This window comes from Amycolatopsis sp. NPDC026612 (assembly GCF_040638285.1).
Taxonomy (GTDB): Bacteria; Actinomycetota; Actinomycetes; order Mycobacteriales; family Pseudonocardiaceae; genus Amycolatopsis.
This window is the reverse complement of sequence record NZ_JBEZYB010000018.1, coordinates 1-56,531: the sequence shown is the minus strand read 5'-3', so window position 1 is coordinate 56,531 and position 56,531 is coordinate 1. Positions and strand designations below refer to the sequence as shown.

56 protein-coding genes (1 of these 56 running past the window's edge) are annotated in these 56,531 nt (G+C 71.9%); 24 read left to right on the top strand and 32 right to left on the bottom strand.

Going from position 1 to position 56,531, the window contains the following annotated elements; all coding sequences use genetic code 11:
* On the bottom strand, positions 1-1,509 hold the 5' portion of the coding sequence (gene pcrA, locus AB0F15_RS18895) for a DNA helicase PcrA (RefSeq protein ID WP_360271490.1). It extends 906 nt beyond the left edge of the window; 1,509 of the gene's 2,415 nt are visible here — the first part of the coding sequence; its start codon is at positions 1,507-1,509; its stop codon lies beyond the left edge, outside the window.
* A gap of 188 nt (positions 1,510-1,697) precedes the next feature.
* Between pcrA and AB0F15_RS18890 the strand changes: the two genes are divergently transcribed.
* From AB0F15_RS18890 to AB0F15_RS18860, 7 genes are all read left to right on the top strand, one after another.
* Positions 1,698-2,123: a DUF1707 domain-containing protein gene (locus AB0F15_RS18890; protein WP_360271488.1), complete on the top strand. Its 426-nt coding sequence runs from the start codon at positions 1,698-1,700 to the stop codon at positions 2,121-2,123.
* A gap of 160 nt (positions 2,124-2,283) precedes the next feature.
* Positions 2,284-2,580, top strand: coding sequence for a chorismate mutase (locus AB0F15_RS18885; protein ID WP_354825454.1), 297 nt, complete (start codon positions 2,284-2,286; stop codon positions 2,578-2,580).
* Positions 2,581-2,642: 62 nt separating this feature from the next.
* Entirely contained in the window at positions 2,643-2,957 is a 315-nt protein-coding gene (locus tag AB0F15_RS18880; RefSeq protein ID WP_360271486.1) for a hypothetical protein, read from the top strand.
* Between the two features lie 334 nt (positions 2,958-3,291).
* Positions 3,292-4,686 (top strand): hypothetical protein, encoded by a 1,395-nt coding sequence (locus tag AB0F15_RS18875; protein WP_360271484.1) that lies wholly within the window; start codon positions 3,292-3,294, stop codon positions 4,684-4,686.
* Between the two features lie 258 nt (positions 4,687-4,944).
* Positions 4,945-5,805, top strand: coding sequence for a hypothetical protein (locus tag AB0F15_RS18870; protein WP_360271482.1), 861 nt, complete (start codon positions 4,945-4,947; stop codon positions 5,803-5,805).
* A gap of 215 nt (positions 5,806-6,020) precedes the next feature.
* The gene (locus AB0F15_RS18865; protein WP_360271481.1) at positions 6,021-7,652 is read left to right on the top strand and encodes a serine/threonine-protein kinase; all 1,632 of its coding nucleotides are present in this window, start codon (positions 6,021-6,023) and stop codon (positions 7,650-7,652) included.
* Between the two features lie 12 nt (positions 7,653-7,664).
* On the top strand, positions 7,665-8,759 hold the full coding sequence (locus AB0F15_RS18860) for a serine/threonine-protein kinase (protein WP_360271479.1): 1,095 nt from the start codon (positions 7,665-7,667) through the stop codon (positions 8,757-8,759).
* Positions 8,760-8,772: 13 nt separating this feature from the next.
* Here AB0F15_RS18860 and AB0F15_RS18855 read toward each other — a convergent pair whose 3' ends face one another.
* Entirely contained in the window at positions 8,773-9,675 is a 903-nt protein-coding gene (locus AB0F15_RS18855; protein ID WP_360271478.1) for a LysR family transcriptional regulator, read from the bottom strand.
* Between the two features lie 102 nt (positions 9,676-9,777).
* Between AB0F15_RS18855 and AB0F15_RS18850 the strand changes: the two genes are divergently transcribed.
* Positions 9,778-10,680 (top strand): DMT family transporter, encoded by a 903-nt coding sequence (locus AB0F15_RS18850; RefSeq protein WP_360271476.1) that lies wholly within the window; start codon positions 9,778-9,780, stop codon positions 10,678-10,680.
* Here the strand turns inward: AB0F15_RS18850 and AB0F15_RS18845 are convergent.
* Both AB0F15_RS18845 and AB0F15_RS18840 read right to left on the bottom strand, forming a co-directional pair.
* On the bottom strand, positions 10,677-11,357 hold the full coding sequence (locus AB0F15_RS18845) for a response regulator transcription factor (protein WP_360271474.1): 681 nt from the start codon (positions 11,355-11,357) through the stop codon (positions 10,677-10,679). The genes AB0F15_RS18850 and AB0F15_RS18845 overlap by 4 nt on opposite strands.
* Positions 11,358-11,364: 7 nt before the next feature.
* Positions 11,365-12,672 (bottom strand): PspC domain-containing protein, encoded by a 1,308-nt coding sequence (locus AB0F15_RS18840; protein ID WP_360271683.1) that lies wholly within the window; start codon positions 12,670-12,672, stop codon positions 11,365-11,367.
* 57 nt (positions 12,673-12,729) lie between these two features.
* Between AB0F15_RS18840 and AB0F15_RS18835 the strand changes: the two genes are divergently transcribed.
* Positions 12,730-13,467 (top strand): SDR family oxidoreductase, encoded by a 738-nt coding sequence (locus tag AB0F15_RS18835; RefSeq protein WP_360271473.1) that lies wholly within the window; start codon positions 12,730-12,732, stop codon positions 13,465-13,467.
* A gap of 6 nt (positions 13,468-13,473) precedes the next feature.
* Here AB0F15_RS18835 and AB0F15_RS18830 read toward each other — a convergent pair whose 3' ends face one another.
* Positions 13,474-14,097: a restriction endonuclease gene (locus AB0F15_RS18830; RefSeq protein WP_360271471.1), complete on the bottom strand. Its 624-nt coding sequence runs from the start codon at positions 14,095-14,097 to the stop codon at positions 13,474-13,476.
* Positions 14,098-14,278: 181 nt separating this feature from the next.
* On the opposite strand from AB0F15_RS18830, the gene AB0F15_RS18825 reads away from it, so the two are divergent.
* Both AB0F15_RS18825 and AB0F15_RS18820 read left to right on the top strand, forming a co-directional pair.
* Positions 14,279-15,568 (top strand): PspC domain-containing protein, encoded by a 1,290-nt coding sequence (locus AB0F15_RS18825; RefSeq protein ID WP_360271470.1) that lies wholly within the window; start codon positions 14,279-14,281, stop codon positions 15,566-15,568.
* A complete protein-coding gene (locus AB0F15_RS18820) occupies positions 15,561-15,800 on the top strand; it encodes a hypothetical protein (protein ID WP_360271468.1) in 240 nt (79 codons plus the stop codon). Before AB0F15_RS18825 ends, AB0F15_RS18820 begins: the two co-directional genes overlap by 8 nt.
* Before the next feature lie 72 nt (positions 15,801-15,872).
* Here the strand turns inward: AB0F15_RS18820 and guaA are convergent, their stop codons facing one another.
* Positions 15,873-17,429: a glutamine-hydrolyzing GMP synthase gene (guaA, locus tag AB0F15_RS18815; RefSeq protein WP_360271466.1), complete on the bottom strand. Its 1,557-nt coding sequence runs from the start codon at positions 17,427-17,429 to the stop codon at positions 15,873-15,875.
* 106 nt (positions 17,430-17,535) lie between these two features.
* On the opposite strand from guaA, the gene AB0F15_RS18810 reads away from it, so the two are divergent.
* Positions 17,536-18,087 (top strand): DinB family protein, encoded by a 552-nt coding sequence (locus tag AB0F15_RS18810; protein ID WP_360271465.1) that lies wholly within the window; start codon positions 17,536-17,538, stop codon positions 18,085-18,087.
* A gap of 8 nt (positions 18,088-18,095) precedes the next feature.
* Here the strand turns inward: AB0F15_RS18810 and AB0F15_RS18805 are convergent, their stop codons facing one another.
* A complete protein-coding gene (locus AB0F15_RS18805; protein ID WP_360271463.1) occupies positions 18,096-18,701 on the bottom strand; it encodes a rhomboid family intramembrane serine protease in 606 nt (201 codons plus the stop codon).
* A gap of 75 nt (positions 18,702-18,776) precedes the next feature.
* Between AB0F15_RS18805 and AB0F15_RS18800 the strand changes: the two genes are divergently transcribed.
* Together AB0F15_RS18800 and AB0F15_RS18795 are read left to right on the top strand one after the other, a co-directional pair.
* Positions 18,777-19,811, top strand: coding sequence for a zinc-dependent alcohol dehydrogenase family protein (locus AB0F15_RS18800; RefSeq protein WP_360271462.1), 1,035 nt, complete (start codon positions 18,777-18,779; stop codon positions 19,809-19,811).
* Positions 19,812-20,094: 283 nt separating this feature from the next.
* Positions 20,095-21,540, top strand: coding sequence for an aldehyde dehydrogenase family protein (locus tag AB0F15_RS18795; RefSeq protein ID WP_360271460.1), 1,446 nt, complete (start codon positions 20,095-20,097; stop codon positions 21,538-21,540).
* Here AB0F15_RS18795 and AB0F15_RS18790 read toward each other — a convergent pair.
* The 3 genes from AB0F15_RS18790 to AB0F15_RS18780 all read right to left on the bottom strand — a co-directional run bounded on the left by AB0F15_RS18790 (position 21,537) and on the right by AB0F15_RS18780 (position 25,545).
* The gene (locus AB0F15_RS18790; protein WP_360271458.1) at positions 21,537-23,042 is read right to left on the bottom strand and encodes an FAD-dependent oxidoreductase; all 1,506 of its coding nucleotides are present in this window, start codon (positions 23,040-23,042) and stop codon (positions 21,537-21,539) included. The two genes, AB0F15_RS18795 and AB0F15_RS18790, sit on opposite strands and share 4 nt — an antisense overlap.
* A 72-nt stretch (positions 23,043-23,114) precedes the next feature.
* The gene (locus tag AB0F15_RS18785; protein ID WP_360271456.1) at positions 23,115-23,822 is read right to left on the bottom strand and encodes a maleylpyruvate isomerase family mycothiol-dependent enzyme; all 708 of its coding nucleotides are present in this window, start codon (positions 23,820-23,822) and stop codon (positions 23,115-23,117) included.
* A 10-nt stretch (positions 23,823-23,832) separates the two neighbouring features.
* Positions 23,833-25,545 (bottom strand): GMC family oxidoreductase, encoded by a 1,713-nt coding sequence (locus tag AB0F15_RS18780; protein WP_360271454.1) that lies wholly within the window; start codon positions 25,543-25,545, stop codon positions 23,833-23,835.
* Between the two features lie 165 nt (positions 25,546-25,710).
* Here AB0F15_RS18780 and AB0F15_RS18775 point away from each other — a divergent pair, with 165 nt between their 5' ends.
* The gene (locus tag AB0F15_RS18775) at positions 25,711-25,911 is read left to right on the top strand and encodes a DUF397 domain-containing protein (protein ID WP_360271452.1); all 201 of its coding nucleotides are present in this window, start codon (positions 25,711-25,713) and stop codon (positions 25,909-25,911) included.
* Here the strand turns inward: AB0F15_RS18775 and AB0F15_RS18770 are convergent.
* The 4 genes from AB0F15_RS18770 to guaB form a co-directional block, all read right to left on the bottom strand.
* Positions 25,895-27,028, bottom strand: a complete 1,134-nt coding sequence (locus AB0F15_RS18770) for a GuaB3 family IMP dehydrogenase-related protein (protein ID WP_360271450.1) — start codon at positions 27,026-27,028, stop codon at positions 25,895-25,897. The two genes, AB0F15_RS18775 and AB0F15_RS18770, sit on opposite strands and share 17 nt — an antisense overlap.
* 76 nt (positions 27,029-27,104) lie before the next feature.
* On the bottom strand, positions 27,105-27,584 hold the full coding sequence (locus AB0F15_RS18765) for a hypothetical protein (RefSeq protein WP_360271448.1): 480 nt from the start codon (positions 27,582-27,584) through the stop codon (positions 27,105-27,107).
* A gap of 2 nt (positions 27,585-27,586) precedes the next feature.
* On the bottom strand, positions 27,587-28,120 hold the full coding sequence (locus AB0F15_RS18760) for a hypothetical protein (protein ID WP_360271447.1): 534 nt from the start codon (positions 28,118-28,120) through the stop codon (positions 27,587-27,589).
* A 95-nt stretch (positions 28,121-28,215) separates the two neighbouring features.
* Positions 28,216-29,727, bottom strand: coding sequence for an IMP dehydrogenase (guaB, locus tag AB0F15_RS18755; RefSeq protein WP_360271445.1), 1,512 nt, complete (start codon positions 29,725-29,727; stop codon positions 28,216-28,218).
* A gap of 130 nt (positions 29,728-29,857) precedes the next feature.
* Here guaB and AB0F15_RS18750 point away from each other — a divergent pair, with 130 nt between their 5' ends.
* A complete protein-coding gene (locus AB0F15_RS18750; RefSeq protein WP_003073549.1) occupies positions 29,858-30,253 on the top strand; it encodes a DUF5319 domain-containing protein in 396 nt (131 codons plus the stop codon).
* Between the two features lie 63 nt (positions 30,254-30,316).
* On the opposite strand, the gene AB0F15_RS18745 is transcribed toward AB0F15_RS18750, so the two are convergent.
* From AB0F15_RS18745 to AB0F15_RS18725, 5 genes are all read right to left on the bottom strand, one after another.
* Positions 30,317-31,252: an anti-sigma-D factor RsdA gene (locus AB0F15_RS18745; RefSeq protein ID WP_360271443.1), complete on the bottom strand. Its 936-nt coding sequence runs from the start codon at positions 31,250-31,252 to the stop codon at positions 30,317-30,319.
* Positions 31,253-31,825 (bottom strand): sigma-70 family RNA polymerase sigma factor, encoded by a 573-nt coding sequence (locus AB0F15_RS18740; protein ID WP_026468912.1) that lies wholly within the window; start codon positions 31,823-31,825, stop codon positions 31,253-31,255.
* A gap of 386 nt (positions 31,826-32,211) precedes the next feature.
* Positions 32,212-32,808 (bottom strand): response regulator transcription factor, encoded by a 597-nt coding sequence (locus tag AB0F15_RS18735; RefSeq protein WP_003073605.1) that lies wholly within the window; start codon positions 32,806-32,808, stop codon positions 32,212-32,214.
* Between the two features lie 131 nt (positions 32,809-32,939).
* Positions 32,940-33,800, bottom strand: coding sequence for a hypothetical protein (locus AB0F15_RS18730; RefSeq protein ID WP_360271442.1), 861 nt, complete (start codon positions 33,798-33,800; stop codon positions 32,940-32,942).
* Between the two features lie 99 nt (positions 33,801-33,899).
* On the bottom strand, positions 33,900-34,844 hold the full coding sequence (locus AB0F15_RS18725) for a MerR family transcriptional regulator (protein ID WP_360271440.1): 945 nt from the start codon (positions 34,842-34,844) through the stop codon (positions 33,900-33,902).
* A gap of 209 nt (positions 34,845-35,053) precedes the next feature.
* On the opposite strand from AB0F15_RS18725, the gene AB0F15_RS18720 reads away from it, so the two are divergent.
* Entirely contained in the window at positions 35,054-35,356 is a 303-nt protein-coding gene (locus AB0F15_RS18720) for a WhiB family transcriptional regulator (RefSeq protein ID WP_360271438.1), read from the top strand.
* 127 nt (positions 35,357-35,483) lie between these two features.
* On the opposite strand, the gene groL is transcribed toward AB0F15_RS18720, so the two are convergent.
* Both groL and groES read right to left on the bottom strand, forming a co-directional pair.
* The gene (gene groL, locus AB0F15_RS18715; RefSeq protein WP_360271436.1) at positions 35,484-37,097 is read right to left on the bottom strand and encodes a chaperonin GroEL; all 1,614 of its coding nucleotides are present in this window, start codon (positions 37,095-37,097) and stop codon (positions 35,484-35,486) included.
* Between the two features lie 97 nt (positions 37,098-37,194).
* Complete coding sequence (gene groES / locus AB0F15_RS18710) at positions 37,195-37,488, bottom strand: co-chaperone GroES (RefSeq protein ID WP_007031106.1); 294 nt, start codon at positions 37,486-37,488, stop codon at positions 37,195-37,197.
* Between the two features lie 315 nt (positions 37,489-37,803).
* Here groES and AB0F15_RS18705 point away from each other — a divergent pair, with 315 nt between their 5' ends.
* Entirely contained in the window at positions 37,804-39,675 is a 1,872-nt protein-coding gene (locus AB0F15_RS18705) for a peptidoglycan recognition family protein (RefSeq protein ID WP_360271434.1), read from the top strand.
* A 22-nt stretch (positions 39,676-39,697) separates the two neighbouring features.
* Here the strand turns inward: AB0F15_RS18705 and AB0F15_RS18700 are convergent, their stop codons facing one another.
* Together AB0F15_RS18700 and xrtP are read right to left on the bottom strand one after the other, a co-directional pair.
* Complete coding sequence (locus AB0F15_RS18700) at positions 39,698-41,074, bottom strand: glycosyltransferase family 2 protein (RefSeq protein ID WP_360271433.1); 1,377 nt, start codon at positions 41,072-41,074, stop codon at positions 39,698-39,700.
* Complete coding sequence (xrtP, locus tag AB0F15_RS18695) at positions 41,071-41,580, bottom strand: exosortase P (RefSeq protein WP_360271680.1); 510 nt, start codon at positions 41,578-41,580, stop codon at positions 41,071-41,073. The genes AB0F15_RS18700 and xrtP overlap by 4 nt, the downstream gene beginning before the upstream one ends.
* Before the next feature lie 358 nt (positions 41,581-41,938).
* Here xrtP and AB0F15_RS18690 point away from each other — a divergent pair, with 358 nt between their 5' ends.
* The 3 genes from AB0F15_RS18690 (at position 41,939) to wecB (ending at position 44,155) form a co-directional block, all read left to right on the top strand.
* The gene (locus tag AB0F15_RS18690) at positions 41,939-42,709 is read left to right on the top strand and encodes a choice-of-anchor P family protein (protein ID WP_360271432.1); all 771 of its coding nucleotides are present in this window, start codon (positions 41,939-41,941) and stop codon (positions 42,707-42,709) included.
* Positions 42,710-42,721: 12 nt separating this feature from the next.
* Complete coding sequence (locus tag AB0F15_RS18685; protein ID WP_247015003.1) at positions 42,722-42,901, top strand: LPXTG cell wall anchor domain-containing protein; 180 nt, start codon at positions 42,722-42,724, stop codon at positions 42,899-42,901.
* Between the two features lie 102 nt (positions 42,902-43,003).
* Complete coding sequence (wecB, locus tag AB0F15_RS18680) at positions 43,004-44,155, top strand: UDP-N-acetylglucosamine 2-epimerase (non-hydrolyzing) (protein WP_360271677.1); 1,152 nt, start codon at positions 43,004-43,006, stop codon at positions 44,153-44,155.
* Between the two features lie 30 nt (positions 44,156-44,185).
* Here the strand turns inward: wecB and tsaD are convergent, their stop codons facing one another.
* Genes tsaD through tsaB form a run of 3 tightly spaced genes read right to left on the bottom strand, consistent with a single transcriptional unit; the run spans position 44,186 to position 46,373 of the window.
* Positions 44,186-45,232, bottom strand: a complete 1,047-nt coding sequence (gene tsaD, locus AB0F15_RS18675; protein ID WP_360271431.1) for a tRNA (adenosine(37)-N6)-threonylcarbamoyltransferase complex transferase subunit TsaD — start codon at positions 45,230-45,232, stop codon at positions 44,186-44,188.
* The gene (gene rimI / locus AB0F15_RS18670) at positions 45,232-45,711 is read right to left on the bottom strand and encodes a ribosomal protein S18-alanine N-acetyltransferase (RefSeq protein ID WP_360271430.1); all 480 of its coding nucleotides are present in this window, start codon (positions 45,709-45,711) and stop codon (positions 45,232-45,234) included. The genes tsaD and rimI overlap by 1 nt, the downstream gene beginning before the upstream one ends.
* The gene (gene tsaB / locus AB0F15_RS18665) at positions 45,708-46,373 is read right to left on the bottom strand and encodes a tRNA (adenosine(37)-N6)-threonylcarbamoyltransferase complex dimerization subunit type 1 TsaB (RefSeq protein ID WP_360271428.1); all 666 of its coding nucleotides are present in this window, start codon (positions 46,371-46,373) and stop codon (positions 45,708-45,710) included. Before tsaB ends, rimI begins: the two co-directional genes overlap by 4 nt.
* A 99-nt stretch (positions 46,374-46,472) precedes the next feature.
* On the opposite strand from tsaB, the gene AB0F15_RS18660 reads away from it, so the two are divergent.
* From AB0F15_RS18660 to AB0F15_RS18650, 3 genes are all read left to right on the top strand, one after another.
* Entirely contained in the window at positions 46,473-47,897 is a 1,425-nt protein-coding gene (locus AB0F15_RS18660) for an acyl-CoA synthetase (protein WP_360271426.1), read from the top strand.
* On the top strand, positions 47,890-49,221 hold the full coding sequence (locus AB0F15_RS18655; protein ID WP_360271424.1) for a carboxyl transferase domain-containing protein: 1,332 nt from the start codon (positions 47,890-47,892) through the stop codon (positions 49,219-49,221). Before AB0F15_RS18660 ends, AB0F15_RS18655 begins: the two co-directional genes overlap by 8 nt.
* Positions 49,222-49,414: 193 nt before the next feature.
* Complete coding sequence (locus tag AB0F15_RS18650) at positions 49,415-50,269, top strand: serine hydrolase (protein ID WP_360271423.1); 855 nt, start codon at positions 49,415-49,417, stop codon at positions 50,267-50,269.
* A gap of 83 nt (positions 50,270-50,352) precedes the next feature.
* Here AB0F15_RS18650 and tsaE read toward each other — a convergent pair whose 3' ends face one another.
* Genes tsaE through AB0F15_RS18620 form a run of 6 tightly spaced genes read right to left on the bottom strand, consistent with a single transcriptional unit; the run spans position 50,353 to position 56,416 of the window.
* The gene (tsaE, locus tag AB0F15_RS18645; RefSeq protein ID WP_360271421.1) at positions 50,353-50,814 is read right to left on the bottom strand and encodes a tRNA (adenosine(37)-N6)-threonylcarbamoyltransferase complex ATPase subunit type 1 TsaE; all 462 of its coding nucleotides are present in this window, start codon (positions 50,812-50,814) and stop codon (positions 50,353-50,355) included.
* Complete coding sequence (locus tag AB0F15_RS18640) at positions 50,811-51,908, bottom strand: alpha/beta hydrolase (protein ID WP_360271419.1); 1,098 nt, start codon at positions 51,906-51,908, stop codon at positions 50,811-50,813. Before AB0F15_RS18640 ends, tsaE begins: the two co-directional genes overlap by 4 nt.
* Positions 51,905-53,035 carry an alanine racemase gene (gene alr / locus AB0F15_RS18635; protein WP_360271417.1) on the bottom strand — a complete coding sequence of 377 codons (1,131 nt, stop codon included), beginning with the start codon at positions 53,033-53,035 and terminating at the stop codon, positions 51,905-51,907. The genes AB0F15_RS18640 and alr overlap by 4 nt, the downstream gene beginning before the upstream one ends.
* 29 nt (positions 53,036-53,064) lie before the next feature.
* Entirely contained in the window at positions 53,065-54,156 is a 1,092-nt protein-coding gene (ugpC, locus tag AB0F15_RS18630) for a sn-glycerol-3-phosphate ABC transporter ATP-binding protein UgpC (protein WP_360271415.1), read from the bottom strand.
* A 3-nt stretch (positions 54,157-54,159) separates the two neighbouring features.
* Positions 54,160-55,590, bottom strand: coding sequence for a xylulokinase (gene xylB / locus AB0F15_RS18625; protein ID WP_360271413.1), 1,431 nt, complete (start codon positions 55,588-55,590; stop codon positions 54,160-54,162).
* The gene (locus AB0F15_RS18620) at positions 55,580-56,416 is read right to left on the bottom strand and encodes a DeoR/GlpR family DNA-binding transcription regulator (RefSeq protein ID WP_360271411.1); all 837 of its coding nucleotides are present in this window, start codon (positions 56,414-56,416) and stop codon (positions 55,580-55,582) included. Before AB0F15_RS18620 ends, xylB begins: the two co-directional genes overlap by 11 nt.
* Positions 56,417-56,531: the final 115 nt, after the last annotated feature.

Sequence of the window (56,531 nt, the reverse complement as noted above, 5' to 3'; positions counted from 1 at the left end):
CGAAATCAGCACACCCAGCTCGTCGAGCATCGCCACGAACCCGCCGATCGCCTTGACCGAGCGCGGGTTCAGCAACGGCACCTTGCCCTCGACAGCCTCCCGCAGCGCCCGCGCGAACGAGATGCGCTCGCGCTCGGCGTGCGTCGCCACGACGGCCTCCGCGCGGTCGCCGATGCCGCGCTTGGGGACGTTCAGCACGCGGCGCAGGCTGACCGTGTCCTCGGGGTTCGCCAGCACCCGCAGGTACGCGATCATGTCGCGGACCTCGCGCCGCTCGTAGAACCGCACGCCACCGACGACCTTGTACGGCAGGCCGAGCCGGATGAAGATCTCTTCGAAGACACGGGACTGGTTGTTGGTGCGGTAGAAGACGGCGACGTCGGAGTAGTCGGCTTCGCCCTTCTCGGCCAGCGCGTCGATCTCGCCCGCGACGAACGCGGCTTCGTCGTGGTCGTTGTCCGCGACGTAGCCGACGATCTTCTCGCCCTCGCCCGAATCGGTCCACAGCCGCTTCGCCCGCCGGTTCGGGTTCCGCTCGATGACGGCGTTGGCCGCGGAGAGGATCGTCTGCGTGGAACGGTAGTTCTGCTCCAGCAGGATGGTGTGCGCGTTCGGGAAGTCCCGCTCGAACTCCTCGATGTTGCGGATCGTCGCGCCGCGGAAGGCGTAGATCGACTGGTCCGCGTCACCCACGACGACCAGCTCGGCCGGCTCGACGCCCGCCTCGTTCGGCGTGGTCCCGGCCAGCTCGCGGACGAGGGTGTACTGCGCGTGGTTCGTGTCCTGGTACTCGTCGACCAGCACGTGGCGGAACCGCCGCCGGTAGTACTCGGCGACGTCCGGGAACGCCTGCAGCAGCGAGACCGTGCGCATGATGAGGTCGTCGAAGTCGAAGGCGTTGGCCTGGTTCAGCCGCCGCTGGTACTCGCCGTAGACCTCGGCGACGCGGCGCTCGAGGTCGTTGCCCGCGTTCGCCGCCGCGGTCTCCGGGTCGGTGAGCTCGTTCTTCAGGTTCGAGATGTGCACGGCGAGGGTGCGCGCGGCGTACCGCTTCGGGTCGATGTCGAGATCCCGCGCCACCAGGGTGATCAGCCGCTTGGTGTCGTCGGAGTCGTAGATGGAGAAGCTCGACGACATGTCCAGCGTCTTGGCTTCCCGGCGCAGGATCCGCACGCACATCGAGTGGAACGTCGACACCCACATCGCGTTCGCGCGGCGGCCGACGAGCGCGGCGACGCGCTCGCGCATCTCGGCGGCCGCCTTGTTGGTGAAGGTGATCGCCATGATTTCGCCGGGGTGCACCCGGCGCTGGCCGAGCAGGTAGGCGATGCGGCGGGTCAGTACCCGGGTCTTGCCCGATCCCGCGCCCGCCACCACCAGCAGCGGGCCACCGGCGTGGGTGACGGCTTCGCGCTGGGCGGGGTTCAGGTCGTCGAGCAGCTCGGCCTGCCCGCCGGCGGCGGGCTTGCGCACAGGGGTCGCGGCGGGGAGATCGAAGAGGGTGTCCATCGTGCGTCCACGCTACCCCGGGCGGCCCGGGCTGCGGCAGAAGCGTTGCCGAGGCGGCTGATCCGGCGGAGTGGCTCGCGAACGTCGTGCCGGAACCGGCCGGGCCGTGGCTACCGCGGGAGGCGTAGCGGGAGGTGTCGCCTGCCGCCCGACGCGCCGTGGTCCCGGCGCGCGGAGCATCGGCGGACATGGAAGACACCAGCCCCGGCCGCCTCCGAGCCGCCGACGCCGATCGCGAACGCGTTGCCACCACCGTCCAGACCGCCGGTGCCGAAGGCCGGCTCACCCTCGACGAGGTCGAAGAGCGCCTCACCCGGGTCTACGCCGCGCGGTTCACCGACGAACTGGCCGTGCTCACCACCGACCTGCCGCGGCCGGCGCCGCCCCGGCCCGGTTTCCCGCTCACCCGGGAGTCGCTGCGGCGCCATCCCGCGCTGCGCGTGCACCTTGCGGTGGCGGTCGCGGTCGCGGTGCTGGTGATCGTCCGTTGGGCGGTGCTGGGCGCCGGTTTCTTCTGGCCCGCGTTCCCGGTGTTCTGGCTCGCGGTGAGCGTCTTGGCCCATGCTCGCGTGCGCTCGTTCCGGGAACGTGCCGGTGCCGCTGTGCCATACTGAGCGCATGCGGCACCACGCAGAGCGATTTTTTTACGGGACCCGGACTCCGGCTCCCGTGATCGCGTAGTGCCCGAACCGCCATCACGCCAGCCCCGGAGTCCACGGACCCGGGGCTGTCGCCGTCCCTGGGCCGGGTCCGGGCTTCGAGGAAGAGGTCCCGATGAACGCACACGCGACGAACGCCGACGGCCAGCCCGCCGAGCACACCCCCGCGGGCGACGACATCGCGTCGCTCCGCGAGGAGATCGACTGGCTGGACAAGGAGATCCTGCGGTTGGTGAAACGCCGGGTCGAGGTGTCCAAGACGATCGGGGCCGCGCGGATGGCCGCCGGCGGCACGCGCATCGTCTACAACCGCGAGATGGACGTGCTCGCGCGCTACCGCGAACTGGGCCCGGAAGGCCGGCAGCTGGCCATGGCGCTGCTGAACCTGGGCCGCGGGCGGCTCGGCCGGTAACGGTTGCCGAATTCGGGGACTTCCCCGAGGCACCGGCGGCCCGGGGGCGGCAGACTGAGGCCATGGACTGGCTCGTGAACCTCATCGCCGTGATCGTCGCCCTCGTGAGCGTGCTGGCCGCGTTGGGCCATGTGGGGTATCTGGCGTTGCTCAACAACGCGGCGGGTAAGCGCGCCGGGGGCGCTCCGGTCGCCCAGTACGTCCGCAGCCGGTGGGCGGTTGCCGGCGGTACGACCGCGGCTTCGCTGTTCGCCTGGTTGCTCACGGCCGGGGGAACGACGCTCGACGTCTTCGCGATCATCGTCGCGGCGGGTAGCGGTGCGGTGGCGACGAAGGCGCTGCAGTCCACGCGCGACCGTTACCGCACGGGAGGCTGAAACCCCTGATCAGGGGCGATGGCGCTGCGTGAAACTTCGCAGCGTCACCATCGCCCGTTCGGTCGCGCCCGACCGAGTGAAACCTGTGCAACTTGCAGGTTTGGAGGCGACTTTCTCCGCCGGATGCTCCTAGGGTTGACGCCGTGATGACCCTTGCGTCTGGGTCGGGCACTGCCCGCAGGACGCGCGGGGGCACTGGCCCCGCGCGTCCTAAGTCGCGTGCGCGTGCATTTGCGCAGGATTCCGAACAGGATTCCGCGCGTGAGGGTGCTCCGTTCGGGTCGTCTCGGTGCCCGACGGCGTCAGGACCGCACCGCGGGGTGGTCCAGCCCACATGAGCAACGGCATGGAGTTCCGCGGACGCGGCACCGCACCCGCGCATCCCGGGCGGCATCGGCGCGATGGCGCGGAGAGCTGGACGCCGCCGCTGCCCCAGCACCGGCCCGTGCGGCACCACGCGGCAGGCCAGGCGCCGGCCGCGACGCCGATGTCCGGGACCCACCCTTTTCCGCGCTACGGCGCCGGACCCGCGCCCGCCGAGACGCCGATGTCCGGCTGCCTGCCCTTTCCGCACCAGACCGCCGGTCCCGCGCCGGCCGACCCGCCGATGTCCGGATCGCTCCCGCTGCCCCAGCCCTCGCTGCCCCAGCCGTCGCTCCCCCAGCCGTCGCTGCCCCAGCCCCGTGACCGGCCTCCCGCGCCGCCGCTGTTCCCCGCCTCCCACGGCAGCCTCCCCCTCGACGCCTTCGAACACGACGACCTCGAGGACGACGAGCTCGACGACAACGGCTTCGATGACGACCTCGAGTCCGCCCCGGCCACCGAATCCCGGGCCGACCAGGCCGCCCGGCGTACCCGCGTCTCGCTGGCCGCCCCGGCGCCGCGCGGGGTGGACGTGGACGTGGACGAAGACGACGCCCGCATCTACTCCGCGCCGCCGATCGACGGGCTGGGCGGCTTCACCATCGGGTCGGTGCCCGCGTCCGTGACACCACCGAAGACCTGGCGGAAAGCCGCGTGGTTCGCCACCGGTGCCTCCGGTGCCGTGGTCGTCGGGCTGCTGTGCGCCGGATCGTTCCTGGTCGAGAAGGCGCCGGTGGACCAGGCCGCGCAGGGCGCGTGGCCGGGCTACCAGGGCGCGCCGGCGGTCGCCGAACCCACCGGTGAGCTCCGGCCGCCCACGGAAGGCGGTTCCGCGGCGGGGCCGGAGAGCGCGTCCCGGCCGCAGAACCCCGCCGGGAAGACCCGCGGAGGCGGTGGCGCCGGTCCCGTCGACGGCGCGGCTCCCCCGCCGGCCGGCCGCACCGGCGCGCCGGAGACGGTGGTGACCGGCCCCGCAGCCCCGGCCGATCCGGGCGCGTCGCCGCGGAAGCCGCCGGTCACACCCGCCCAGCGCGAAACCCCGGTCAAGCCGCCGTGGTGGTACTCCTTCCCGCCGGACGCCCAGACCATGGGGGACAACTCGGAGCAGTTCTTCAACACCGTCACCACCGATCCGTCCGCGGCGTCGTCAGTGACCACCGGCCGGCTGCACGACCAGGGCCCGCAGGCGCTCGCCGAGCGGTACGCCGGCATCGCCTACTTCGAGGTCAAGAAGGTCAGCATCGACCAGCAGCGGGGCGTCACGGTCAACACGGTCGAGGTCACCCACACCGACGGGACCAAGACGACCGAGGAGCGCACGCTGACGTTCGGCGACGGTGACAAGATCACCGCTGACGGTCAGTAGCCGATCACGCACGTGCGGTTCGCCCGTTCTGATGCACGTGCGGTGCGCCGAGCGGTTATGCCTGGTCCGGGTGGGTGACATAAGCTGCCGCTCGTCGTATGGCGACGGCATTCCGGCGACAGAGCCTGGTGGTGGCCGTCCGCACAGGGTTACCTGACGACAGCGGATCCGGAACCGGCCACGAGTCGGCCGTCCGGACCAACGGCTCCCCGGCGAACGGCCGAGTGGCCGTCCCCGGAACCCAGAGCGAGGACTTTCGTGCTTGATCGGCAGCGCACACGGCGTGAGACACCCCACGCCGTCCGCGTCGAGGACGTCATCCCGGCCGAGATCCTGGACGGCGTCGCCGACGCCGAACGCGACCACCTCGAGCGGGTCTTCCGCGACCCGCAGAAGTTCCTGCCGTCGCGGACCGAACCGGCCCGCGAGCCGGAGCAGACCGAAGACGGCGATGAGCCGGAAAGCCGGTTCGCGCGCCGCGCGAAGCTGACCGGGCTCGTCGCCGCGGGTGCGCTCGTCGCCGGTGCCGTGATCGCCGCGCCGATGCTGACCAGCTCCCACCGCGCCGCGTCCTCCGGCGGCCAGAGCACGCCCGCCGGCTTCAGCGGCGCCGCGGAGCTCGGCGGCCTCGCCGTGCCGCAGCACCAGGCCGGTGGCAGCGCGCCGGAGCAGCACGGGCCGGTGACGCCGGGCACGCACTCCGAGGACCCGCCGACGGTGTCCCACCCGTCGAACGGCAGCCCGCGGACCCGGACCGCGCCGGTACCGGCCACCCCGGTACCGGACACCGCGGCCGACGCGCGCAGCGCGAGCCGCAAGATCCAGGCCGTCAAGGACTTCTACGCCGCCATCGCCCGCGACTCGGCGGGCGCACTGGCGCTGCTGAGCCCGGCGCTGGTCGACGGCTCGGCCGGCGAGCTGGTCCGCACCTGGAGCTCGATGGACGCCATCGACGTCCAGGAGGCCGACACGCAGATCAAGCCGGACGGCTCGATCCTCGCGGTCGCGACGCTGCACCGGCCGGACGGCGCGCTGGTGCGCGTCACCCAGCTGTTCCGGGTGGCCGACACCGGCGGGTTGATCACCGAAGCCGAGCTCGTCTCGGCCCAGTACATGTAGCCCACCGCGATCACCCGTTCACCCGTGGCTCAAGTGCCCGTGCCGATTTCGTGTGCGCAGAGTGAGCGCCTAGCCTTGTCACGGGCCGGTCTCGGAAAAGCCGGTTCAGAGCCCACGACATCTGCATACGCTCCAGCGAAGCGGCCTGCTCGTGGCCGCGTCACCAGGCACCAATCCGCACGCCCTGGTGAAGTCGGAGCCCCAAGGGAGGTCGCGTGAGCGACGAGGGTCGTCTGGTCGCCGATCGATACCGCATCGTCGGCCGGATCGGCACGGGCGCGATGGGGGCCGTCTGGCAGGCGCACGACGAGGTGCTCGGCCGCACGGTGGCCATCAAGCAGCTCCTGCTCCAGCCGCACCTGGACCAGCACGACGCCGAGGACGCCCGCCAGCGGACGATGCGCGAGGGCCGGATCGCGGCGCGGCTGCACCACCCCAACGCGATCTCCGTCTTCGACGTCGTCACCGACGACAACGGGCAGCCGTGCCTGATCATGGAGTACCTCAACTCCACCAGCCTGGCCGCCGTGCTGCAGGACCGCCGCACGCTGCCGCCGACCGAAGTGGCGCGCATCGGCGCCCAGGTCGCCGCGGCGCTGCGCGAGGCCCACGCCGTCGGGATCGTGCACCGCGACATCAAGCCGGGCAACATCCTCCTCGGCGCCAACGGCGTCGTGAAGATCACCGACTTCGGCATCTCCCGGGCCAAGGACGACGTCACGGTCACCAAGACCGGGATGATCGCCGGCACCCCCGCCTACCTGGCCCCCGAAGTCGCCATCGGCGGCGAGCCCGGCCCGGAGTCCGACATCTTTTCGCTCGGCTCCACGCTCTACGCGGCGTGCGAGGGCCAGCCGCCGTTCGGGCTGTCCGAAAACACGCTGAGCCTGCTGCACGCGGTCGCGGCCGGGCAGATCAACCCGCCTCGCCAGTCCGGGCCGCTGGCGAGCGTGCTGGCCGTGCTGCTGCACCCGGAAATCGAGCACCGGCCGACCGCCGAGGAGTGCGAAGAGCTGCTCGCGGCCGTCGCGCGCGGCGAGACCCCGCTCGGCGGCCCGGCGGACGAGACCATGATGGCGGCGTCCGCCGGCGTCCTCGGCGCGGCCGCCGTCGCCGACCCGCACGCGACCCAGATGTTCGACGAGGTCCCCGCGGGCCACTCCGGCACGCTGCTGGCCGGCGCGGCCCCGACGCAGGCCGTGCCGTACTACGACGAGGACGACTACCCGGAGGCCACCGGCTACCCGGAGGACGACTACGACGGGTACGGCCACTACCGCGACGACGACCACCAGGCGGCCGGGGGCGTGCCGCCCGGGCTGGCCGCGACCCGAGCCGTGCCCGTCCCGCCGCACGAGCAGAGCGGGTACGAGGACGACTACGACGACTACGACGACGAGCCCGCCCCGCCGCCACCGCCCCGGTCGCGTCCGCAGCTGAGCCCGGTCGACGAGGACGACGAGAAGCCCGGCGCGTGGAAGCGCCCGGCGATCATCGGCGGCGTCGTGGTCGTGGGCCTGGTCGCGCTGGTCGTCTGGCTGCTGAGCCCGAACAACCCGGAGGCGCCGGCCGCGCCGGTGTCCAGCAGCAAGCCGAAGCCGGTCGCGACGTCGGAATCGCCGCCGTCGACGACGGAGGAGTCGTTCACCACGGCCGACGTGCCGCCGCCGGTGTCGGAGACGTCTTCGACGTCGAAGCGCGTGACGACGTCGCGGAGCTCCGAACCGGAAAAGACCACGACGCCGAAGACGACTACGCCGACGAAATCGTCGGTCGTCGAAACCACCCCGTCGCCTCCCGACTCCAGCTCCCCTGCTCCAACGAGCACGCCACCAGCCGGTGCATGATCGAGGTCAATCTTGAGTTCTGAAGGCACCATCGTCGGCGGCCGGTTCCGGCTGGACCAGCCGATCGGCCGCGGCCGCGCGGGCATCGTGTGGCTGGCGTTCGACACGCGGCTGTTCCGGACCGTCGCGATGAAGCGGATGTACCTGCCGGTCGGGGCGGGTGCGCGCGCCGAGCAGGCACGGGCGGCCGCCATGCAGGAGGGCAAGGACGCGGCGCGGATCGACCACCCGTGCGCGATCAAGGTGTTCGACGTGCTGCCCGACGGCCAGGACGTCTGGCTGGTGATGGAGTACATCCCGTCGCGCAGCATGGCGACCTTCCTCGCCGAGCACGGCAGGCTCTCCCCCGATCAGGCGGCGCTGCTGGGCATCCAGCTCGGGAACGCACTGGCGGCCATCCACGCGGCCGGGTTCGTGCACCGCACCCTCGAGCCGGGCACGGTGCTGCTGGCCGACGACGGCGGCGTGAAGCTCACCGACATCGGCATCAGCGGCGGCGGGCCGAGCCCGGCGTACGTGGCGCCCGAGGTCGCCCGCGGCCTGCCGGGCACGCCGGCGGCGGACGTCTTCTCCCTCGGCGCGACGCTCTACACCTCCGTGGAGGGTGTGCCGCCGTTCGGCGACGACGGCCAGTCGTCGGAACGGCCGCCGCACAACTCGGGCGTCCTCACCGAGGCGCTCCGCAAGATGCTGCGCGCGGACCCGACGACCCGGCCGACGATGACGGACACCGTCCAGTCGCTGAAGGCGATCACCGAAGGCCGCGAGACGGGGTTCATCCCGCCGACGGCTCCCGGGATGCCGCCGCCACCCCTCCCGCCCTTCAACCCCGGGCTGGCAGCCGCGGGGCCGCCGATGCCGCCGTCGGGACCGCAGTTCCAGCAGCAGCTGCCGGTCGCCGCGCCCGGCTACTCCTCGGCGGAGGAGACGCAGCGGATGCAGCCGGTACCGCCGCCGACGCAGTACGCGCCGCCGCTCGCGCCGGGCGCCCAGCCGCAGGCCCAGGAGTGGAACCTGCCGGTGTCGAAGAAGACGCTGGTCACCGTGGCCGCGATCCTGGTGGCGGTGCTGGTCGGCATCCTCGTCTCGGAGCTGTTCTTCGTCTAGTGTCGTTGCAGTACTAGGCGACCTTGGCGGTCGCCGCACGCATGGCGCGCAGCAGCGTGCGGACAGCCGGGTGCCCCCAGGCCCGGGACGCCACCGCGGCGTGGATCGCGCGGACCGGCTCCGGGTGGCGGATCTTGCGGACGACCACGCCGGGGTGCGGGGTGCCGAGCCCGAGTTCGGGGATCAGGCCCACGCCGATGCCGGCGGCGACGAACCCCTGCGCCGTCTGGTAGTCCTCGGACTCGACCACGACGTTCGGCGCGAAGCCGGCGGACGCGCAGGCACCGAGCAGGATGTCGCGGCAGACGCCGGGCAGGCCGTCGACGCCGACCCAGGGCTCTTCGGCGAACTCCGTGAGGTCCAGCACGCGCTTGCGGGCCAGCGGGTGGGTCTTCGGCAGCACCGCCCGGTACGGGTCGTCGAGCAGGTGCACCAGTTCGACGCCCTTGGCGGGCGGGGTCTTGCGCGGGAAGACGGTGATCGCGACGTCCGCCTCGCCGGACTCGACGTCCAGGATGGGGTCGTCGAGTTCGACCAGCTTGAGGTCGAGGCGCACGCCCGGGTGCTCGCGGCGGACCGCGGCGATGGCGGGCGGGACGAGCGACGCACCGGCCGTCGCGAAGTAGCGGATCGAGACGCGGCCGATGCGGCCCTCCTTGAGCTCGGTCAGCGCCGCTTCGGCCTTGGCGAGCTCGGCGCTGAGCGTCTCGGCGTGCTCGCACAGCAGCGACCCCGCCGGGGTCGGCCGGACGCCCCGGCCGACGCGTTCGAGCAGCTCGGTGCCGGCCTCGCGTTCCAGCGTGGACAGCTGCTGGCTGATCGCGGACGGCGTGTAGCCGAGGTTGCGGGCCGCGGCGGTGATCGACCCGCTGGTGATGACGGCGCGGAGGACCTGCATGCGGCGGACGTCGAGCATGCCCCGATCGTACAGTGCAGCTTAAGTGTCCCTGCAGTTATTTTCGCTTGTCCTTACGTCTGCCCCGGGTGAAGCTGACGCTGAAATCGAAGGAGGACTGGGGTGGGCGAGACGAAGACCCTGCTCAGGATCGCCGCGCTGGCGCTGATGTGGGGCTCGAGTTTCTTCTGGATCAAGCTGGGACTCGGGATGTTTTCCCCGGTGCAGCTGGTGCTGGCGCGACTGGTGCTCGGGGCCGCCATGCTGCTGGTGCTGTGCCGCTTTCAGCGGGCGCGGCTCCCGCGCGACCGCCGGATGTGGGGACACCTGGCGGTGGCGGCGTTCTTCCACAACGCGCTGCCGTTCCTGCTGTTCGCGATCGGCGAGACCACGGTCGATTCGGGGATCACCGGGGTGCTGAACTCGACGACGCCGCTGTGGGTGCTGCTCGCGGCGCCGATGATGGGATCGTCGTCGCGAATGACCGGGACACGGCTGGCCGGGCTGGTCGCCGGCCTCGGCGGGATCCTGCTGATCTTCGCGCCGTGGCAGGCGTCGGGGCTGCTGAGCTGGGGCGCGCTGGCGTGCCTAGCGGCGGCGGCGAGCTACGGCTTCGCGTTCGTCTACGAAGGCAAGTACCTGTCGGACCCGTCGCTGTCGCCGTACGCGACTTCGGCCGGCCAGATGCTCCTGGCCAGTGGGATGCTGCTCCTGGCGCTACCGGCGGGCGGGTTCGCGCCGGTGCAGGTGTCCACGGGGCCGCTGCTCGCGATCCTGGTCCTGGGCATCGGCTCGACGGGCTTCGCGTTCGCGCTGAACTACCAGCTGCTGGCGAGCGAAGGCGCGGTGGCGGCGTCCGTGGTCGGCTATCTGCTGCCGGTCGTGTCGGTGCTGCTCGGCGCGCTGTTCCTGGGCGAGCAGCTGCACCTGCGGGTGATCGCGGGAATGGTCGTCGTGCTCGGCGGGGTGGCGTTGACGCGGATCCCGAAGCGGGTGCCGGCGGAGCCGGCGCTCGAACGGGTCTAGACCAGGCGGCGGTCGGAGGCCCAGCGGGAGAGCTCGTAGCGGTTCGACAGCTGGGTCTTCCGCAGGACGCTCGACACGTGCGTCTCCACCGTCTTCACCGAGATGAACAGCTCCGACGCGATCTCCTTGTAGGCGTACCCGCGGGCCAGCAGCCGCAGGACGTCCCGCTCGCGCGGGGTCAGCAGGTCCAGCTCGGGGTCGTTGATCGGGGCCGAGCCGGGGCGGTCGGCGAACGCGTCCAGCACGAAGCCGGCCAGCCGCGGCGAGAACACCGCGTCGCCGTCCGAGACGCGGACCACCGCGCGGACCAGTTCCTTCGACGAGATCGTCTTCGTCACGTACCCGCGCGCGCCGGCGCGGATGACCGCGATGACGTCCTCGGCCGCATCGGAGACCGAGAGGGCCAGGAACACCACGTCCGGCAGCTCCGGGCGCACGCGGCGCAGCACCTCGGCGCCACCGCCGTCGGGCATGTGCACGTCGAGCAGCACCACCTGGGGCTTGGTCCGGACGATTCCGGCGACGGCCTCGGCCACCGAGCCGGCCTCGCCGACGACGCGGACCTCGTCGGTGATCGAGTCGAGCTCCGTGCGCACCCCCGCGCGGAACAGCGCGTGGTCGTCGACGAGGAACACCTTGACCGGTTCACGCTGGCTTTCCGTCACGTCGTCGAGCATAGCCGCCTCACGCCACTCCCTTACCGGCTTTCACCGGCATGGCGAGCTGCACCTCGGTGCCCTCCCCCGGCGCGGTGCGGACCTTGCACGTGCCGCCGTGCCGGGTCATCCGGCCGCGGATCGAGTCGGCGAGCCCGTGGCGGTCGTCCGGGACGAGGTCGGGGTCGAAGCCCTTGCCGCGGTCGCGGACGAACACCGTGACCGCCGTCGGCTCGACCTCGGCGAAAACGCTGACCTCCTCGACGCCGGCGTGCTTGGCGGCGTTGACGATCGCCTCCCGGGCGGCCTGGACGAGGGCGACCAGCGATTCGTCGAGCTCGGCGTCGCCGACGACGACCTGGCCGACGGAGATCGCGAAGGTGTCCTCGACTTCGCCGCACGCCGTCGCGAGCGCTTCGGACAGTTGCCCGGCGGCTTCTTCGACGTTCTCGGCCGGCTTGCCGTAGCCGTTCGGGCCGTAGAGCCAGCCGCGCAGCTCGCGCTCCTGGCTGCGGGCCAGCCGCGCGACCTCACGCGGCTGCTCGCTCTGCTTCTGGATCAGGGCGAGCGTCTGCAGGACGGAGTCGTGCAGGTGGGCGGCGATTTCGGCGCGTTCGTCGGTGCGGATGCGGGCCTTGCGCTCGTCGGAGAGGTCCCGGACCAGCCGCAGCCAGAACGGCACGGTCAGCACGGCGACCCCGATCAGGGTGGCGATGACGGCGATCAGCGCGAACTGGACCTGGTCGAGGCTGCCGCTGCGGAGCACGACGACGCCGATGCCGGTGATCACCAGCGCGACGCCGGCGACGATCCGGATGGCGGCCGACCAGCCGCCCCCGCCGAGGAACGCCCCGGCGAAGCCGTCCTTCGCGCCGACCTTCCAGCGGCGGCGCTGCGATTCGTCGGCCTCCCGCCAGACCACCGCCGCACCGAGCATGGCCACGGCCAGTGGCACCGCGATCCAGCCGCTGATGAACCCGGTCAGCGTCCCGCTGGCGACGGCGAGGCCGACACCCAACGCGATCAGGCCGAACGCCTGCTGGCGTTCCTTCCGGGTCGGCGCGTCCGCGGCTTCTTCGGACTGCTGCTGGACGAACACCCAGAGGAGGCCGTAGGCGAGCAGCCCTGCGCCGTTGAGCGCGGCCAGCAGCGCGAAGGCCGTCCGCGCCCAGACGACCGGGACGCCGAGGTGGTCGGCGAGACCGCCGGCCACCCCGGCGATGGCGCGCCCGGACCGGCGCCGGTACATCTTCGGCGTGGCCGGGTCCGTGGTGGCCGGGATCGCCTGCTCGGCGGTGACGTGGTCGAGGGACTCCTGCACGCCGTCCATGGTCACACGCACCGGTGTCCGGTTCCATCGGGGAAACCCCTGATCCGGTGGCAGACTGTGGTCGTGCCCGCATCGTTGGACGGCCGCGTCGCGCTGGTCACGGGAGTCAGCCGCCGGGCGGGCATCGGCCACGCGATCGCCGGACGGCTGGCCGCGCTCGGCGCGGAGGTCTTCCGCCACCACTACGCACGCCACGACCGGGAGCAGCCGTGGGGCGCGGATCCCGCACAGCCGGACGGTCTGGAGCTGGACCTGGCCGAACCGGACGCACCGGAGCGGCTGCTGGCGGCCGCCGCCGCGGCGCACGGGCACGTCGACATCCTGGTCTGCAACCACGCGCTGAGCGGGTCGGACGGCGGCCTCGGCGAACTGGACGCCGCGATGCTCGACGCGCACTGGGCGGTCAACACGCGGTCGTCCATCCTGCTGGCGCAGGCGTTCGCCACCCGGCACGACGGCCGTCCGGGCGGCCGGATCGTGTTCTTCACGTCCGGGCAGGACCTCGGCCCGATGCCGCGCGAGATTGCGTACGCGGCGAGCAAGGGTGCGTTGGCGTCGATCACGCGCTCCCTCGCGGACGCGCTGGCCGACCGCGCGATCACGGTGAACGCGGTCAACCCCGGCCCGGTCGACACCGGCTACGCACCCCTGGACGTCCACGAGGCGATGCGCCTCCGGTTCCCGCGAGGCCGCTGGGGCACCCCGGAAGCCGCGGCGAAGCTGGTGGGTTTCCTGGCGACGGACGACGCGGACTGGATCACCGGCCAGACGATCAACTCGGAGGGCGGCTTCCGCCGCTGAGCGCGATCAGTGCCACGGGGCCGGCCCGGTGCGGCTCGCCCACGCGGCCAGGCCGGGCCCATCGAACAGGCGGATGCCGTGGTGAGCGGCGTACTGCCGGGCCTGCTTGGTGAACGTCGAGGTCGTGACCACGGCGGCGACGCGCGCACCGTGCACGGTGTAGCAAGTACCGCCGAAGCGTTGCAGGTCGGGACCGGTGACCTTGCTGGCGACGCCGTACCGCTTGGCCTGGAGAACGATCTTGCGACCGTCCGGGGCGTAGGCGACCACGTCCGCGCCCAGGTCGCCCGCGCGCCCGGTCACCTGCGCCTGCGAACAGCCGTCCCGCGTGCACAGGAAAGCGAGGGCCCGCTCGAACTCGTTCGGCGCCATCGCGTGGTAGCGCGCGATCTCCTGGGACCGGGCGACTTCGAGCTGCCACGCTTGCCGCGCGTCGCGAGCGCGGGCTTGCTGCCACAGCACCAGGCCGGAGAGCGTCACGCCGAGCACGACCGTGCCGACGACGGCGGGGAGAACCGGGTGCGCCGCGACGAAGCCCAGCGCTCCGACCAAGACCGCGCCGACCGCGGCGACGCCCAACGCGGGGGCGACACAGCCGCCGGTTCCGGCCGCCTTCCTTCGTCGAGCCACGCAAGCTCCTCCGCAGTCCGGACCGGTTCCCCGGCGGCGTCCGGTGCTTTCGCGCCCGGATCCACCCGGAGCAAGGTCGCCGGCGGGAGCCGCCCGTTACACCACCCCTGGTAACGCCTCCGGGAAACCTCAGGGACCATCCCGGATGTTTCGCCGCCCCGGGTGCCGCATGCTCTTCGGTATGAGTGGTGCGAGCGAATCACGGGCGCCGAAAACGGGGCCGCTGAACGGGTTCGAGGAGACCGTCAAGGACTTCTGGGCCAGCCGGCCTCGGCGGCCGCATGCCGGGCGGAAGGTCGCCGGCGTGGCCGCCGCGATCGGGTACCGGTACGGGATCGATCCCGTTGTCGTGCGGATCGCCCTGGTGGTCACGACGATCTTCGGCGGCTTCGGGGTTCCCTTCTACCTGCTGGGGTGGCTGTTCCTGCCCGGGGAGAGCGACGAGGTCTCCGGCTTCGAAGGCCTCATCGGGCGCGGCCGGTCGTCGGTGTCGCCGGCGTTCGCCATCGTGCTGATGGTCCTCACCGTGGTCAGCACCGGGGGCTCGATCAGCGGCTCGTGGTTCGACGGCGGCGGCCTCATCAGCTGCGCCCTCATCGCCACCGCGCTCTACCTGCTGCACCGCAGCCGCGGCCACGAGAACCGTCCCGCGCCGGTCTCCACGCGGACGTCGTACCCGGCCTTCACCGGAAACGGAGCCTTCACCATGACCGACACCGCGACCGCCGACGCGCAGTCGCCGTCGCAGCAGTGGGACCCGCTCGCCGCCGACCCGGCCGGCTGGGACCTGCCCGACGCGCCCCCCATCCCGGAGCCGCCGCGGCCCACGCCGTCGCCGTCGTACCGGCGGCCCGAGCCGCGCCGCCACTCGAAGGTCGGTTCCGCGACGTTCGCGCTCGCCGTGCTGACCGCCGGTGGCGGGGTGCTGGCGAACCTCGACGGAATGGCGTGGTTCTCCGTCCAGCACGTCATCGGGCTGATGCTCGGCGTGGTCGGGATCGGCCTGGTCGTCGGCGCTTTCGTCCGCGGCGGCCGTGGCCTGATCGGACTCGCGGTGCCGCTGGCGATCGCCGGGATGGTCCTGACGACGGTGCCGTTCCAGAACTTCCCGGTCCGCGGCGGCGTCGGCGACCTGAACGAGACGCCGCATTCGGTGACCGAACTGAAGCCGCTCTACCAGCACGCGGCAGGCGACATCCACCTCGACCTGACCGCGCTGCCGGCCGGGAACCCGATCACGACCGACGTCGTAAACGGCGCGGGCAACACCAGGATCACCGTGCCGGCGACGGCCGACGTCACCTTCGACTGCCACACCGGCGCCGGCTCGGTGGCCTGCTTCGACCGGTCGACCGACGGGATCAGCGAAAAGCTGACCGGGACCGACTACGGCACCGACGGCGTCGGTGGCCAGCAAATCACCCTGCACGTCTCGAACAGTGTGGGCGACGTGGAGGTGCAGCGTGACTGACCAGAACCCCTACGCCTACGACAACGCGACGGAAACCCAGCCCGCCAAGCGGGGCGTGGACGCCTTCACCCTGATCATCGGGGTCGCGACGCTGCTGGTGTCGGCGTACGTCCTCTCGGACGGCGCGACCTGGCTGCCGCGGTTCGACTTCCGCTGGGTGATCGCCGGCGGCGCGGTGTTCGTGGGACTGCTGCTCCTCGGCGCGTCGTTCGGCGGCAAACGCCGCCGCTGAACCACCGAAGACCACCACTCTCTCGAGGCCCCGGAGCCCACGCCGGGGCCTCGAGTCCTGTTCAGGACGAGGTCACTCCCACTCGATGGTGCCCGGCGGCTTGGACGTCACGTCCAGCACCACCCGGTTGACCTCCGCCACCTCGTTGGTGATGCGGGTGGAGATCCGCTCCAGGACCTCGTAGGGCAGGCGCGTCCAGTCCGCCGTCATGGCGTCCTCCGACGACACCGGCCGCAGCACCACCGGGTGCCCGTACGTCCGGCCGTCGCCCTGGACGCCGACGCTGCGGACGTCGGCCAGCAGCACCACCGGGCACTGCCAGATGCTGCGGTCCAGCCCGGCCGCCGTCAGCTCCTCGCGCGCGATCAGGTCGGCCGAGCGGAGGGTGTCGAGCCGCTCCTGGTCGACCGCGCCGATGATCCGGATGCCGAGGCCGGGGCCGGGGAACGGCTGGCGCTGCACGATCGTCTCGGGCAGGCCCAGCTCCAGGCCGACCCGGCGGACCTCGTCCTTGAACAGCAGCCGCAGGGGCTCGACCAGCTCGAACTGCAGGTCGTCCGGCAGGCCGCCGACGTTGTGGTGGCTCTTGATGTTCGCCGTGCCCTCGCCGCCGCCGGACTCGACGACGTCCGGGTACAGCGTGCCCTGCACGAGGAACCGGTAGTCGCCCGCGGCCTTGAGGTCGCGCTCGGCCTGCTCGAACACGCGGATGAACTCGCGGCCGATGATCTTGCGCTTCTGCTCCGGGTCGGTGACGCCGGCCAGCGCGTCGAGGAAGCGTTCCCGCGCGTCGATCGTGACGAGGTTGACCCCGGTGGCGGAGACGAAGTCCTGCTCGACCTGGGTGCGCTCGCCCGCCCGCAGCAGGCCGTGGTCGACGAACACGCAGGTCAGCCGGTCGCCGATGGCGCGCTGCACGAGCGCGGCCGCGACGGCCGAGTCGACCCCGCCGGACAGCCCGCAGATCGCGCGGCCGTCACCGATCTGGTCGCTGATCCGCTGGACCTGGTCTTCGACGATCGACGACGTCGTCCACTGCGGCTCGATGCCGGCGATGTCGCGCAGGAACCGGCGCAGCACCTCCTGGCCGTGCGGCGAGTGCGCGACCTCCGGGTGGTACTGGACGCCGGCGAAGCGGCGCTCGACGTCTTCGAAGCCGGCGACCGCGGCGCCGTCGGAAGACGCCGTGACGACCGAGCCCTCGGGGGCCTTGGTGACGCTGTCGTTGTGGCTCATCCAGGCGGGCTGGTGGGCGGGCAGGCCGGAGTGCAGCACACCGCCGTCGCCGGTGATGCGGACCTCGGTGCGGCCGAACTCGCGGACCCCGGTCGGCTCGACGACCCCGCCGAGCGCGCTGGCCAGCAGCTGGTGGCCGTAGCAGATGCCGAACATCGGCACGCCGGCTTCGGTGAGCTTCGGGTCCATGCCCGGCGCGCCTTCGGCGTACACACTCGACGGCCCGCCGGAGAGGATGATGGCCGAGGGGTTCTTCGCGAGGATCTCTTCGGTGGACGCGCTGTGCGGCACGACCTCCGAGTAGATCTGCGCCTCGCGGACGCGCCGGGCGATCAGCTGCGCGTACTGCGCCCCGAAGTCCACGACGAGAACCGGACCGGTGGGGTTGGGCACCTGGCGCCTCCAGACGAGAAGTGGGCTACCCCGCCATCGTCCCAGGTGGGCCCGGTCACCCGGATTCAGGGCCGGAACTGTCCTGAATCGGGCCTACGGTCCCCCTATGACCGTGAACTGGACGAAGGAACTGACCGAACAGCTCGACTTCCACTGGAACGTGCTGGTCCGCCCGAAGCTCGAGGGGCTCACCGACGACGAATACCTCTGGGAGCCGGTCGCGGGCTGCTGGACCGTGCGCCCGCGGAAGTCGGACGACGAACCCGGCACCGGCCCGTTCACCATCGACTTCGCCTTCCCCGAGCCGACGCCGCCGCCGGTCACGACGATCGCCTGGCGGCTCGGTCACGTCCTCGTCGGCGTGCTGGGCGCGCGGATCGCGTCCCACTTCGGTGGTGCGCCGATCGGCTACGACACCTACCCGTACCCCGGAACGGCCGGCGAGGCGCTCGCAGAGCTCGACAAGCTGTACGCGCAGTGGCTCGAAGGCGTCGGGGCGCTCGACGAGGACGGCTTGGCGCGGCCGTGCGGCCCCGCCGAAGGCCCGTACGCGGAGTATCCGATGGCGACGCTGGTGCTCCACATCCACCGGGAGATGATCCACCACTGCGCCGAGGTCCTCCTGCTGCGCGACCTCTACCGCAGTCGTGAGTGGTAATTCGGGTTCTAACCCGAATTACCGCTCACGACCCGCGGGAGCAGCGCGAAGCCCAGCGCCATGCCGAGCAGCGCGGGCAGGCCGTGGTTGTCGTGGACGACCGTGTCGGCGACGGCCAGCACCGGCACCGCGAACGCCATGATGCGGAACTGCACCGGCAGCACGACGCCGTAGCGGCGCGAAGCCACCACGACGACCGCGGCCAGCGCGCCGATCAGGCCGACGACGCACATCGAGTTGCCCGCGCCGACGGGGTTGAGCCAGAGGTAGCTCATGACCTGGCCGAACAGGCCGCAGCCGAAGTAGAGGACGAGCCACCGCGCGCGGCCGAACACCCGCTCGGCGAGCGTGCCGAAGACCGCCAGCCAGAGCAGGTTCGACACCAGGCCGAACGCCCGGCCGTCCTGGAAGAACATGCCGGTGACCAGCCGGTACCACTCGCCCGCGTCGATGCGGGCCGCGTTGCGGTGCATCGCGTCGTACAGTGGCGGGTGCGCCAGCTGCGCGATCCCGCACGCCAGCGTCACCGCGAACACCGCCGCGGTGAGGTACGGACGGCGTGGCCCCGTGGCGAGTCGCCCGAACGGGCTGCGGGCTGCGGTGGGCGTGGTCATGACCGAGAATCTAGGCGCGTCGACGCGGCCGCACCCCCTCCGTTTGTCACGGTCCGCGCAGGGAAAGGCACTTGCATGCGAGCGACAGTCATCTACGGTGCCGGCGATGTCCGCGTCGAAACCGTCCCCGACCCGAAGCTGGTGGAGCCGACCGACGTCGTCCTGCGGGTCGTGCGGTCCTGCATCTGCGGCAGCGACCTCTGGCCGTACGCCGACATGACGCCGAGCGAGCACGGCCGCCGGATCGGGCACGAGTTCCTCGGGACCGTCGAGGAGACCGGCGCGGACGTCCGGAGCGTCACCAAGGGCGACCTCGTCATCGCGCCGTTCGTCTACTCCGACAACACCTGCCAGTTCTGCCGGGAAGGGCTCCAGACGTCGTGCGTGCACGGCGGGTTCTGGGGCGCGAAGGGCGTCGACGGCGGCCAGGGCGAGGCGGTCCGCGTGCCCCAGGCCGACGGCACCCTCGTCAAGGTGCCGCACACCGAGGACGACGCGCAGCTCGCGTCGCTGCTCACGCTGTCGGACGTCTTCCCGACCGGCCACCACGCCGCGACGAAGGCGCGCGTCACCCGCGGGCAGAACGTCACCGTGATCGGTGACGGTGCTGTCGGCCTCTCCGCCGTCCTCGCCGCGAAGCGGCTGGGCGCCGAGCGGGTCGTCCTCATGGGACGTCACCGGGCGCGCACCGACCTCGGCCGCGAGTTCGGCGCGACCGAGGTCATCGCCGAGCGTGGCGAAGAGGGCATCGCGAAGGTGCGCGAGCTGACCGGCGGCGAAGGCACCCACGCCGTCCTCGAATGCGTCGGCACGAAGGCCGCCTTCGAGATGGCTGTCGGCGTCGTGCGGGCGGGCGGCGCGGTCAGCCGCGTCGGCGTCCCGCAGTACGAGGAGGGCCCCATCGGCCCGGCGCTGTTCCGGCGCAACATCACCGTCACCGGCGGGGTCGCCCCGGCGCGGGCCTACATCCCCGAGCTGCTGCCGGACGTCCTCGACGGCAAGTACCAGCCCGGCAAGGTCTTCGACCGCACGATCGGCGTCGAAGACGTCCCCGCCGGCTACCGCGCGATGGCGGACCGCGAAGCGCTGAAGGTGCTCATCAAGCCGTGACCCGTCCGGGCAGGGTGCCGGCAAAGTCGATCGCTGTGGCAGGCCGCCGCCGCTGAAGCCAACTCACTGCCCGCAGCGGCCAACTCACTGCCCGCAGCGGCCAACTCACCGGGAACGCGGGCGAGTGGGCCGGACGCGACGGCGCGAATTCGCCAACCACACCGTGCGACGTCCCGCATGACCCACTCGCCGCGTTCGAAACCGCCACCAACTTTGCCGGAACCGTGACCCGTCCGGGTGGGGGTCCACCGGTCGTGCCCCTGCCCCGATTACGTTGGTACGCATGGACATGATCACCCCCGAGCCGCGCCCCGCCTGGATCGCCGGCCGCCCCGAAGCGGGCGCCACCACCCTCGTCGTGCACCACCCGTACGACGGCAGCGAGGTCGCCACGGTCGCCGTGCCCGGGCCGGAGCAGGTCGAACGCGCGGTGGCCGCCGCGGCTTCGGTCGCCAAGGAGTTCCGGCGCAGCCCCGCGCACCTGCGCGCGGGGGCGCTCGACCACGTCTCCCGCGTGCTCGCCGGGCGCGCCGAAGAGATCGCCGAAGTGATCACCGCCGAGAACGGCAAGCCGCTCAAGTGGGCCGAGGCCGAGGTCAAGCGCGCGGTCTCGGTGTTCCGGATCGCCGCCGAGGAGGCCCGCCGCTTCACCGGCGACGTCCAGCGCCTCGACACCGACCCCGCGGGCGAGGCGCGGCTGGCGCTGACCCGCCGCGTCCCGCGCGGGCCGGTGCTCGGCATCGCGCCGTTCAACTTCCCGCTCAACCTGGTGGCGCACAAGGTCGCGCCGTCGCTGGCGATCGGTGCGCCGATCATCGTCAAGCCCGCGCCGCGGACGCCGTTGTCGGCGCTGATCCTCGGTGAGATCCTGGCCGAGACGGACCTGCCCGAAGGCGCGTTTTCCGTGCTGCCGCTGGGAAACGAGGAGACGCAGGCCCTCGTCGCCGACCCGCGGCTGCCCGTCGTGTCGTTCACCGGCTCCGGTCCGGTCGGCTGGTCGCTCAAGGACGCCGCGCCGCGCAAGCACGTCGTGCTCGAGCTCGGCGGCAACGCGGCGGCGGTCGTGCTGCGCGACTGGCCCGATCCCGAAGGCGCCGCCCACCGCATCGCCACCTTCGGCAACTACCAGGCCGGCCAGTCGTGCATCGCCGTGCAGCGGGTGATCGTGGACGCCGCCGTGGCCGAGGAGTTCGTGCCCGCCCTGCTGGAAGCCGTCGAGGCGCAGCGGACCGGCGACCCGTACGACCGCACCACCGACGTCGGCCCGGTGGTCGACGAAGCTGCCGCCGAACGGATCGTCGCGTGGATCGACGACGCTGTGGCCGCGGGCGCGAAGGTGCTCACCGGCGGCACCCGCGACGGCGCGACCGTCGCCCCGACCCTGCTCACCGACGTCCCGCCGGACACGAAGGCGTGGAACGAAGAGATCTTCGGCCCGGTCCTCGCGGTGTCCGTTGTGGATGGTGTGGACGCCGCCTTCCGCTCGGTCAACGAATCCGCGTACGGCCTGCAGGCCGGCGTCTTCACCACCGACATCCAGCTGGCGTTCCACGCGTCCGCCGAGCTCGAGGTGGGCGGCGTGATCATCGGTGACGTCCCGTCCTACCGCGCCGACCAGATGCCCTACGGCGGCGTCAAGGGCTCCGGCGTCGGCCGCGAAGGCGTGCTCGCCGCGATGCACGACCTGACGGAGGAGCGCGTCACCGTCTTCACCGGCATCGACCTCTAACTGACCACGCCCTGCCCGAACCGGAAGACGATCTGCGGGTCGTACTTCCGCGCGACGTCCTGCAGCCGCTGGGCGTTGTCGCCGTAGTAGGCGGCCTTCCAGTCGGGCAGGGCCGGGTCGATGTAGTTGACGTACCCGCCGCCCGCGCCGGCCGCGGCGAGCCCCGCGACGGCTTCGCCGACCGCCTGGGTGACATTCGCCCGGTTCTTCGCCGTCGCGGGCGCGTAGACCTGCACGCTGGCCAGCGCGTCGCGGTGCCAGAAGGCGGTGGCGTCCTTGGCCGGGACGGCCACCGCGCCGCCGAGGCCGTCGATGAGCAGGTCCATGCCCGGCCTGCCGTCGGCGACCGCGACGACCTTCGCGGCGTCGACCGGGGTGGTGATCATCCGCGACGACGCGACGAACGACTGGCGGTTCGAGCTGCCCGCGAAGTAGTTCATGGCGCCGAGGTAGTCCAGGCTCTTCACCACGCGCTGCGCCGGCCGGGCGCCGGCGTTGGTGGTCAGGTTGTTCAGCAGCGTGGTCAGCCCCGCGGTGCCGCCGACGTAGCAGCCGCCGACGCGGCACTGGACCGGCGACCCGCCCGAGAGCACCAGGTTCGCCCAGAGTTCCGGCGGCATCGCGGCGATCCACTGCTGCCACGCGGCGAGCACGCCGGCCGCGGACCCGGCCGGGAAGCGCAGCGAGAACACCGTCAGCTCCGCCGGCGCCGGATCGGTGTCGAAGGTGAACTCGGTGACGATGCCGAAGTTGCCACCGCCCCCGCCGCGCAGGGCCCAGAACAGGTCCGGCTCGGAGCTCGCGGACGCGGTGAGCATCCGGCCGTCGGCCGCGACGACCTGCGCGGAGCTGAGGTGGTCGCAGGTCAGGCCGTACTTGCGGGCGAGCACGCCGATGCCGCCACCGAGGGTCAGCCCGGCGATCCCGACCGTCGGGCAGGACCCGGCGGGCAGCGCGCGCCCGGCCCGCGCCAGCCCGGCGTAGACGTCCTTCAGCTTCGCGCCCGCGCCGATCACGGCCTTCCCGCCCTGGACGTCGATCTTGTTCAGCGCGGCCAGGTCGATGACCAGCCCGCTCTCGGGCACCGAATAGCCGGCGTAGCTGTGGCCGCCGCTGCGCGCGGCGAGGGAGACGCGCCCGGCCGCGGCCCGGACGCAGGTCTGGACGTCCTGGACGGTCGACGCGGTGGCGACGGCGACCGGGTTGTTGCTGTCGAACAGCTCGTTGAACCCGCGCTTGGCGGTGGCGTAGCCGTCACCGCCCGGCCGCAGCAGGCCGCCGGTCAGCTGGCTGCGCAGGTCGTCCCAGTTCGGCGGCCCGGTGGGCGGCCGGGTGGCGGGTGGCGCGGACGTCGTGGCCGCCGGTGCGGTCGAGGCGACCGGCGCCGGCGCGCTGTCCGGCCCGCACGCGGCGACGACGGCGCCGGCCGCCGAAACGCCCGCGATGCGCAGGAACGTCCTGCGGGGCAGGCCGGGTCGCCCCTGGTCGTTCTCACTGTCCACAGCGGACTCCTCGCTGCCGGGAACGCCCAGTGTAGAGCGGCCCCGAGGCGGTCACCTGGCGGAGCGGACCGGTCACGCCCAGGCAGGGATCGGGGGCACGTCGCCATCGAGGGCGGAGCCGTCGGAGCGCCCGCTGAGCCAGGCCAGGAGCGCCCCGGAAGAGCCGCGGACGGTCGCGCCGGCAGCGGCGCCCATCGTCCACTCGAACCCGTCGGCGACCAGGCGGAGCGCGGGGAGGTGGGCGCCGCGGGAGGTGATGGCGTGCTGGACGACGTCTTCGGTGAGCGGGCCGAGCAGCGACAGCACGCGGTCGAGGTCGTAGCCGCGGTCGAGGTCGGCGAGGTGGATGGTCAGTTCGGAGAGCCGCATCCGCGCGACGACGGCCCCGGTGACGGGCGCGCCCTGCCGGTTGCGGGCCTCCCGCGCCCAGGCGTCGTCCGGCATCGCCGCGGCGTACCGCTCGAAGCGCCCGGCCGACGCGACGAAGTCCGCGAGCAGGTCGGCGGCCGCGTGGCCGGCGCCGGCCTCGACGTCCCGCTCACGGGCCTCGGCACTGGGGTACATCGGGGTCTCGACGCCGGTGTTCGCCCAGACCAGCAGGTTGCGCACACCATCGGCGTTGCGGGCGACGTGCGCGAGGACGTGGGCACGAGACCAGCCGGGCAACGCGCTGGGTGCCCGCAGCTCGGGTTCACCCAGGCCACCGACGGCCAGCGCCCATTCGTCGTCGAGCTTCCGGATACCGCCGAGGAGTGCGTGTGCCTTGTCGGATGCCGTCACGGCCCCGAGTCTAGGAGGATCGACGGAGCGCCGCGGGGGCATCCGCGGGGACGGCCGGGTTCTTCGGCGCCACCGGCGCCAACCGGGCGTAGGGCACGTCCTGCGGCGGCCGGGCGTCCGCCTCGCCCTTGTTGGGCCAGAAGGAGAACGCGCGCTCGGCCTGGGCGGTGATGGTCAGCGACGGGTTCACGCCGAGGTTGGCGGTGATCGCCGCGCCGTCCACCACCGACAGCCCGGGGTAGCCGAACACCCGGTGGTAGGGGTCGATGACGCCCTCGTCGGCGGTGGCGCCGATCGGGACGCCGCCGATGAAGTGCGCCGTCAGCGGGATGTCGAAGATCTCGCCCCAGGTGCCGCCGGCGATGCCGCCGATGTGCCCGGCCGTGCGCTCGTTGGCCTCGTGCCCGGCGGGGATGAAGCTCGGGTTCGGCTCGCCGTGCCCCTGCTTCGAGGTGTACTTGCGCCGGCCGAACAGCCCGCGCCTGGTGTAGGTGGTGATCGAGTTGTCGAGGCTCTGCATCACCAGCAGGATCACCGTGCGCTCGCTCCAGCGGTAGCCGTTGAGCATCCGCGCCGACTGGACCGGGTGCTTGGCCAGGAACCGCACGAGCTGCTGCCAGCGCGGCACCGGCGAGGCTCCGTCGGTGGCGATCGTCTGCAGCAGGCTCATCGCGTTGCTGCCCTTGCCGTAGCGGACCGGCTCGATGTGGGTGTTCTCGTCGGGGTGGATCGACGACGTGATGGCGACGCCGCGGCTGAAGTTGCGGTTCTCGTCGACGTCGGTGCGGGCGGCGCCGATGATGGCCTCGGAGTTGGTGCGCGTCAGCTCGCCGAGCCGGCGCGAGAGCCGCGGCAGCCGTCCGGTGTCCTTCATCCGGTGCAGCAGGTTCTGGGTGCCCCAGGTCCCGGCGGCGAAGACGACCTTTTCGGCGGTGACGGTGGTCCGGAACCGCTTCGACGTCGTCCCGGTCTTCTTGAGGCTGACCTCGTAGCCGCCGTCGATCGGCTGGACCGAGGTCACCGTGGTGAGCGGGATGACCTGCGCGCCGTCCTTCTCCGCGAGGTGGAGGTAGTTCTTGACCAGCGTGTTCTTCGCCCCGACGCGGCAGCCGGTCATGCACGAGCCGCACTCGGTGCAGCCGGTGCGCTCCGGGCCGGCCCCGCCGAAGTACGGGTCCTTCGCGCGTTCGCCCGGCTTGCCGAAGTAGACGCCGACGGGCGTGGAGTGGAACGAATCGGCGACGCCCATGTCCTCGGCGACCGCGCGCATCACCACGTCCGACGGGGTCACGGTCGGGTTCGTCACGACGCCGAGCATGCGGCTCGCCTGGTCGTAGTGCGGGGCGAGCTCGGCTTCCCAGTCGGTGATGTGCGCCCACTGCCGGTCGGCGTAGAACGGCTTGAGCGGCCGGTACAGCGTGTTCGCGTAGACGAGCGAACCGCCGCCGACGCCGGCCCCGGCCAGCACCATGACGTCGTTGAGCATGTGGATGCGCTGGATGCCGTAGCAGCCGACCTGCGGCGCCCACAGGTAGCGCTTGAGGTCCCACGAGGTCTTCGCGAATTCGTCGTCGGCGAACCGGCGGCCGGCCTCGACGACGGCTACCCGGTAGCCCTTCTCGGTGAGCCGCAGCGCCGCGACGCTGCCGCCGAACCCCGACCCCACCACGACGACGTCGTAGTCGAAGCCACCCGCACTGGTGGTGGTGTTACTGGCAGTCACACCTGGAGCGTAACTCCGGCTTCGCGTTCTGACCAGAGGTAAGTTACCGGCCAGTCACCCTTCCGGACGCTTGTCAGACGACAATTGTGGGTAATGATCGGATAGCTCGATGTTCACGACGGCGATTCACCGCCAGGACGGGACACGATTTCCGGGAGGACCACGATGGGCCCCCAGCAGCTGACAGGTTGGCGCAAGTCGAGCCACAGCCACTTCGAAGAGAACGCCTGCGTCGAAATCGGCACCGCACCCGGTGTCGTCGGCGTGCGGGACACCAAGCAGGCCGGACTGCCGGCCCGTCCGGTGCTCGTCTGCTCCGCCGGCGCCTTCGCCGCGTTCCTCACGCACCTCACCGGCGAACGGTGAGCCCCACCCGCTGGAACTCCTTGAGGTCCGAGTAGCCCGTCTTCGCCATCGCCCGGCGAAGCGCCCCGAAGAGGTTCACGACGCCTTCCGCGTCGGACGACGGCCCGAACAGCAGGGTCTTGAGGTCGACGGCGTAGTCCGGACCCGCCGCCACGCGCGAGCGCGGCAGCGAAGGGTGCGCGGCCGCCGCCGTCCAGTACAGGCCCTGACCGGGCGCGTCCGACGCGGCGGCCAGCGGGGAGCCGAGCATGACAGCGTCCGCGCCGCACGCGATGGCCTTGGCGATGTCGCCCGACACCGTCATGCCGCCATCCGCCAGCACGTGGACGTACCGGCCGCCGGTCTCGTCGAGGTAGTCGCGGCGGGCGGCCGCGGCGTCGATGATCGCCGTGGCCATCGGGACGCCGATGCCGAGCACGCGGTCGGTGCTGGTGACGCCGGGCGTGTAGCCGTGGCCGACGATGACACCGGCCGCACCGGTGCGCATCAGGTGCATCGCGGTGCGGTAGTCGCTGACGCCGCCGGCGATGACCGGGACGTCGAGGCGGCCGATGAAGTCCTTGAGGTTCAGCGGCTCGGCGTCGCGCACGACGTGTTCGGCGGAGATGATCGTGCCCTGCACGACGAGGATCTCGACGCCGGCCGAGATCAGGTCGGGCGTCAGCTCGGCGGCGTGCTGCGGGCTGACGCGCGCGGCCACCGTGACGCCGGATTCGCGGACCGTCTTGATCGCCTCGGTCAGCAGGTCGAGCCGGATCGGCGCGGCGTGCAGCTCCTGCAGCACGCGGCCGACCGCGGTCGGGTCCTCCAGGTCCTCGGCCGCGCGGACCAGCTGGAAGATCGCCTCCTCGACGTTGGCGTGCCGCGCCCAGAGGCCTTCGGCGTTGAGCACGCCCAGGCCACCCAGCTCGCCGACGGCGACCGCGGTGCCGGGCGAGACGATCGCGTCCGTCGGGTGCGTGACGAGCGGCAGGTCGAAGCGGTAGGCGTCGATCTGCCACGCGGTGGACACCACCGACGAAGAGCGGGTCCGCCGCGAGGGCACGATCTCGACGTCATCGAGGTCATACGCCCGCCGCGCGGTGCGGCCCATCCCGATCTCGACCAGGTCCCGCACGTGAAGCCTCCTCGAACGACGACGATCTGCCGTACCCCATTGTCGCTAGTCCGCGTGGGTGACCCGCGCACGGGGGTTAGAACAGCAGCAGCACCACGGGCAGGGCCCCCACCAGGAACCCGGCTGCCGCGCTCAGCGCGGCCGGTACGGGCCGGGCCGTTGCCGCGGCGGTGAGCAGCATCAGCAGCAGCGGCAGGGTCAAGACCAGCACCATTAGGTAGCCGACGCCGAACAGGGACATCCCGGTCGGCGTCCGGCGACCGTCGGCCTCGACGGCCTGCACCGACCTGCCGAACTCGGAGATTTCCAGGCGGACGTGCTTCCCCGGTCGCAGGTCGAGGCCCTGGTCGCCGTCCGCGACCTCCAAGGACTCGCCCGAAGCCGTGCGGAGAGCGAGGACGTAGCCGCGGCCTTCCGAGCCCGGCTCGTAGGTCACCGTCTCGACGGTGGCTTCTTCCCGCTCGGCCGGTCCGCCGGTCTGGAGGAGCCCGAACGTCCCGAAAGCCAGCGCGGCCCCGACGAAGGCCGCGCACACCGCGGGGGCGATCAGTCTCACGGCTACACCCGGACGAACACGGCGACCGGCGCCAGCAGCGCGCCCAGTGCGAGCGCCAGCCAGGTCGCCACCGGCGGGTAGACGTTGAGCCGGACCGCGCCGAAGTACACCCCGCCCAGTGCCAGCAGGCTGGCGATGATCAGCAGGACCGGCCGGACCACGCCCGAGCGCAGGTCGACCACGCTGCCGCCCGCGCGCAGGTAGGCGATGCTGCCGTCCGCCGTGGAGACGTCGAGCGCCACCGGCTGGCCGGGCGGCAGGTCCAGCCCGGGACCGACCGCGGTGATGCGGTAGCGCCGCCCGTCCGCGGCGTCCACCGCGATGGTGTGGCTTTCCGCGTCCTCGTCCCCGCCGCCGACCGGGAGCGCCCCCTGCTCGTGGGACACCACCTGGCCGTCGACGCGGTAGGTCGGCGCGTCGCGGCCGGCCAGCACCTGGCACATCAGGCAGACCACGCCGCCGAGGAACAGCGACACCAGCGCGACGGCCGTGAAGAACACCTTGCGCAGCACGCGGGTGAACCGGTCGACCGTCATGCGTCTCAGTGCACACCACGACCGCCACGCAAGGCGATAGACCGATTACCGTAAGCACGCTAGGTCACCGTGACGCAGCGCGCTGCACGAGCGGCCTAACGGGTCGTGTAGTTCGGCGCCTCGACGGTCATCGTGATGTCGTGCGGGTGGCTCTCCTTGAGCCCGGCCGCGGTGATCCGGACGAGCTGCGCTTCCTGCAGCTGCGCGATCGTCTCGGCCCCGGCGTAGCCCATCCCGGCGCGCAGGCCGCCGACCAGCTGGTGCACGACGTTGGCGAGCGGCCCGCGGAACGGGATCCGGCCCTCGATGCCTTCGGGGACCAGCTTGTCCTCGTTGAGCACGTCGTCCTGGGCGTAGCGGTCCTTCGAGTAGGACTTGCCCTGGCCACGGGACTGCATCGCGCCCAGCGAGCCCATGCCGCGGTAGACCTTGAACTGCTTGCCGTTGACCAGGATCAGGTCGCCCGGCGACTCTGCGGTGCCGGCGAGCAGGCTGCCGAGCATCACCGTGGACGCGCCGGCCGCGATGGCCTTCGCGATGTCGCCCGAGTACTGGATGCCGCCGTCGCCGATCACCGGGATGCCCGCCGGCCGCGCGGCCTGGTCGGCCTCGTAGATCGCGGAGATCTGCGGCACGCCGACGCCCGCCACGATCCGGGTGGTGCAGATCGAGCCCGGGCCGACGCCGACCTTGATGCCGTCGGCGCCCGCGTCGACCAGCGCCTGCGCGCCGGCCCGGGTCGCGACGTTGCCGCCGACGATGTCGACCGAGTCGCCCAGCTCCTTCTTCAGCAGCGCGACCGTGTCGACGACCGCGCGGGAGTGCCCGTGCGCGGTGTCCACCATCAGCACGTCGACGCCGGCTTCAGCGAGCGTCAGCGCGCGCTTGTGCCCGTCCACCCCCACGCCGACCGCGGCACCGACGATGAGCCTGCCGTCCGGGTCCTTCGTCGCCTTCGGGTACTGCTCGGTCTTCACGAAGTCCTTGACCGTGATCAGGCCCCGGAGCTTGCCCGCGCCGTCGACGATCGGGAGCTTCTCGATCTTGTGCCGGCGCAGCAGGCCGAGCGCGGCTTCCGCCGACACCCCGACCTGCGCGGTGATCAGCGGCGCCTTCGTCATGACCTCGGACACCGGGCGGCTGTGGTCGACCTCGAACCGCATGTCGCGGTTGGTGATGATGCCCACCAGCGTCCCGGCCGCGTCGGTCACCGGCACGCCGGAGATGCGGAACCGCGCGCACAGGGCGTCGACCTCGGCCAGCGTCGCGTCCGGCGCGCAGGTGACCGGGTCGGTGACCATGCCGGCCTCCGACCGCTTGACGACCTCGACCGCGGCCGCCTGCTGGTCGATCGGCAGGTTGCGCTGGAGCACGCCGATGCCGCCCTGGCGGGCCATGGCGATGGCCATCCGCGCCTCGGTGACGGTGTCCATCGCCGCGGACACCAGCGGGATGCCGAGGGTGATGTTCCGGGTCAGCCGGGTGCTCGTGTCCACCGTGCTGGGGACCACGTCCGATTCGGCAGGCAGCAGCAGCACGTCGTCGAAGGTCAGCCCGAGCATGGCGAACTTGGCCGGAACGGGGGCGGTGGTGCCGTCGCTGGTCATAGGGGGTGAAGGGCCTTCCTGGCGCGGGATGAGCGGGGTCGCTGTGGCGACTCGGAGCCTTCCCCTCATGATATCCGCCGCCCGCCACCCGCCCCGGGCGGTGGGCGGCCCGGCGGGACGGCCCGGTACCGTGCAGGCCGTGGCGCATGATGTCCTGCCTCCAGACCCGTTCGCGGATGACCCGGACGACCCGGCCCGCGCATTCGGAGACCCCGAGGACCGGCTGGACGAGCCGATCAGCGACTCCGAACGCACCGAACTACTGGCCGATCTCTCGGATCTGGCCGTCTACCAGGCTCTCCTCGAACCCCGCGGTGTCCGCGGGATCGTCGTCGACTGCGGCGAGTGCGACGAACCGCACTACCACGACTGGCACCTGCTGCGAGCCAGCCTCGAGCAGCTGCTGGCCGACGGGCGGATGCGGCCGCACGAGCCGGCCTACGACCCGAACCCCGGCGACTACGTGAGCTGGGACTACTGCCGCGGCTTCGCCGACGGCGTCACGGCCAACGAAAGCGCCTACTGAGCGGCTCCTCGAACACGGAAAAGCCCTGGTGAGTTTCCTCACCAGGGCTTTTCCGTGGATGCTCTACGGCGTTTCGCCGACTCCCTGGGACTGACCACCCGCGGATTCGCTGCGCGGGGTGCCCGGATCGTTGCCGCTCGCGACCGTGCTGGTCGGCGGCGGGGTGGGCGTCGCGGTCGGCGTTTCGCTGCTCGGAGGCGGCGGCGTCGGGGTCGGCGTGCCACTGCCCGGGAGGCTGGTCGTACCGCTGCCGCTGCCGGGGATGGACGTCGCCGAGCCGGCCGGCGGCGCCTGCGACGACGGTGCGCCGGGCACGACCGCGGGCACGGACGTCTGGATCGGGCCCTGTACCGGCGCTTCGGGGTTCTGGAGCTGGGCGGCGAGCTGCCGGTGCTGCTCCATCAGCTGGTCGCGGTTCTCCCCGTCGGAGACCTGCGACAGGGCGGCCTGGGCGTCCTGGAGGGCCTGGCGGGCGGCGTCGAGGTTGCCGCCGGCGATGGCGAGGTTGGCCTTCTCGAGGTCGAGCTTCGCGGTCGCGGCCGCCTCGACCGAACGGGTGTGGTCGGAGTAGAGGACCTTGGCGAGCCCCCACAGCGTGTCGCCGGGTTGCGCGGAGCGCGCGGCCAGCCCGGTCCCGGTGAACGCGATCGCCAGCACGGCGGCGGCGACGGCGACGGGGACGAGCAGCCTGCGGCGGCGTCCGCTCGAAGCGTGCCGCCTCGCGAGAGCGGCGGTACTGACGGTGCGCACAGCGGTGTCGACGTCGACGAGCTCGGCCAGCGGCTCGCTGTCGATGTCTCTTCGCCACGCGACCAGCAGCGCGTTGAGCTCGTGGTCGCCGAGACCGTCGGCCAGCGCCGGGTCGGACCCGCCGAGCGCATCGAGCAGAGCGTCATCGGCTTGGACCGCCGACAGGTCGGCGGCGAACTCCGCCTCCGACGCCGTCAAGCCACTGCTGAAGACGTCTTCCGGGTCGAATCTCTTCTCGCGACCGGTCACTCAGATCACCTCCTCCGCGGCCAGGACCTTTCTCAGCCGCGCGAGGGCGCGGTGCTGGGCGACGCGGACGGCGCCGGGGGTGGAGCCCACCGCATCAGCGGTCTCCTCCGCCGACAGGCCGACGACCACGCGCAGCACCACGATCTCCCGCTGCTTGTCCGGCAGCACCTGCAACAACTGGGACATCCGCTCGTTCAGTTCACCTTGGAGCGCTCGCTGCTCGGGGCCGACCCCGCCCTCGACCTCGTCGGGGATCTCGGCCACCGGCTCGGCGCGGTTGCGTGCCGCCGCACGGTGCGCGTCGGCCACCTTGTGCTGGGCGATCCCGTAGACGAACGCCAGAAAAGGGCGGCCTTGGTCACGGTACGAAGGCAATGCCGTTAGCACCGCGAGACACACCTCCTGCGCAACGTCGTCCGCCGAAGCGAAGGATCGCTCCTGCCTGCCAACCCGAGCGCGGCAATACCGCACTACCAGTGGACGGATGGCAGCCAGCAACCGCTCGACTGCCTGGGGATCTCCCTCGACAGCAGCGGCGACCGGTTCATCCAGTCCATCCCCCACATTGGCCATCGCAGACAACAGTCCCAGTGTTACGTGTAGGTGTGCAAAGAACCCGGCCCGTGGTCGCCTCCACCGCGTACCGGAGACCGCTACCGTACCTTCGGTCCGGCCCGGAGCGGCACGCGCGGTACTCCCCGGCGCGCCGCGGCGTGCGCAGCCGCGGAAATACGGATTGTCGTGCAGACCCACGATCGACATCGCCGTTCCAACGAGTGAACGACGTCGCGGGTACGAGATCCGTCGGAGGGACGGGTGCCGGGGCGAGGATCCGCCCGCGGACTGCCCTTGCGGGCGCCGGAGTGTGATGGGGACCACACAGGTACGGGCCAGGGTGCAGCACCCTGGCCCGTCGTCACCTGTATACCGGCCGTGTCAGGAACGGGGAGAGCAGCAGGTCAGCTGACCAGGCCGCGCCGGAAGCCGTGAGCCACGGCCTGCGCGCGGTCGCGCACGCCGAGCTTGCGGAACAGCCGGCGGGCGTGGGTCTTGACCGTGTCCTCGGACAGGTAGAGCTCGCGGCCGATCTGGCCGTTGCTCTTGCCCTGGCTCATCCCACGGAGTACCTGAAGCTCGCGCTCGGTCAGCTGGACGCCCGGATCGGACGGCTGACGGGGCGCGGGCACCGAGGTGCTCGCGAGGGTGTGGGCCAGCGCGGCGACCAGCTCCGGCCGGGACGCGTCCCAGCGGAGGTAGCCGCGGGCACCGCCGGCGATCGCGGCGGCGATGCTGCCCGCGTCGTCCGGGGCACCGAACACGATGACGTTCGCCTGGGGGTTGGCCGAGACGAGCCGCCGGGTGGCTTCGACACCCGTCGGGACCGCGCGCTGCGTCCCGACAAGCACGACGTCGACGGGCTGACGGGAGTACCGGGCCAGCAGCTCGTCACCGTGCGCTACGCAGTCGATGCGACTGACCCCAGGGACCGCGGACATCACTCGGGTGAGCCCTTCACGGACACTGCGTCGGTCGTCGCAGATCAAGACCGTCGTCACGGGGTTTCCTTCCTGCAGCCGGGTGACATTCCTCTTCCCCTATCGGACGCTTTAGCCCGAACCTTGACACGATCCGGTGGCTTTTTTTGAACTTTCTTAGCCCGGATGCCGGAACACCCCATTCCGACGGCTCAACCACCCGGGACGGGGACCCATGGCGATTCCCCCGCAACCCTCCTCCCGCAAGGATCGGCGCTTCGTAACACTGCGTGCAACACCTCGGCCGCTCTGAATCGATACTCCTCGGCGTGTCCTGGGCGCAAGTCGGCCGCGACGAGGGCCGCCGGCCACAAAAGTGAAAGGAGTTCGCATTCCTCGGCGGTCGCCATTGCATTTCCGACAAGGTCGTCCGAAATCTTCCGGTGATCGGGAGCCGCGGCCATCCGCACGGCCACAGCCAGCACAATCCGGGATTTCACCACGTGCCGCCGCGCACCCCGGGCAACCGCGGTTTCGAAAGCGCGCTCGGCGTGCGGCACCGCGGCGGCGCCCTGACCTGCGGCGAGCTCGATCTCGGCGCCGACCCAGCCGCCCCGGACCCGCGCGCGCCAGCCGGCGTCCTGCTCCGCGGCCCGGGCGGCCAGCCGCCGCGCCGCCGCCAGCCTGCCGAGGGCGAGGTTGTCGGCGGCCAATCCGAGCAGGGCGTCGGCGCGGGCGCCCCGGACGTCCAGCCCGTCGGGGTCGGGCCGGTCCGGGGCCCGGAGGGCGGCGGCTTTGGCGAAGGCCTCGCCGTCGAGCGCGCGGGCCCGCCGGTGGCCCCCCAGCTGCCGCCGGTGCGACGCGAGGGCACTGGCGGCCAGGGAGGCCTCGAGGGGCTCGCCTTGGCGGCGGAGGGCGTCGAGGAGGGTGGCCGCGGCGGCGTACCGGCCCTGCGCCCCGAGCACGACGGCGGCGAGCAGCCGTTCCCGCGGGCTGCGGGCGCCGCGCGTGACGGCGGGATCGGGCCGCGGATCGCTCCCGAACGCGGCGGCCCTCAGGGCGGGTTCGTGCACCCGTCCTTTCTAGCGGGTCCCACCGACAAGAACATGATCGAACTACCGTCACGCGCCCCGCCGAAGGTCGCGAATGCCGCATTCGGGACGTCCGGGCGACTAGTGGGGCGTGCCGACCAGGACGTGCTCGATGCGGTCCGCCGCGCCCGGCAGGTCCGTCAGGAGCTCCACCTTGTCCGGCAGCCCCGCCAGGTCCCAGCCGGGGCCGCAGGCGAACAGCCTGCTGCGCTGGCGGCCGCGGGAGACCCTGGCGAACAGCCGCGCGTCGGCCACCCCGTGCCTGCCCGCCCACAGCACCACGGCGGCCGGCGCGCTGCGGCGCACCGCGACCGCCAGGACCTCGGCCGGCAGCGGCACGCCGAACAGCTGCGCGCCGATCCGCCGCCCGGCCAGCGCCGCGGCGAGCGCGTACAACGGCATCGAGTCGCGTTCGTCGGGGACGCAGCCGAGCAGCACCGGGCGGGTGTTGCGCGGCTCGTCGAGCACCGGGGTGGCGCGCACCAGCGCGGCGAACACGCACTCCGCGAGCAGGTATTCGACCTCCGCACCCGCGCTGGCGCCGCGCCAGCGGGCCCCGAGCGCCGACAGCACCGGCTCGACCACCCCGGTCCACGCGGACAGGACGCCGAGCTCGGCGATGGTGTCGGCGAGCATCCGCTGCACCGCGCCGACGTCCATGGCGAGGGCGGCGGTGCTCAGCCGCCGGGCGAGCCGGGAGCGGACCTCGTGGCCGTCGCCGGCGGCCCCGGCCCCGGGGAGCGCGCCGGCTTCCTCCGGCTGCGGCGGTCCCGAGCGCGGGATCTGCTCGAGGGCGTACCGGGCGGCTTCGGCCGTCGACGCGCCGCTGAGCAGGGCGCGCTGCATCAGTTCGAGCCTGCCGATGTCGGAGGTGCCGTAGCGGCGGTGGCGGCCGTCGGTGTGGCGGCTGGGGCCCAGTCCGTACCGGCGGTCCCAGGTTCTGAGGGTGGACGGCGCGACCCCGAGCCGGCGGGCGACCGAGGCCACCGGCAGGGTGGGTTCTTCGGTACCCGACCCAGCTCCCACGAGGCTCAATATCCAGGCACCCAGCCCTGTCGGCAACCGGAGGCGAAAGCCCTGCTCACACATCCGGGGGATGCCTAACGGCTGAATCGGGCCGGATCACTTGAACAACTATTGGCGCGCTTCTAACGTTACCGCCGTTGCACCGAATGGAGTATCGGCACCACCGCAGAGCAGGTAGCGGCATCGACCGAACGACGGAGGCGGTCAGGATGGCAGACACGCGCAGGCTCCCAGGACCCAACGCCGACATGTGGGACTGGCAGCTCGAAGGGTCGTGCCGGGGGATGGACAGCGCGTCCTTCTTTCACCCGGACGGCGAGCGCGGCCCGGCGCGGGCACGGCGGGAGGCCAGGGCGAAGGCCGTCTGCCTGAGCTGCCCGGTCTTGGAGATGTGCCGCAGCCACGCGCTGGCGGTGCACGAGCCGTACGGCATCTGGGGCGGGCTCTCGGAGTCCGAGCGGGAGAACATCATCAAATCGGACAAACGCACGCTCACCATGTCGGGCGGCTGAGTCCCACGAACCTCGGAGGGCGGCACCGGGTGGGGTGCCGCCCTCCGTGCTGTCCGGGGCCCTTTTGCCGACGTAAGAAAGCGGGGCGGCACCTCCGGAGAGGTACCGCCCCGCTTCGCGTACTGCGTCAGTGCGAGTGACCGTGGCCGCCCGCGGCGGGCTCCTCGTCGGCCGGCTTCTCGACCACGGACGACTCCGTGGTCAGCACCAGCCGGGCGATCGAGGCGGCGTTCGCCACCGCGGACCGGGTCACCTTGACCGGGTCGACGATGCCGGCGGCCAGCAGGTCGGTCAGCTCGCCGGTGGCGGCGTTGAAGCCCTGCCCCCAGCTCTGCTCGCGGACCTTGTTGACGATGACCGCACCCTCGTGGCCCGCGTTGGTCGCGATCCAGAACAGCGGGGCGGACAGCGCGTCGCGCACGATCTTGACACCGGTCGCTTCGTCACCCTCGAGGCCGAGGAAGCCCTCGAGCTCCTTGACCGCGTGGACCAGCGCCGAACCGCCGCCGGGCAGGATGCCCTCTTCGACGGCCGCCTTGGTCGCCGCCACGGCGTCCTCGATGCGGTGCTTGCGCTCGTTCAGCTCGGTCTCGGTGGCCGCGCCGACCTTGATCACCGCGACACCGCCGCCCAGCTTCGCGAGCCGTTCCTGCAGCTTCTCGCGGTCCCAGTCGGAGTCGGTGCTCTCGATCTCCTTGCGGATCTGGGCGATCCGCGCCTGGGTGGCGTCCTTGGTGCCGGCGCCGTCGACGATCGTGGTGTCGTCCTTGGTGACGACGATGCGCCGCGCGCTGCCGAGCGAGCCGAGGTTCGCGTCGGCCAGCTTCATGCCGATCTCCGTGGAGATCACCTCGGCGCCGGTGACGACCGCGAGGTCGTCCAGGAACGCCTTGCGGCGGTCACCGAAGAACGGCGCCTTGACGGCGACCGCGGTGATCGTCTTGCGCAGCGAGTTCACCACGAGGGTGGACAGCGCTTCGCCGTCGACGTCCTCGGCGACGATCAGCAGCGGCTTCTTGGCCTCGACGACCTTCTCGAGCACCGGCAGCAGGTCCGCCAGCGCCGAGATCTTCTCGCGGACCAGCAGGATGTAGGCGTCCTCGAGGATCGCCTTCTGCTCCTCCGGGTGGGTCGCGAAGTGCGCCGAGAGGAAGCCCTTGTCGAACTGGACACCCTCGGTGATCACCAGCTCGGTCGCCAGGGTCGACGACTCCTCGATGGTGATGACGCCGTCTTCGCCGACCTTCTCGACGGCTTCGCCGAGCAGGGCGCCGATGTTCGCGTCGCGCGAGGTCACGGTGCCGACCTGGGCAATGTTCTCGCGGCCCTTGACCGGGGTGGCCTTGGCCTTGAGGACCTCGATGACCTTCTCCGCGGCGGCCTCGATGCCACGGCCGATCGAGGACGGGTTGGCGCCGGCCGCGACGTTGCGCAGGCCGACCTTCACCAGCGACTGCGCGAGCACGGTCGCGGTCGTGGTGCCGTCACCGGCGACGTCGTTGGTCTTGGTGGCGACGCTCTTGGCGAGCTGGGCGCCGAGGTTCTCGAACGGGTCGTCGAGCTCGATTTCACGAGCGACGGTCACGCCGTCGAGGGTGATGGTCGGCCCGCCGAACTTCTTGTCGAGCACGACGTGGCGGCCACGCGGGCCGAGCGTGACCTTGACCGCGTCGGCGAGCTTGTTCACCCCGCGCTCGAGTGCGCGACGAGCGTCCTCGTCGAATTTGATCTGCTTGGGCATAGCGTTTTCCGCTTACCTTCCGGTGGTCTTGAACGCACGAACGCCCCGCTCCCCGGCGTTGTGCGGGGCCCGGGGCGTCATGCGCTGCGAGCGGACGTCAGTTGATGACGGCCAGCACGTCGCGGGCGGACAGGATGAGGTAGTCCTCACCGTTGTACTTGACCTCGGTGCCGCCGTACTTGGAGTAGATGACGACGTCGCCGACGCTCACGTCCAGCGGGACGCGGTTGCCCTTGTCGTCGATCCGGCCCGGGCCCACGGCCAGAACCTTGCCCTCCTGGGGCTTCTCCTTGGCGGTGTCGGGGATGACGAGGCCGGAAGCGGTCGTCTCCTCGGCCTCGCTCGTCTGGACAACGATCTTGTCCTCGAGCGGCTTGATGTTCACGCTCACCGGGTTGACCTCCACGGTCGTCGAAAGCGTTGGCAGGATGTGGTTACGGCTCTACCACCCCCGCCGTCGCGGGTGCCGGGGCTGTCGGGCCGTGCGATTAGCACTCTAGCGACGGGAGTGCCAGCCGTGCAACCAGGGTCCACCGGAAGGTGATCCCCCGGTCCGGACCAGCTGTCGCCGGTCCGTCGAGCACGGTCGAATCGACCAGGTCAGGCTGTCCTTCCAGCCGATCCTCCGGCGGCGAGCCCTTACCCCCGAGGTGAGTTTCTGGTTAGGTTCTCACCTCTGGTACCTGCACCCTGGGGGTTCATGCCCATGTCCCGCCCCGTCCCGAGAACGGTGGCCGTAGCCGCCGCCCTCGCCCTCCTCACCGGTCTCGCCACTCCGGCGCACGCTGACACCACCAGTCAGCGGCAACGCGACTTCGCCGCGGCCGCGGACGAGTTCGGGGTGCCGCAGAACGTCCTGCTCGGTGTCTCCTACCTGGAGTCCCGGTGGGACTTCAACGGCGGTACGCCCAGCACCTCCGCCGGGTACGGCCCGATGCACCTCACCGACGTCCGCGCGGCCGGCGTCGCGACCAGCCACCACGACGAAGGCACCGAGGACCCGCGCGGTGACGACGCCCGCCCCGCGCTGCACCCCCAGGCCGGGCCCGTCGCCCCGCCTTCGGGGCTGCAAACCGTCGACGAGGCCGCGCAGCTGGCCGGCACCGATGCCGCGACCCTGCGGACCGACGCGAAGCAGAACATCCGGGGTGGCGCCGCGCTGCTCGCGAAGTACCACCGGGACCTCGGCGCGCAGGACTGGTACGGCGCCGTCGCGCGCTACAGCGGCTCCGCCGGCACCGCCGCCGCGCAGAGCTTCGCCGACGAGGTCTTCGACACCCTCAGGACCGGCGTGGCCCGGACCACCGACGACGGCCAGCAGGTCAGCCTGAGCCCGGCAGCGGACCTGCCGGTGCCGGCACACGCGGGGAACCCAGCGGACGTCGAGTGCCCCCGGACCGTCGCCTGCGAGTCGGTCCCCGCGCCGTACCAGGAGCTGCCGGGCAACGACTACGGCAACCACGACCTGGCCGACCGGCCGGACAGCCAGAAGATCGACCACATCGTCATCCACGACACCGAGGGCTACTGGGACAACGTCCTGAAGATGGCCCAGGACCCGACGTACGTCAGCTGGCACTACACCATCCGCTCGGCCGACGGCCTGATCGCGCAGCACGTGCCGGCCAAGGACGTCGCCTGGCACGCCGGCAACTGGTACGTCAACGCGAAATCGATCGGCATCGAGCACGAGGGCTTCGCCGCGAAGGGCACCTGGTACACCGAGGCCATGTACCGCTCGAGCGCGAAGCTCGTCGGCTACCTCTCGCGCAAGTACGGCATCCCGCTCGACCGCGCGCACATCATCGGCCACGACAACGTGCCCGGCACGACCCCCGCCACCATCCCGGGCATGCACTGGGACCCGGGCCCCTACTGGGACTGGTCGCACTACTTCGACCTGCTGGGCGCGCCGCTCGGCGGGTTCGGGCTGCCCGGCTCGTCGCTGGTCACCATCGACCCGGACTTCGCGAAGAACCAGCCGGCGTTCACCGGCTGCGACGGCCCCGGCACCGCCTGCGTGCCGCGCGGCTCGGAGGCCGTCATCCTGCACTCGGAGCCCAGTGAGTCGGCGCCGCTGCTGGTCGACATCGGCCTGCACCCGAAGGGCACGGCGTCCACGATGGCCGTCGACGACGTCGGCAGCCGGGTCGCCACCGGGCAGCGGTACGCCGTCGCCGGGGTCAGCGGCGACTGGACGGCGATCTGGTACCTCGGCCAGAAGGGCTGGTTCCACAACCCCCGTGCCGCGCGCGTCGCGAAGCCCGCGATCGGCTGGGTCGTGACGCCGAAGCCGGGTATCGCGTCGGTGCCGGTGTTCGGGCGGGCCTACCCCGAGCCGGCGGCCTACCCGGCTGCCGTGCCGGTGCAGGCGATCACGCCGCTGCCGTACACGCTGCTCGCCGGCCAGAAGTACTCGTCGGGCGGCACGGTCGGCTCGGAGTACTACTACGCGACGACGTTCGACGTGGCCGACCACGTGGTCGTGAAGGGCAAGCTCAAGTACGTCCAGATCCAGTTCGGGCACCGGATCGCCTTCGTCAAGGCCGACGACGTGCGCATCCTGCCCGCCTTCTAGACCGGCCCGGCGGAGGTCGCGCTCACGCGTCGAGCGCGACCTTCGCCCCGGCCGCCGGCTCGGTGTTGCGGCGGGTCTTCGCCCAGCCGTTGCGGCCGCGGACCAGCCTGAACAGCGCGCGCCACGACGTCACGTAGAACGTGTAGATGTACGCCGCGTACGCGAAGCCCATCCCGATCCCGCGCAGGATGTTCTTGCTGCGCAAGCACTTCAGCTGGTAGATCGGGCCCCAGACGAGGAACGGCAGCAGCCCGAACGAGCCGTAGATGGCGAAGAGGATCCAGGCGCCGCCGGTGAACCACGTCCACATCTGCGCCGGGTCGCCCGCGGTGCTCACCACCAGCAACACGAACGGGATCGGGTAGAGCAGCGAGCCCAGCAGCTGCAGCCACGGCTGGGCCAGGTAGTACATCATCTCCGCCGCGCCGAGCGTGCTGACGTGCGGTGAGTCCCAGATCCGCCGGAGGTACCGCGCGCACTGCATGGTGCCCTGGCCCCACCGCGTGCGCTGCACGAGGAACCGGCGCAGGCTGTACAGCCCTTCCTGCGCCACGTGGGCGTCCGGGGTGAAGCCGGTGCGCCAGCCCGCCGTGAGCAGGTGGACGCCGAGTTCGAAGTCCTCCAGCAGCGAGCCGCGCCACGGCTCTTCGCCGTCGCCCGCGATCGAGTCGAGCGCCGTCAACCGCGTGAACTGGCCGTTTCCGCCCATGGAGATCGTGCCGGTGAACCCGCGGGACGTCTGGATCGCCGCGATCGCCGTGCGGAACTCCAGGTCCTGCAGCTGCGCGAGCTTCAGGCCGAACCAGCGGCCGACCGGGTTGCGCGACGGCGGCGGCGTCGCGACGTTGCTCATCCGGACGTCCAGCTGCACCGCGCCGACCTCCGGGTCGCCGAAGAGGTGCGGCGCCGCGCAGACTTCGAGGCAGTTCGGCGTCGGACGGCCGTCGGCGTCGACGACCACCACGACGACGTCTTCGCGGCTCGCGTCCGGGCCCATCCAGTCGTTCAGGGTGCGGTACGCCGCGTTCAGCGCGTCACCCTTGCCGGTGCGGGCTTCCGGCCGCACGCGCGGCACCAGGTGCAGGTACGGGTCGTAGCCGCCGTGCCGCCGCCACAGCATCCGGACGACGCGCGCGGTGCGGTCCTCCGAATCGTCGTCGACGACCCAGACGTGCGCTTTGCGGAAGGTCGTGCGCAGGTAGTGGATGGTCTCGCGGATCACCGCCTGCTCGTCGCGGCACGGCACGAAGAAGTGCCACGTGAAGCCGGCCGGGTCGCCGACCGGGCCGGGCCGGCGGCGCAGGTACGGCACCACGATCACCACGACGTAGACCAGGAACGCCACGCTCATCGTGAGCGCGAACGCCTGCGTGATCGCCAGCAGGACCTTGACGCTCATGCCTTCTTCCTCCGCGTGGCGAGCCAGACGAACAGGACGATCGAGACGGCGCCACCGAACACGCTGACCATCGAACCGAGCAGCGTGTGGCCCCAGTAGTAGCCCTCGTCCGTGCCGAACCAGTGCACCAGCCCGACGATCGTGAGAATGCGCAGCTGATTCACCAGCACGATGACCACCGCGGAAATGCCGAGGGAAAAGAAGAGCCGCTTGGCATCGGCTGGCCGGAAGTACATCATGACCATCGTCACAACGAGCAGCGGGAGCAAAAGGAACGCCGAAGAACATTCCGGTGTCATTCTCAACCCGAACGGAGCAGCGCCGGTCAACCCAAAGTAAACAGACTCCCGGTCGCCGGCGACATAAACACCCGATGTAGTGAACACCTCGAGGATCGCCCCGGCGAGCCGCACTTCCAGCTCCCGGTAGAACCGCTCGCCCAGCACCACCACGGCACCCGCGGCCGCCAGCACACTCAGCGCGATGACCAGCGGAAACCGTGCCATACCCGGGTTCGGAGCGCTCGCTACGGCCACGACGTTCCTCTCGATGTCGATTCTTGGATCAAGCTGCGGATCCCGGCGAGCGTAGGACACAACCAGCCGGTTGTTCCACCCGGAGGTGTGGTTTGGCGCCCTCAATCGGCTGGAACTCAGCCAACCTTGTTACGCCATCAGAGTGATCCCAAAACGACCAGCGGAAACGGCGGAAAGCGATACCCGATCCGGTGATTCGGGAAATTTTGTGTGCTATTCCGCCCGGTCTTCGCGATAGTCGATCCGCGTGCCGAGTCTCGAGGCAAGCCGGTTCGATCCGCGCCGCGGTCACGCACCCCCGAGAAATCCAGCGAATTCGGAGGACCACTTGAAGAAGAGCTCCCTCGTGCGCCGTGGCGGACTGCTCGCCGCGGTCGTGGCGAGCGTCGTGCTCGCCGGCGCGGCCCCCGCTTCGGCGGCCCCCGGTGACGGGTCCGCCTACGGCGTCAAGGTCGACGTCAAGCTGCTCGGCCAGGACGCGGTGAAGGCGGGCCCGTTCGCGGCCGCGAACACCGCGGGCCCGACGAGCAACAGCCTGGCGAAGGTCGACCTCACCGGCGTCCTCACCACCGGCGTGATCAACACCGAAGCCCGGCGCGACGAGAATTCCGGTGCGGTGACAGCGAAGGCGAGCACCGCCGACGTCGGGCTGCCGCTGCTCAAGGCGGCGCTGGGCACCGTCGGCATCAAGCTCGTCGAGGCCGTCTGCACCGCGACGCAGAAGGGCGTCGAGGGCAGCACGAAACTGGTCGGCGCGGACCTCGGCAGCGTCGGCGCGGTCGACGCCACCCCGGCCCCGAACACGCAGATCAAGGTGGGCCTCGGCCCGGTGAACGTCGCCACGATCATCCTGAACGAGCAGGTGCGCAACAAGGACGGCAGCCTCACGGTCAACGCCGTCCACGTGAAGCTGCTCGGCGAGGGGCTCAGCGCGCTCGGCTCGGGCGACGTGATCGTGTCGTCGGCGACCTGCGGCCCGGCCGCGCCGCCGATGCCGCTGGCGTCCGGCGCCGGGCTCTGGATCGGGCTCGGCCTGCTCGGCGCCGTCGCCGTGCCGGTCGGCACCCGCATCTTCCGTCGCCGTTCCGCGCAGGCCTGAGCGAGGTCGGCGATGTACAAGATGCCGGGCGCCGGCGTCGGCGTGGCCGGTGGCGGGGTGGGCACCCTCGCCGCCACCGGGGCCGACATCGGGTGGTGGCTGGCCGTCGGCGTGCTCCTGGTCCTGCTCGGGACCGTCGCGCTGATCGCCGTCCACCGCCGCAACCGCCGTCTTTCCCAGGCGCGGGACTGACGCGGTGATCCCGGGCCGCCGGCGTGTGCCCCTCGCACGCCGGTGGCCCCGGGGGTCGAAAATTGCTGAACAATGGGTCATGTGGAGAAGAGGTCCCGCGCGGTGGATGTGATGTTGCTGGCCGGGACGCGTCCGGAAGCCCTCAAGCTCGCGCCGCTGGCACTGGCGCTGGCGGTCCATCCGGTGCTGCGGCCGGTTCTGGTGCACAGCGGCCAGCACGCGGGCATGGTCGAGCAGGCCGTGGAGCCGTTCGGCCTGGCCGTGGACGTGTGGCTGGACGTGCCGCCGCGCGTCACCGGCAGCCAGGCCGAGCTCGTGGCGGGCCTGCTGCCCGCGCTCGACGACGCTCTTCGGCGGCACACCCCGGCCGCGCTCGTCGTCCAGGGTGACACCACGACGACGCTCGCGGGCGCGCTCGCCGCGTTCTGGCTGGGCATCCCGGTGGTGCACCTCGAAGCCGGGCTGCGCACGCACGACCTCGCGGCGCCGTTCCCCGAGGAGGGCGCGCGGCAGATGGTGACGCGGCTCGCGGCGCTGCACCTCGCACCGACGCTCCGCGCGGCGGCGGCGTTGCGCTCGGAAGGCGTTGCGCGGCAACAGATCGCGGTCACGGGCAACACGGTCGTCGACGCCGTGCTGGAAATCGCCGCCCGCGACCTGCCGGCGCGGGACACGGCACTGGCGTTGCTGGAGATGGAGATCGCGGAGGCCGGTGAGCGGTTGGTGCTCGTCACATCGCACCGCCGGGAGTCCTGGGGCGAGCCGCTGGAGCGGACGCTCGCGGCCGTGCAGCTGATCGTCGCCGAGCACCCGGACGTGCAGGTGCTGTTCCCGGCGCACCCCAACCCGCAGGTCCGCGCCCAGGTGGAAGCCGCGCTCGGCGGCCTGCCGCGGGTGACGGTGACGGACCCGCTGGAGTACCCGGACCTGGTGCGGACCCTGCGGCTGGCGTCCCTGGTGCTGACGGATTCCGGCGGCATCCAGGAGGAGGCGCCGACGTTCGGCACCCCGGTGGTGGTGCTGCGCGACGTCACCGAGCGCGTCGAGGTGGTCGAAGCGGGCTGCGCTTGGCTGGCGGGCACGGACACGGCCCGGATCGCCGACACGGCGGCGCGGCTGCTGAGCGGTGAGCTGCGCCCGGCCCAGGTCGGAAACCCCTACGGCGAAGGCAATGCGGCGGTACTGGCGGTCGCGGCGATCGAGGAACTGCTCGGCGTGCGGTCCGCGGCCCCGAGCCCGGCCGCGGCTTCCTAGCACCGCCCCGCGACGTTGGGGCGGGCGGAACTAGAGCGAAACGACCTCGACCGACAACGCCGGGTTCGCGCTGAAGTCCAGCGGGGCCGTCGGGCGCTTGGCCGCCACCACGTGCGCACCCAAGGCCGCGATCATCGCGCCGTTGTCCGTGCACAGGCGGGGGCGCGGGACCCGCAGCTCGAGGCCCGCCGCCGCGCAGCGCTCGGCCGCGAGCGCCGACAGCCGGGAGTTCGCCGCCACCCCGCCGGAAATCACGATGGTGCCGATCCCCTGCTCCTTCGCCGCGCGGATCGCCTTCGCGGTCAGCACATCGGCGACGGCCTCCTGGAACGACGCCGCGACGTCGTCCACCGGAACCTCCTCGCCACGCCGTAAAGCGCCTTCGACCCAACGCGCGACCGATGTCTTCAAGCCGGAGAACGAAAAGTCGAACTTGGCGTCGCGCGGGCCCGTCATGCCGCGGGGGAACGCGATCGCCGCCGGGTTGCCGTTCTTGGCCGCCCTGTCGATCGGCGGGCCGCCCGGGTACGGCAGGCCCAGCACCCGCGCCACCTTGTCGTAGGCCTCGCCGGCCGCGTCGTCCACTGTGGACCCCAGCTCGGTGATCGACGACGCGATGTCGTCGACGCGCAGCAGCTGCGTGTGGCCGCCGGAAACCAGCAGCGCCAGGCACGGCGTGGGCAACGGCCCGTGCTGCAGCGTGTCGACGGCGATGTGCCCGGCCAGGTGGTTGACGCCGTACAGCGGCACGTCCAGCGCCGTCGCGTACGCCTTCGCCGCCGAGACGCCGACGAGCAGCGCGCCCGCCAGCCCCGGCCCGGCCGTCACCGCGATGGCGTCCACATCGGACAGTGTCAGACCCGCCGTGGCGAACGCCCGCTGGGTCGTCGGGACCATCGCCTCGAGGTGCGCGCGGCTGGCGACCTCGGGCACCACGCCGCCGAAGCGGGCGTGCTGCTCGACGCTCGAGGCCACCTCGTCCGCGAGCAGCTCGACCGTGCCGTCGTCGTGCAGGCGGACCAGGCCGACGCCGGTCTCGTCGCACGAGCTCTCGATACCCATGATGATGCGTGCCATCAGCCCGCCACCCCGTCTCGCGTCCGCGCCGGGCGGACCATCGTGTACGCGTCGGCGCCGGAAGGCTGGTAGTAGCGCTTCCGGATGCCGAGCCGTTCGAAGCCGTGGCGCTCGTACAGGGCGAGCGCGGTGGTGTTGTCCGTGCGGACCTCGAGGAAGACCGGCGCCTCGAACTCGTCGGCGCGCGCCAGCAGCGCCTGCAGCAGCGCCGTGCCGATGCCCCGGCCCTGGTGTTCGGGGGCGACGCCGATGGTGTGCACGGTCGCCTCGTACTCGCCGCGGCGGCGCCCGACGACGGCCAGCCCGGCGTAGCCGAGCAGCTCGCCGCCTTCGTCCGAGCGCGCGGCGAGGTAGAAGTTGCCCACGTCCAGTTCGGAATGGAAGGCGCGGGCGCTCCACGGGTCGTCGCCGGGGAACAGGATCTTCTCGATCTCCACGCACCGGGCGATGTCCATGCGGCGCAGGGGTTCGAGTCTCACGGAGCGGTCACCCGTTTCGGCGCGGCCGGCTCGGCGGCGTCGGGACGACGCAGGTAGAGCGGCGTCAGCGGCGCGGGCGGCTCCTTCGCCAGCAACGCGGCCTTCGCGACCTTCACCAGCCCGGCGGGCGACGGGAAGCGCGGTTCGACCGGCCGGACGTCGAGCGCGGTGGCGTAGAGGAGGGCGCCGTCCCCGGCCGCCACCTCGACGCCGGTCTCGAGGTCGGCGGGGCGCTGGACGTGCGGGCCGTCGGTGCGCCTCCCCGCGGCGTCGTAGGCGGCCCAGTAGACCTCGCGCCGCCGGGCGTCGGTCAGCACGAGGAAAGCGTTGTCCCCCGGTGCGACGTCGGCGGCCAGCGCGTCGAGGCTGCAGACCGGGTACACCGGGATGCCGAGGGCGTGGCCGAACGCGGCGGCGGTGGCCATCCCGGCACGCAGGCCGGTGAACGGCCCGGGACCGACGCCGACGACGATCGCGTCGAGGTCCTTGAGGGTCACGCGAGCGGCTTCGGCGGCGGCCAGCGCGTGCGGCGTGATCAGCTCTCCGTGGGCGCGGGGGTCGACCGTGACGCGGTCACCGCGCGTCTCGACCAGATCGCCGTCCAGCGCGACGACGCCCGCGGTCACCGCCGGGGTCGAGGTATCGATCGCCAGTACCAACACGGTGTCCCAGCCTACGACCAGCGCCTGCGGTTGCTTGCTGCAGGGGACGGATCAGCACGGTAACGTGCTGTTGGAGTCCGACACTGGGAGGTCCCCGCGGTGCCCGACCCCTTGTTCCCCACGCTCGTCGCCGGTGCCGCGAAGGAAGCCTTGCGCTTCGGCGACCACGCCCTGACCTACGACGAACTCGCCGCCGTCGCCGGGAGTCTCGCCCGGGAACTGCCACCCGGCCGCGTCGCGGTGTGGGCGACCCCGACCGTCCACACCAGTGTCGCGGTGGTCGCCGCGCTGCTGGCCGGGGTGCCGGCGGTGCCGCTCAACCCGAAGATCGGCGAACGCGAGCTCGCCCACATCCTCGCCGACAGCGAACCGGCGCTCGTCCTGGCCGAGCCGGGCGTCGCATTGCCCGCCGGGCTGGCGGCCCTCCCGCGCCGCGACATCCCCCTCACGGGCGAGGCCGGCGCGCTCGCGGCCGAACCGGACGCCGGGTCCCCCGCCCTGATCGTCTACACCTCGGGCACCACGGGCCCGCCGAAGGGCGTCGTGCTCCCCCGCCGCGCGCTCGCGGCCACGCTCGACGCCCTCGAGGACGCCTGGGGGTGGACCGACGCGGACACCCTGGTGCACGCGCTGCCCCTGTTCCACGTGCACGGGCTGATCCTCGGCATCCTCGGCCCGCTGCGCCGCGGCGGTTCGGTGCGCCACCTCGGCCGGTTCTCCACCGACGGCGTCGCGCGGGAGCTGACGGCCGGGGCGACCATGCTGTTCGGCGTCCCGACGATGTACCACCGGATCGCCGGCGAGGTCGGCTCCGACGCCGGGCTGGCCGACGCCCTCCGGAGTGCCCGCCTGCTCGTCTCCGGGTCCGCCGCGCTGCCGGTGCACGACCACCAGCGGATCACCGAGGCGACCGGCCAGCAGGTCGTCGAGCGCTACGGCATGACCGAAACGCTGATGAACACCAGCGTCCGCGCGGACGGCGAGCGCAAGCCCGGCACGGTCGGCGTGCCGTTGCGCGGGGTGGAGCTGCGGCTGGTCGGCGACGCGGGCGAGGTGCTCGACGACGTCGAGACGGTCGGCGAGATCCAGGTCCGCGGCCCCAACCTGTTCACCGAGTACCTCAACCGCCCGGACGCGACCGCGGCCGCCTTCGACGACGGCTGGTTCCGCACCGGTGACATGGCGACGCGCGACGCCGACGGGTACGTCCGGATCGTCGGGCGCAAGGCGACCGACCTGATCAAGAGCGGCGGGTACAAGATCGGCGCGGGCGAGATCGAGAACGCGCTGCTCGAACACCCGCACGTCGCCGAAGCGGCCGTCACCGGCGAGCCGGACGACGACCTCGGCGAGCGGATCGTCGCGTGGATCGTGCCGGACGGCGAGCCGCCGTCGGCCGATGAGCTCGCCGACCACGTCGCCCGGCTGCTCGCGCCGCACAAGCGCCCGCGGGTCGTCCACTTCCTGGATGCGTTGCCGCGCAACGACATGGGCAAGGTCATGAAGCGGGCGCTCAGTGCCTAGGCTGCCGGCGCGCGAGGTCGTCGGCGCGATCGCCAACGGCTTCGCGGAGTTCGCCACTCCGCTGCGCGAAGAGCCCGCCGACGGCCCGATCGCCTGGCCCGGCTACCGCGAAGCCCGTGCGAGCGCGGAAGAGCACACCGGCGAGAAGGAGTCGGTCGTCTGCGGGACGGCGAAGATCGGCGACGTCGAAGCCGTGCTGGTCGCCTTCGAGTTCGGGTTCCTCGGCGGGTCGCTCGGGCAGCGCACCGGCGACCGGATCGAAGCGGCGTTCGCCCACGCCCGCGACGCGCGGCTGCCGGTGGTGTCGCTGATCTCGACCGGCGGCAGCCGCATGCAGCAGGGCATGCGCGCCTTGATGCAGCTGCAGCGGGTGGCGCGGGCGTCGGCGCTGACGCGTTCCGTGGGCGTCCCCCAGATCTCGGTGCTGCGCGACCCGACGACCGGCGGCGGCTGGGCGACGCTCGGCGCGGGCGCCGACGTCGTCCTCGCGCTGCCGGAGGCGCAGGTCGGGTTCGCGGGCTCCCGGGTGCGCCCGCCCGGCTCGCCGGAGGCGTACACCGCCGAGGCCAAGCACGCGTGGGGCCAGGTCGACGCGATCGTGTCGCCGGGCGAACTCGGTCCGGTGCTGGAACGGTGGCTGCGGCTGCTGACCGCGCATTCGTCGGCCGCGGCTCCGCCACCTTCCGCCCGGCGGGCGGCTCCGCTGCCTTCGTCGGGCTGGGAAGCGGTCCAGGCGGCCCGTTCGCCGCAGCGGGCCCGGGCCGCCGAATACCTCGACGCGTACTTCGACTGGCGGCAGGACATCAGCGGCGACCGCGTCGGCGGCGCCGATCCCGGTGTCGCCTGCGGCTTCGGCTGGCGCGACGGGCGGACGATCGCGTACGCGGCGCAGTGCGGCACGCCGACCCTGCCGTCGGGTTTCCGCACGGCCGCGCGGCTGGTCAAGCTGGCGTCGCGGCTGGGGATCCCGGTGCTGACGCTGGTCGACACCCCGGGCGCGGCGAACGACGCGGCAGCGGAGCAGGCGGGCGCGGGCGGGGCGATCGCGGAGATGTTCGAGGCGGTGGCGACGGCCTCGGTCCCGGTGACGACCCTGGTGATCGGCGAAGGCGGGTCGGGCGGCGCACTGGCGTTCGCCGCGGCCGGGTCGACGTGGGTGGCGCCGGACGCCTACTTCTCGGTGACGTCCCCGGAGGCCGCGGCGGCGATCCTGAAGCGGCCGGCTTCGGAGGTCCCGGACATCGCCAACCAGCTGCACCTGCGACCCCAGGACCTGGTGGATCTGGGCGTCGCGCGGGCGGTCGTGAGTGTCAAAGCGGGTTAGAACCCGCGTTACCACTCACGGGTTCATCCATCCGTGGTTGGATCTTGCGATGGGGTATCAACTCAACAGGCGAGCGGCGTTCGGTTTGGGGACCGCCGTCGCCGCTGGAAGCATTCTGGCCGGCTCTCCCGCGTACGCGCAGGAAGCAGACATCGAAGCCAGCCCGGCCACACCGGACCGGGCCAGGCAGAAAGTGCAGCGCGTCTACGACAACGCGGCCGCCGAGGCAAGTGGCATCTGGAACTCCTACATCAGCGTGGCCGACCAGGTGGCCGTCGACGTGGCGTCCGACGAGATCGTCGAGGCGTACAGCGTCAACAAGGTGGCCGTCGCGGTCACCCTGATGGACAAGATCGACCGTGGCCTGCTCACGCTGGACCAGCAGGTCCAGGTGCCGGCGAGCATCGTCGTGCCGGGTGGTGACGGCATCATCATCCTGGACAAGGCGTACCCGAGCGCGTTCACGCTGGGCCACGTCCTGTCGCTGTTCCTCACGGTTTCGGACGACACGTGCGTCCGGCTGGTGGGGCTCGTGGTTCCGGCGGCCGAGATCAACCAGATCCTGGTGGCCAAGGGCTTCCCCAAGACCCAGGTCACGCCGGTGGCCAACCCGAACCGCTACTTCCTCGGCCAGACCACTCCGCGCGAGACCCACGACCTGCTGAAGGCGCTGGTCGCGGGCACGTTGCTGAGCCCGGCGTCGACGGACTACCTGCTGTCCATCCTGCGGTCGCAGGTGGCGTTCACCGACGGAATCCGCCGTGAGATGTCGTCCGCCGATCGGGCAAGGATCGCCACGAAGGCGGGCTGGCTGAACGACGGCCGCAACGAGGCCGGAATCATGTTCGACGCCGCGGGCAAGCCGGTGTTGATCTACTCGATGTTCGCGCACGGCCAGGCGAACCCGGAGGACTTCGGGGCCACGCACCCGGTCCGGCAGGCCACCGCGAAGATGGGGCCGAAGTTCCTGCGCGCGGTCGACAAGATCGCGGGCGCGGGCACCAGGGCATTCCGGGCACCGGCCTACCAGCAGTACAACGGCGGCTGAGAGCAGCTACCGGGGGCGGCGACCACCGTGGACACCTGGCGGTCGCTGCCCTGCTGCGCCTGAAGAGTTGCGGTAGCGGGCACTTACGCCGGTACCAGGTCCGGAGTGCGGTCGGCCCAGGTGCCGTGCGGCTCCAGGGTGATCTCGCGGACGTCGTCCTCGCGGCGGTCCAAGCGGACCACCAGGTAGTCCTCTGACAGCCGCTCCGCCGAACCCTCGCCCCACTCGACGACGATCGCCGACCGTTCCAGGTCGGTGTCCAGATCGAGGTCGTCCAGCTGGGACAGGTCCCCGCCCAGGCGGTACGCGTCCACGTGCACCAACGGCACGCCGAGAGCGCCCGCCGGGTGAACGCGGGCCAGCACGAACGTCGGGGAGCTGACGCGGCCGCCGACACCGAGGCCGTCCGCGATGCCGCGGGTCAGCGTCGTCTTGCCCGCGCCGAGCGGCCCGGCCAGCAGGACCAGGTCACCCGCGCGCAGGGACCGGCCGAGGGACCGCCCGAACTCCATCGTGTCTTCGGGGGTCGGGAACACGAAACTCAACGCTGCCACCACCAGGTTCGCCGGGACGAGGTCACGCCGTCCACACCGGAACAGCGTTGCAGGAGATCGATCAGATGACTGTTCACCAGCTCGGGCTGCTCGAGCTGGACCATGTGCCCGGCCCCGCGCACCCGCACCAGCTCGGCGTCGGGCAGCTCGGCCGCGATCCGCTCGGCGTGCGAGAACGGCGTGAACCGGTCCGAATCGCCGCCGATGACGAGGACTTCCGCGTGCTTGAGCCCCGCCAGGGCCGCGTACCGGTTGTGGCTGCCGAGCGTGTCGACGAAGTTGACGAGACCGCGCACCGGCGTCACTTCCAGCATTTCGAGCATGAAGTCGACGAGCCGCGGGGCGACCTCGCGGCTGCCGAACGCCAGCCGCCGCACCGCCTGCCGCGTCAGCTGCCCGCCCGCCGCGCGCACGAACTCGACGAGGCCCGGCTGCCACCCGGCGAGCCCGCCGGCGGCGCGCGTCAGCGGGTTGTACTTCGAGAGCAGGGAACGCGGCAGCCCGCGTGCGCCGACTTCGCCCGCGGCCGTCGCGATGAAGGCCACGCCTTCCACGCGTTCTTCGAAGAGCTCGGGGAACTCGGCGGCCAGCTCCATGATCACCATGCCGCCCATCGAGTGCCCCATCAGCACGAGCGGTCCGTCGGGGACCACGGACCGCAGCACGCAGTCCAGGTCCCGCGCCAGTTGCTCGATGGTCGACGTCTCGGTGGAAGCCGCGCCGGACAGCCCGTGACCGCGGTGGTCGTAGTACACCTGACGCACGCGAGGCAGCCGCAGCGACGCGAGGTCACGCCGCTGGAAATGCCAGCAGCGCCGCGAAAGCGCGAAGCCGTGGACGCCCACGACGGTCAGTTCCGGTTCCCCGCCGTCCTCCGGGTCGATCTCCTCGACCGAGAGCGGCGTGCCGTCCTCGGCCGCGACCGTCGAAGTCCGGTCCGGTCTCAGCTCCCCCAGCGGCTCGTCCACGTACGGATCCTCACTGTACCGCCGCTGCTGCGTGGCGACGGCGATGACGGCGGCGGTCCCGGTGGCCAGTGCCCCGATCCCGCCGGCGATGGCCAGCAATCGTCGTGAAGGTGTCACGAGCGCTCCCCCAGATACCGGCGCCGCACCCGCGGGCGGTACATCGAGGTCACGATCTCGTAGTCGATGGTGCCCAGCTTGTCGGCCCATTCCCGGGCCGTCGGCTCGCCGTGTGTCCCGGCGCCGAACAGGACGACCTCGTCACCGACGGCCGGTTCGTGGTCACCGCAGTCGACGACCAGCTGGTCCATGCAGACCCGCCCGGCGACCGGCCGCCGCTGCCCGCCGAGGAAGACGTCCATGCGTCCGGACAGCGACCGCGGGACGCCGTCGGCGTACCCGGCCGGGACGAGCGCGAGGGTGGTTTCGCGCTCCGCGGTCCAGGTGTGCCCGTAGGACACCGATTCGCCGGCCTCGATCCGCTTGACCAGCGCGACCGTCGACCGGAACGTCATGGCCGGGCGCAGGTCTTCGGCCTGCGGCACCGGGTTGAGCCCGTACATCGCGATGCCGGGGCGGACGACGTCGAAGTGCAGGTCCGGCCGGGTGAGCAGGGCCGCGGAGTTCGCGAGGTGCCGCATCGGGTCGAGCCCGGCCGCGCGAGCGACGTCGTAGGCGTCGGCGAAGCGCTTGGCCTGCAGGTCGATCGACGGGTGCCCGGGTTCGTCGGCGCACGCGAGGTGGGACCAGATCGCGACGACCTCGACCCGCGGTTCGGCGGCCGCCGCTTCGACCAGCTCGGCCCACGCGGCGGGCGGGCAGCCGTTGCGCGAGAGCCCGGTGTCGATTTTGAGGTGCACACGTGCGCGGGTACCCGCTCGGGTGGCGGCCGCGATGCGGTGTAGCTCACCGAGCGAGCTGGCGGCGAGATCGACGTCCGCCTCGATGGCCGGGGCGAAGTCGACGTCCGGGGTGTCCAGCCAGCTGAACAGCCGGGTCGTGAGCCCGCCTTCGCGGAGGGCGAGGGCTTCGCCGAGCGAGCAGGTGCCGAGCCAGCCCGCCCCGGCCTCGACCGCGGCGCGCGCCACCGGCAGCGCGCCGTGGCCGTAGGCGTCGGCCTTCACCACGGCCATCACCTGGGAGCCGGGCGCCCGGGCGCCCAGCAGGGTGAGGTTGTGGCGGATCGCGTCGAGGTCGATGTCGGCCTGGGCGCGGGGGCTGGGTTCACGGGGAGAACTGGAGGACATGGCGCCCTCCAGTTTCCCATGAGCCGAGGTCAGGGCAGGCGCAGCCCGGACGTGGCGGAGAACACGTGCAGCTCGTCCGGGCGGATCCGCAGGTGGAGCGTGTCGCCCATGGCCGGCGGCGTACGCGGGTCGACCCGGGCCACGACGTTGGACTTGTTGTCGGCGGCGTCGGTCTCGGCGAGCTTGCCGTAGACGTAGGCGTCGGAGCCGAGCTCCTCGACCAGGTCCACCTTGATCGGCAAGGAGCCGTCTTCGCCCGCGGCGACCTCCAGGGCCTCCGGCCGGAAGCCGAGGGTCACGGTGTCGCCGTCGGCCGCGGCGATGGTCTCGCGGGTCAGCGGCACGCGCGCGCCGCCCACCTCGGCACCGTCGGCCGTCAGCTTCGCGGTGACGAGGTTCATCGCGGGGGAACCGATGAAGCCGGCCACGAAAGCGTTTGCGGGCCGGTCGTACAGCGCGCGCGGGGTGTCGCACTGCTGGAGCAGGCCGTCCGACAGCACGGCGACGCGGTCACCCATCGTCATGGCCTCGACCTGGTCGTGCGTGACGTAGACAGTCGTGACGCCGAGCCGGCGCTGCAGCGCGGCGATCTGCGTGCGCGTCGACACGCGCAGCTTGGCGTCGAGGTTCGACAGCGGCTCGTCCATCAGGAAGACCTGCGGCTCGCGGACGATCGCGCGGCCCATCGCGACGCGCTGGCGCTGACCACCGGAGAGCGCTTTCGGCTTGCGGTCGAGGTAGTCCACGATGTCGAGCAGCTTCGCGGCCTCGAGGACCTTCTGCTTGATCTCGGACGCGGGCCGTCCGGCGATCTTCAGCGCGAAGCCCATGTTCTGCGCGACCGTCATGTGCGGGTACAACGCGTAGTTCTGGAACACCATCGCGATGTCACGGGACCGCGGCGGCAGCTGGGTGACGTCGCGGTCGCCGATCCAGACGGCGCCGTCGTCGATGTCCTCGAGACCGGCGAGCATCCGCAGGCTGGTCGACTTGCCGCACCCGGACGGGCCGACCAGCACGAGGAACTCGCCGTCGGCGATCTCCAGGTCCAGCGCGTCGACCGCGGGGCGCTCCGAGCCGGCGTAACGCCGGGTCGCCTTGTCGTAGGTGATGGAAGCCATCGGTCAGTCCTCTCCGAGATTCCGCCGGACCCCGTAAGCCGCTTCGCGGGCTTCGAGGTGGCGCTGCTGGATCCGGTGGCCCTCGGCGCGCTGCGCCTCGGTCGGCTCGTCCAGCTCGAGCCGGAGCTTGCGGTTCTTCTGCCAGGACGGGGGTTCCGCACTGGAAGCCAGGGCCCACGCCGCCTGCCGCGCCGCGCCGAGCGCGACGTACTCGGCGACTTCGGGCAGCTGCACGGGCACGCCGAACACCAGCGGCGCGACCGCGCGGACGGCCCGCGACTGCGCGCCCCCGCCGATCAGCAGCACGCGCTGGACGTCGAGGCCGTGCGCGCGTACCGCGTCGAGGCCGGCGGCCAGGCCGCAGAGCATGCCTTCGACGGCGCTGCGCGCGAGGTTCTCCGGGGTCATGTTTTCCCTGGTCAGCCCGGCCAGTGAGCCGGTGGCGCCGGGCAGGTTCGGGGTGCGCTCACCGTCCAGGTACGGCAGGAAGGTCAGCCCCCCGGCCCCGGGCTCGGCGGCCAGGGCGAGCCGGTCGAACTCGCTCAGCGTCGCCCCGAGCATCGCGGCTGTCGCGGTCAGCACGCGGGCGGCGTTGAGGGTGCAGGCGAGCGGGAGGAAGCGGCCGGTGGCGTCGGCGAACCCGGCGACTTCGCCACTCGCGTCGGCCGCGCCGGTCTCGGCGACCCCGAACACGGTGCCGCTGGTGCCGAGCGAGACGACGGCGTCGCCGGGCTGGAGTTCCAGCCCGAGCGCGGCAGCCATGTTGTCGCCGGTGCCGGCGGAGACGAGCACGCCGTCCGGGGTGTGGCCGGCGGCGTCGGCCGGGCCGAGCACGGTCGGCAGCTCCGGCGTCCGGCCACCGAAGGCATGGCTCAGGACGTCGAGGCGGTAGGCGTTGTCGGACGGCGAGAAGTACCCGGTGCCGGACGCGTCGCCGCGGTCGGTGACCGGATCTCCGCCGGTGAGCTTCCAGGTCAGCCAGTCGTGCGGGAGCAGCACGCGCGTCACGCGGTCGGCGAGCTCCGGCTCGTGCTCGGCCAGCCAGCGCAGTTTCGTGACGGTGAAGCTCGCGACCGGCACCGAACCGACGGACTTCGCCCAGGCCGACGGCCCGCCGAGCTCCTCGATGAGGTTGAGCGCCGCCTGCGCGGACCGGGTGTCGTTCCAGAGCAGCGCCGGCCGGACCACGTCGTCGTTTTCATCCAGCGTGACCATGCCGTGCTGCTGGCCGCCGACGCCGATGGCCTGGACGCCGTCGAGCAGGCCGTTCGTGGCTTCCTGGAAGGCGTCCCACCAGGCGGCGGGAGCGACCTCGGTGCCGTCGGGGTGCGGCGCGCGGCCGGTGCGGACGATCTCGCCGGTGGCGGCGTCGCACACGACGACCTTGGTCGACTGGGTGGACGAGTCGATGCCGGCGACCAGTTCAGCTGTCATAGGGCTGCCCCTCTGCGACGTGTTCGACGATCTCGATGGCCGTGCCCGCGTTGAGCGCGGCCTCGATCTCCTCGGTGGGGGTGTACTCACCGGTGATCAGCAGGTCGTAGTCGCCGACGTCGCCGTGCGCGTAGGTGGCGGTGCGGCCGAACTTCGAGTGGTCGACGACGAGGACGGTGTGGTTCGCGGCCTTCAGCGCGGCCTTCTTCAGCTCGGCGTAGTCGCGATCGGGGTGGAAGAGCCGCCCGACGGCGACGGCGGTGACCGAGACGAACGAGACGTCCGCGCGGATGCTGTCGAGCAGGTTGATGACCTCGGGGCCGGCGCAAGAGTCGTACTCGTGGCTGTAGCGGCCGCCGGCGAGGACGACCTCGACCTTGGGGCCGAGCAGGCGGGCGGCGTGCAGCGAGTTCGTGACGACGGTGAGGGCGTCGATCTCGGCGAGCCGCTTGACCAGCGGGAGGAGGGTGGTGGAGTCGTCGACGAAGACGGTCTGACCGGGCTGCACCTGGCGCGCGGCGGCCTCGCCGAGCGCTTCTTTTTCGCCGTGGTGGAGCGTGTCGCGGAACCGGGCGGCGGACTCGATGGTGAGCGCCGGGTAGGCCTCGACCTTGCCGCGGAGCTTGCGCAGGAGCCGACGCTCGGCGAGGTCGTCGAGGTCGCGGTGCATCGTCATCAGGCTGACCTTGAACCGGGCGGTGAGATCGTCGATCCGCGCTTCGCCCTGCTCGATGACGTGGTCGAGGATGTCCTGCCGCCGCCGCTCGACGACAGCATCGGACGGCCGGGTCTTCCGGTCTCCGGATGCTGCTGTGCCGCCGCTCACACGGCATTCTTACCAGATTTACCCCGCAAAGTTAACAGAGAACTCGATAAGTCTTCTCAAAGACGTAGGCGGCACTTTCACGTGAAAGTGACCCGGAGTGCGCACTCCGGGTCAC

Excerpts from the sequence above, each read along its gene's own strand:
- AB0F15_RS18890 (WP_360271488.1), top strand. The coding sequence starts at position 1,698 with ATGGAAGACACCAGCCCCGGCCGCCTCCGAGCCGCCGACGCCGATCGC.
- AB0F15_RS18885 (WP_354825454.1), top strand. The coding sequence starts at position 2,284 with ATGAACGCACACGCGACGAACGCCGACGGCCAGCCCGCCGAGCACACC.
- AB0F15_RS18880 (WP_360271486.1), top strand. The coding sequence starts at position 2,643 with ATGGACTGGCTCGTGAACCTCATCGCCGTGATCGTCGCCCTCGTGAGC.
- AB0F15_RS18875 (WP_360271484.1), top strand. The coding sequence starts at position 3,292 with ATGAGCAACGGCATGGAGTTCCGCGGACGCGGCACCGCACCCGCGCAT.
- AB0F15_RS18855 (WP_360271478.1), bottom strand. The coding sequence starts at position 9,675 with ATGCTCGACGTCCGCCGCATGCAGGTCCTCCGCGCCGTCATCACCAGC.
- AB0F15_RS18845 (WP_360271474.1), bottom strand. The coding sequence starts at position 11,357 with ATGCTCGACGACGTGACGGAAAGCCAGCGTGAACCGGTCAAGGTGTTC.
- AB0F15_RS18825 (WP_360271470.1), top strand. The coding sequence starts at position 14,279 with ATGAGTGGTGCGAGCGAATCACGGGCGCCGAAAACGGGGCCGCTGAAC.
- AB0F15_RS18810 (WP_360271465.1), top strand. The coding sequence starts at position 17,536 with ATGACCGTGAACTGGACGAAGGAACTGACCGAACAGCTCGACTTCCAC.
- AB0F15_RS18805 (WP_360271463.1), bottom strand. The coding sequence starts at position 18,701 with ATGACCACGCCCACCGCAGCCCGCAGCCCGTTCGGGCGACTCGCCACG.
- AB0F15_RS18800 (WP_360271462.1), top strand. The coding sequence starts at position 18,777 with ATGCGAGCGACAGTCATCTACGGTGCCGGCGATGTCCGCGTCGAAACC.
- AB0F15_RS18795 (WP_360271460.1), top strand. The coding sequence starts at position 20,095 with ATGGACATGATCACCCCCGAGCCGCGCCCCGCCTGGATCGCCGGCCGC.
- AB0F15_RS18775 (WP_360271452.1), top strand. The coding sequence starts at position 25,711 with ATGGGCCCCCAGCAGCTGACAGGTTGGCGCAAGTCGAGCCACAGCCAC.
- AB0F15_RS18760 (WP_360271447.1), bottom strand. The coding sequence starts at position 28,120 with ATGACGGTCGACCGGTTCACCCGCGTGCTGCGCAAGGTGTTCTTCACG.
- guaB (WP_360271445.1), bottom strand. The coding sequence starts at position 29,727 with ATGACCAGCGACGGCACCACCGCCCCCGTTCCGGCCAAGTTCGCCATG.
- AB0F15_RS18740 (WP_026468912.1), bottom strand. The coding sequence starts at position 31,825 with ATGGCCAATGTGGGGGATGGACTGGATGAACCGGTCGCCGCTGCTGTC.
- AB0F15_RS18720 (WP_360271438.1), top strand. The coding sequence starts at position 35,054 with ATGGCAGACACGCGCAGGCTCCCAGGACCCAACGCCGACATGTGGGAC.
- groL (WP_360271436.1), bottom strand. The coding sequence starts at position 37,097 with ATGCCCAAGCAGATCAAATTCGACGAGGACGCTCGTCGCGCACTCGAG.
- AB0F15_RS18705 (WP_360271434.1), top strand. The coding sequence starts at position 37,804 with ATGTCCCGCCCCGTCCCGAGAACGGTGGCCGTAGCCGCCGCCCTCGCC.
- AB0F15_RS18700 (WP_360271433.1), bottom strand. The coding sequence starts at position 41,074 with ATGAGCGTCAAGGTCCTGCTGGCGATCACGCAGGCGTTCGCGCTCACG.
- xrtP (WP_360271680.1), bottom strand. The coding sequence starts at position 41,580 with ATGGCACGGTTTCCGCTGGTCATCGCGCTGAGTGTGCTGGCGGCCGCG.
- AB0F15_RS18685 (WP_247015003.1), top strand. The coding sequence starts at position 42,722 with ATGTACAAGATGCCGGGCGCCGGCGTCGGCGTGGCCGGTGGCGGGGTG.
- tsaD (WP_360271431.1), bottom strand. The coding sequence starts at position 45,232 with ATGGCACGCATCATCATGGGTATCGAGAGCTCGTGCGACGAGACCGGC.
- alr (WP_360271417.1), bottom strand. The coding sequence starts at position 53,035 with ATGTCCTCCAGTTCTCCCCGTGAACCCAGCCCCCGCGCCCAGGCCGAC.
- ugpC (WP_360271415.1), bottom strand. The coding sequence starts at position 54,156 with ATGGCTTCCATCACCTACGACAAGGCGACCCGGCGTTACGCCGGCTCG.
- xylB (WP_360271413.1), bottom strand. The coding sequence starts at position 55,590 with ATGACAGCTGAACTGGTCGCCGGCATCGACTCGTCCACCCAGTCGACC.